Raw genomic sequence first — 57,671 nt, 5'->3', positions numbered from 1 at the left:
ACTCCCGGTGCCGGTAAAGCTCCTGGTGGTAACTGACCTAGCTGTGTTCCATCTCCAGCAATTGGAGGAATCAAGGATGGATCTATACCGTCAAATTTCAATTTGTGGATAGTTAAGGTTCCCGACGTTGGTTTATCTACCGCATGCGCCTTGGTTCCAAATCCTAAAGCTCCAACTGAAAAGATCAACATCATAACAAAAAACAGGCCCGACAGTTTCTTTAAAAAGTTCTCTTTCATTTGAAAAGCTCCTTTCGTTTTTCTATTTTTTTGAAGCGAGATAATGTAACCCCTCACTTCTTATTCCAATCATATCATGGAAGTGATTTTTTTTAAAAAATAAACCTTCCAAAATAATAAAAAAACAAAGAAATATATTCCTGCCATATAAAGAAAAACTTTTACACAATGTTAAATAACAAATCGATTTCTCATTTCACCTCTCAAGAATGCTGTTTATTTTTTCTTCTTTGGATTGTTCACTACCAAAACATTTGCATCAGAATGGTTCACTACATAAGAAGTAGTTGACCCCACAAGTGCACGCTCTAATCCATTTAATCCAGTCTTTCCAATGACAATTAAATCAATCGGCTCTTCTGATTCATCAAAATGAGCGATTAATGCTTTAGGATAGCCATACATCACGTATGTTTTAATAGCTGTTACTCCTTGTTCTTGCGCTTTTTCTTCCCGTTCCTTCATTCTATTTTCTTCTCTTTTTCTCAATTCTTCCATGACATTCCCCATTGAAATCGTCAATTCACCAAAATAATTACCTGTTTCTTCAATAACATAAAGAACATGTAAGGTTGCGTCGTTTCTCTTGGCAATACTCATCGCTTCTTTAAAAGCAAATTCTGATTGTTTTGACCCATCAACTGCTACTAAAATATTTTTATACGTATCATTCATTGTAAATCTCCCCCTTCTATTTGATACTTCTATTCTACTACGAAAAAGCGCTTTCTCAAAATAACTTGGTAGTTTGAGGCCACTATTATTCTTTGCTTTCTTTAAAATTCTAATAATCTCTTTTGTCTTTTTCATTAAACGTGCTATAATTAAAACAGGAATTTCGTTATCACGTCTCGTTGCCTTTCATGGAACAACAGAAAGGAGAATAATTATGACATTTGATAACAATGTATTGGAATACCGTATTGCACTAGATACAAATAGAAACTTATTTATGGCTATAGATGCAAATAACCAAAGAAAAGTTGCTTATGGTATTACAATTAAACAAGCAGTAAAAGAATTGAAAAAATCTATCTAAGGAGTGGCTACATCCAAATGAATGATTCAACTTCTAATACTAAATAGGGCATCCGCTGAATGAAAAATCGCGGATGCCCTTTTTGTTGTTCTATTTATTACATTTAAATAAAAACCACTGATTCTTATAAAAAAACATCTGACAGACATTCTGTCAGATGTTTTTGATCGAATTAAATTAGTTTTTTTCTACGTTTACTGCTTGTGGTCCACGATCTGAATCTTCAACATCAAAGCTTACAGATTGACCTTCTTCCAAAGTTTTGAATCCATCTCCTTGAATTGCTGAGAAATGTACGAATACGTCGCTACCGTCTTCACGAGAGATAAAGCCAAACCCTTTTTCTGCATTAAACCATTTTACTGTTCCTTGTTCCATTCCTGTTCCTCCTCGTGCTTAAGCACTAAATAATTGCAACTTTGCCCGTAAACGACAGGGTTTTTATAAATAAAAACTTCTATGTTGTTCCAAACAAGATTACACATTTATTGTACACGGGCAGATTTGTTTTTGCAAGGAATCCTGTTGAATCCTTCTATAAAAAATTTTCCTCTCGTAAACTTAGGTATTCTTCCTGACCAATGATAATGTGATCCAATAGTTCAATCCCCATCATTTCGCCACATTCCTTTATTCTCTTGGTAAACAATAGATCTTGCTCTGAAGGTGTTGGATTCCCAGATGGATGATTATGTGCAATAATAACTCTCGCCGCTGAATATTTTACTGCTTGCCGAAACACTTCTCTAGGATGAGCGATAGATTGGTTCAAAGTCCCTTTGAAGATTGTTTCTTTCTTCGTCACTTCATTTTTTGTATTCAAAAAAAGACAAACTAAATGTTCCTGTTGTAAATCCTTCATTTCTCCCATAAGATTTTGTGCAATTTGATAACTAGAAGAAACTTTTCCATATTTTAGTTGAGTACTTTCTTGAATACGGGTTCCTAATTCAATCGCTGCTCGTATTTCTAAGGCTTTTACTTTACCAATTCCGTCAACTTCCATCATTTCGGTCACTGTGGCCTGTTTTAAAGTATGTAAATTCTCAAAATGATTCAAAAAAGAGGAAGCTAACTTCATAACGTTGTACCCTTTCTTTCCAGTTCTCAAAATAATTGCTAGTAATTCTTGGTTAGATAATGCCTTTTCCCCTACTTCTTCCATTCGTTCTCTTGGCAAACAGTCTTCAGGCATTTCTCTTATAAACAGATTTCCTGATCTCATAAAAAATAAAACCCTCCTTCGCTATATAAACTATACGCAAAAGAGGAGCTTTTTTATTATATAAATCCGGGTACTTCTTTTAAGCTAGTTAAAATGTTCAGTGTTTTTTCTTCCATATCTTTTGTTGGCTCTAATAAGTCAGGAACCATAATGACAGGAATCCCAGCGGTATGTGCAGCTGTTACACCGTGATAAGAATCTTCTAAAATCAACGTTTTTTCTGCTGAAGTCCCTAGTCTTGCTAGAGCAACTTGAAATATTTCTGGATCTGGTTTTGCTCTCCTTACATTCTCACAAGAGATAATATCATCAAAATAGTGTCTAATTTCTGCATTTTTTAGTAGTAAATCAATTGTTGAACGAACATTACTTGATGCAACCACACGAGGAATATTTTTCTCTTCCAAATAGGTTAGTAACTCAACAACTCCTTCTTTAAGAGGAACATTCCCCGCTTCAAACTCTTGGTAAGTATCTTCATAAGCCAATCGAATAAATTCATCCACTTTTTCTTTGCCATGTCCTTTGTAAATTTCATGATAATTTCCTTGGACTTCTTCATCTGAAACACCAATAAACTTTTGATATAGAGCCCTTGAATAAGGGAAACCCATTGCATCTGCTACTTTTTGAGTTGAACGATAATAAATCAATTCAGTATCAAACAACAAACCATCCATATCAAAAATAACGCCTTCTACTTTAGTCATTTTTTCCTCCTAAATTTAGTAATAATTCTCTTACCTGGGAAACAAAATACAGTGAACCCGTGATAAGTAACAAGTCATCTGCTGCCATTTTTTCTAAAATTTCACCTAACCCAAATTGCCAAAGCGATACCAGTTCTGTTTTATCATTTTCTAGATGAGACATTTTTGTTAACGCAACTGCTTTTGGGTATTCAAAGGTTGTTAAATAAAGATGAGCGTTTGGCACTGTCCTTAAAATAGTAATCATTGCTTCAACGTCTTTTGATTCCAACGCGGAGAATAGAATATTAATTTCTCTATTCGGAAATTCTTTTTTTAAATTCTCTGCTAAACGACGAACAGCGTGTTCATTGTGTGCACCATCTAATACAATCAGTGGTTCTTCACTCAAGCGTTCCATTCGGCCAGGCCATTGGGCTTTTAGCAATCCTTTATATACATTTCTTTCAGCAAAATGAATATTTTGTAATCTACAATATAAATAGAATAGCTCAATCGCTATTGAAGCATTTTCGACTTGATGACGACCAAGGAGAGGTATTTTTATATTAGGAATTTTTCCAGACTCTCCACAAAATTCAAAGACTTCTCCCCATGTTTTATCTGGATGTAAATAGTTCACTTCGTATTCTTGACCATATCGATAAATAGGACTGTCGTTTTTCTGAGCTGATGCTTCAATTACTTTTAAAGCTTCTTGAGTGATATTTCCAGTGACTACAGGAACATCGGGCTTGATAATGCCAGCTTTTTGATAGGCGATTTTCTCTAGCGTTTCTCCTAATATTTCTGTATGGTCTTTGCCGATAGTCGTAATTGCTGTCAACATAGGATGGACGACATTTGTACTATCTAAAAGCCCGCCTAATCCAACTTCTATGATTGCTACATCTACTTTTTTTTCAAGAAAATAATCAAAAGCCATTGCGGTAAGTGTCTCAAATTCAGTGATTCCTTGGATTTTGTCTATGCTATCCATTTTTTCCACAATTGGTTGATATTTCTCAACATATTTTATTAGCTCTTCATCTGGAATTCCCTGTCCGTTAAGAGCAATTCGTTCATTGAAATATTCAATATAAGGCGATGTGAATGTGCCTACTGTTAGACCCATTTCTTCCAGCATACAGCGTAAATAAGTAACCGTAGAACCTTTTCCGTTCGTACCAGCAATATGAATTGTCGGTACTTTTATTTCAGGATTTCCGACTCGTTCTAATAACGCCTCTACTCGATCAAGTCCTGGTCTGGAACCAAAAGGCAATCGACTATGAATCCAAGTAATTGCTTCTTCTATCGTAATTGACATTCTATCCCTTCTTTTACATTTATTGTCGTTCGTTTCTGATCCTTATTTGTCCATTATAGCGAAAGTATCTTTCATTTTCATTAAATAAACAGATTTTCTTTCAAAACATCCTGATTTCCTATTTTATCGCTAAATACTTAGATGTTTTTAATAATTCTAGCAGTGAATATTTTGGTGCATCCGATGTCACCCATTGTGATAGGGCTTCCCTCACGGATCAAAGCTTCTAGGTACATTCTACACGACCAGTTCTATTTTTAAGAAATGATTGACGAATGAATCCAAATTATATATATTGATATTTACGAGGAACTGAAAGTGAGCTGAATTTACTGTGGAAGAAAAAGAAGAAAAAAGTCTTGCGAAAAATATTATTTATTTTCTACCAATTTTGGGAGTTGTTATTTTCACTTTATTAGTTGTTTATGGTTATTCAATTGGCATCTTTCACTCTGTCCAATCCTTGCAAACATTTATTAAGCAGTTTGGAGATTATGCGATTTTCTTTTTCATTACTTTGCAAATTCTTCAAGTGATTATTCCAATTCTTCCTGGAGGAATTTCTTCTGTCGTGGGAATGCTAATGTTTGGAAATATCCCCGGCTTGATTTATAGCTTTATTGGTTTAATTATCGGTGATATCATTGTCTACTGGCTAGTGAATTACTATGGGAAAGATTTTGCGCGAGCGTTATTACCTCCTAAACGTTATTCAAAATTTGAGAAGATGATTAATCGTCCGCCAGATGGGATTAGGAAATTATTGATAGCGACGTTGCTAATTCCTTTTGCGCCAGATGATTTAGTCTGTTTGGTCGCAGGATTGACTGATTTTCCTTTTAAAGAATATATGAAAATATTATTACTTTTGAAATTCTGGTCTGTAGCAACCTACAGCTTCATTTTACTTTATTTATTCAATCATCTGTCTATACTATAAAAAAAGCGTACCTTCTCATCGTTTTCCAAAAAGGAGACAGCTTTGTCTTACTTTTAATGGTCCTCTATAGAATAGGTACGCTTTTTTTCTATTTTATTATTTTACTGTCCGCAATTGAGCAATACGCTCTTTTACAATGACTTGTTTTTCAAGGTAATCTTTTCCCTTCGCTTTTTCAGCTTCAACGACTTCTTCAGGCGCATTTGCCACAAAACGGTCGTTTCCTAGTTTTCCTTGCACTCGTTTCACTTCTTGATTCCATTTTTCTAACTCTTTTTCTAAACGAGTAATTTCTTCTTCGATGTTAATTAAACCTGCTAATGGCAAGTAAATTTCTACTCCTGTCAATACCGCCGACATTGCTAATTCTGGGGCAATGATCTCTTTACTAATTGTTAACTCTTCTGGGTTACAAAAGCGTTCAATATAATTGGTATTTTCCACTAAGAATTGATCTATTTGGTCATCGGTTGTTTTGATAAGCAATGTGATTGGTTTTGAAAGTGGTGTGTTTACTTCGGCACGAATATTTCTGACAGAACGAATTACTTCTTTTAAGACTTCCATCCCGCGAGCTGCTGTTTCATCTGTCAGCTCTTCTTTCACAACTGGATACGCTGCAACAACTAGCGATTCTCCTTCGTGAGGAATACTTTCCCAAATCTCTTCCGTTACAAAAGGCATAATTGGATGGAGTAGACGTAAAATTTGATCTAGCGTATATACTAAGATGCTGCGTGTCGCTTGTTTCGCTGTTTCATTTTCTCCGTATAAGATTTCTTTACTCATTTCGATATACCAATCACAGAAATCATCCCAGATGAAATTGTATAGTTGACGACCTGCTTCACCAAATTCAAAGCGGTCAAACAAATCTGTCACTCGCTCAATTGTTTCATTCAAACGAGTTAGTATCCAACGATCAGCTACTGTTTTTTCACCACTAAAATCAATATCTTCTACTGTCATACCTTCAATGTTCATAATAACAAAACGGCTGGCATTCCAAATTTTATTGATAAAGTTCCAAGAGGCATCCATTTTTTCATAACTAAAGCGTACATCTTGACCAGGAGAAGAACCATTAGACAAGAACCAACGTAAAGCATCTGCACCGTATTTTTCAATCACGTCCATTGGGTCAATCCCATTTCCTAGAGACTTGCTCATTTTGCGCCCTTGTTCATCACGAATTAAACCGTGCATTAAGACATTTTTAAATGGACGCTGTTCAGTAAATTCCAAGCTTTGGAAAATCATGCGGCTTACCCAGAAGAAAATAATATCATAGCCAGTCACCAATGTATTCGTTGGGAAATAGCGTTGATAGTCTTCATTGGCTTCATCGGGCCAACCCATTGTTGAAAACGGCCAAAGAGCAGAGCTAAACCATGTATCTAAAACATCCGAATCTTGTATCCAATTTTCAGCATCAGTCGGTGCTTCCATTCCAACATACATTTCACCCGTTTCTTTATGATACCAAGCAGGAATTTGATGTCCCCACCATAATTGACGAGAAATTACCCAATCATGTACATTGTCCATCCAACGCATAAAAGTTTGATCGAAACGTGGTGGGAAAAATTCAACAGCATTTTCTGTTTCTTGGTTCTTCATCGCTTTTTCTGACAAAGGAGCCATTTTTACGAACCACTGAGTTGATAAACGAGGTTCAACAACTACCCCTGTTCTTTCTGAATGACCAACGCTGTGGTTCATGGTTTCAATTTTTATTAAACGACCCATTTCTTTTAAATCAGAAACAATCAATTTACGTGCCGCAAAACGATCCATTCCTTCATATTTTCCAGCAAGTCCATTCATAGAACCATCTTCATTCATTACGTTTACACGAGGTAGATCATGACGATTACCTACTTCAAAGTCGTTAGGATCATGGGCTGGTGTAATTTTTACCACACCGGTTCCAAATTCCATATCTACATATTCATCAGCAATAATCGGTATTTCCTTGTTTACTAATGGTAACGTAACCGTTTTGCCAATTAGCTCTTTATATCTTTCATCTTCTGGATGAACCGCAATCGCGGTATCACCAAGCATCGTTTCTGGACGAGTGGTTGCAATCTCAACGATACCAGAACCATCTGTTAGAGGATAGCTCATGTGGTAAAAAGCACCCTCGATATCTTTATGAATGACTTCAATGTCAGAGAGGGCTGTTTTCGCTTTTGGATCCCAATTAATAATGTACTCACCACGGTAAATTAAATCTTTTTCATATAGAGAAACAAAAACTTTACGAACAGCTTCAGATAATCCTTCGTCTAGAGTAAAACGTTCGCGGCTATAATCTAAAGAAAGCCCCATTTGTGCCCATTGTTCGCGGATATGAGAAGCATATTCTTCTTTCCACTCCCAAACTTGATCGACAAATTTTTCGCGGCCTAAGTCATAACGAGAGATGCCTTGCTCTGCTAATTTTTCTTCGACTTTTGCTTGCGTTGCAATCCCCGCATGATCCATTCCTGGCAGCCATAATGTGTCAAATCCTTGCATCCGTTTTTGGCGAATAATCATATCTTGTAACGTTGTGTCCCAGGCATGACCTAAATGCAATTTTCCGGTTACATTTGGTGGTGGAATTACAATCGAATAAGGTTTTGCCTTCTTATTTTGATTAGGCTTAAACAAATCTTGATCTAGCCATTTTTGATAACGTCCTTTTTCAACCTCGTTTGGCTGATATTTTGTCGGTAAATTTTTTTCTTCAGTCATGCTATTTCCTTCTTTCTACTTGTTTTCGGAGAAAAAATAAAGCCCTAAAATACTTTCGTATTTTAGGGCGTATAATTTTACGCGGTACCACCTAAATTGTGTTTGACTTTTCTTCAAACACCGCTTCATTGGTGAGGTAACGGTCACAAATCGAACAATTCTATTTACTTCAAATTGTTAACTCCCAAGCTACCTTCTTACTGGCTGTGTGAAAATTTTTCAGCAATCAATTTTCTCTCTAAAACGACACCAGTAGTACTCCTCTTGTTCATTGTCTTGGCTATATTTTACATGTTGGGTTGGAAATTGTCAATTTTGTTCCGCTAATTGAATTCAACAGAATTCATGTTAATGCGTCTCTGTTAGAAAGGCTTCTAGACAGCCGGTTATTCGTTAAAACTATTTAGATAAAAGCACAAATAAAATGATGAATAGTCAGGATTGGAAGCTCAGAAGTGACAGCTATCCGTTAATAAATCGGTGAAATTTCTTACCAAATACCATTGCTGCACAGAGTCAAAAAGCTGCAACAGAAATGTTTATCTACAGACAAACATTTTTCTATAGAATACACCTTCAAAATATTCCCATTCTCTTATCAGTTACTACATGTATTGACAAAGCGACAACTCTCTTAGGCGGTCTTCTTTTTGATTTTCTTATATCCTAAACTGATCACAAGAGTTAACCACGATAGCAACGACAAAATAAAAGAAACAATTTGGAGTGTTGTCCAATGGTACTTCATCTTTAAATTTCCACTATCAGTTACGTTAACTTCACACAAACCAGGCACAACAGAGCTATTATTGACTTCAAGTGGTTCTCCGTCCACAGTTGCTTTATAACCTTTATAGTAAATATAAGGTAAAATAATTTTAGCTTCTTCATTAGATTTTTTTGTACTGTAGTATAAATCAATGCCGCCATACTCAAAAGAAACATTTTGCAAGGAAACATTGTCGCTGTTCAAAATTCTTCTTGGCTCTTCGATGACTTCAAAATAATCTGTTTTAAAAGGAAGGTATTCCATACCCCAGCCTAAAAAATTTTGAGGAATCGCTTCAACTTCTTCTCTCGAAACATATCTAGAAGTGTCAGAAATAAACAAACCATGCAAAATTAACAGTCCTGTAGCCAATGTAATACTTCCAAAAAGTAACATTTTATTTAAGGTCTGTCTTTTAAATAACCTGTCAATATTGTCAGCAAATAACCAACAAACACCAAATGTAACTATTACAAAGAAGCGCCAAGGAAATTGAACAGAATTGATAAACGTGTCTTCTAACAATCGATACGGAATCAGACTTGTAGATGAAACCAAAAATAGAAAAGTTATCAAAAATAATTTTTTTGAATCTGTTAATAAAGCATTAAACCTTACTAACAAAAGCATAAACAACAAAAAAATCAAGATTCCTAAATTATTAACACCACTATTTACCAAGGCAATTTTGATATACTCTGGAATAGTATGAGTAAAATCACTCATTTTGGCCACTTGATTCACTTGAAAATTAAATGATTGATCGAACGTCTGCTCAACTATTGGTAACAAAAATCCTAAACAAAGTAACACTGTCAAACCGACAGCTTTCAGTAAGGCAAATAATCTTTTTTTGTTCTTCATAAGTGTAGTCAGATTCATTATTAGATAGAAAAAAATGAAAATACTAAAAATAAATGCACTCAATACATGAGTAAATATTAAACAAGCCATTCCAATAGACAGTATATAATACTTCTGTTTTTCTTCAAAAAATATAGACCAAAGTCCTATAAAAGCTAATGGAATAAACATAAAGGATAGTAACTCACCAATAGCTGCTCTCTCTGTTAAATCACTTAAGCGATACGATGCCCCTCCATAGAGAACAGCAAATAGGAACGCTTGGTAATCTATTTTTTTATAATAACGAAAACATTGATATGCAAGCAGATAGGTTAGAAAATTTATACTCCATAAAAAAATAATATACGTGTTACTAATTGATATTCCTAAACATCTTAATATCCCTGCCGGATATAAAAATAAATCAGAATAAAAAATTGGTGATGCATACCCCATTCCATGTAGAAAAAAATAGTTTATTTTTTGAAAAAAGAGCCCATTTTTTATTCCTTCTGAAATCCCTTCTATACGACTCAAATGAAAATAAATGTCATCACCTCTGTACATTACAGGTTTACCTATATGAGTAAACAACAAAGAAATAGTGCTTAATAATAAAAATACCAAAATAATTAAAAATGTTTTATTTTTTTTGATGCTCGCTGTTCTTTTCATATTCTATCCTTTCATGGTGGTAATCTCTATCCAACTATCCTATCTTTGAATAATTTACTATCTCTTTTTGAAAAGGTATGTTGTCTTTGGAAAGATGAATCTGAATTTCCGATTGATTACCTTAGGGAATAGAAAAAATTTTATAATGATATGGCAAAATATTTTCTAGCTTGACACTAAATAATCGTAAAACTTCCCAACATATTCAAAAAAAACATCTGCTGCTGACTTTTTATGTTTTAGTTTACTTAATAAACTTGATCTCTATCTTCTGATTTTCCGTTTTTTTATGGTCTATTCAATAAAAATTATCTTCTCATATTTAAGTCATTAGCTCATCCTTGTTTTAAGGTTACACGTCTCTACATAAACTATAATACCAAAAAAAATAAAAAAAGGAATCTTTTATTACAAAATAAATTAAAAATTAGTAAAAATTATTGTTTTTAAATACCAATTTATTGTAAATGAATTTCATTTAAAGTATATTATCGATATAAAAACAGGCTAATTACATGTTATTTATCTGAATTACATCTAATAATAATAGTAAAAAAGCCCCTATCCCTGACAAAGGTCACTGCCAAGTAGGGGCTAATACTATTTTGAAACGTGCTATTTTTTTTCAATCAATTCCAGTAATTTTAAAGAACGTTTTGATGTGCGCTGTAAGTTTTGCTTGGCATTTTCCATCGCTTCTTCTAAGCTGGTTATTTTATCGATAATAGGAACAATTACCGAGATTCCTTCTTTTTCAAATAAGGAATCATCTCCTAGGAAGCTCCCCACAAAAGCAACGACTGGAACTTGATATTTTTTTGCCATACGTCCGATTCCAACTGGCACTTTTCCATGGAGGCTTTGGTTATCCATCTTTCCTTCGCCAGTGATAACCAAATCTACTGTCTTTATTTGTTCTTCCAAATGTGATAATTGCGAAATTAAATGAATACCAGAATACATTTTCCCATTCAAAAAAGTTCTTAGAGCAAAACCAATCCCACCAGCCGCACCATCGCCAGCTTGACTTTTTGCTTTGCCGATTACTGTTTCTTGATATTTTTTCATTGCTCGATCATAAGCGATTACTTCTTCTTCCTTAATCCCTTTTTGTTTCCCAAACATCTGAACAGCTCCACTAGTACCCGTTAACTGACTATCCACATCAGAGGCAATCAAAAATTCGATTTCTTTTACTTTATTTGACAAGTTCTTAGTAGAAATACGAGTAATTTGATCTAATATGCCACCTGAGACTGGAAGAATTTCTTCAGCTTTATTGTAAAACTCAACACCTAAAGCACTTAGCAATCCTATTCCACCATCAACGGTTCCTGTTCCACCAAGTCCAATAATGATTTTTTGAGCTCCCTTATCGATGGCTGCAAGAATTAGTTCTCCAGTACCATAAGAGCTGGTATTTTTGGGATGTGTTGTTAGTGTTCCATCTAAAAATTGAATGCCCGAAGCTGCTGCCGTTTCTATAACCGCCATTTTTTCTTTTTCAAGCCAGCCAAATTCTGCGGTTATTTTTTGCCCACCTAATGAATGAACAGAGGTTGGTATGATTTTTCCAGAATTATTTTCAATGACCGCCTCTACAGTCCCTTCTCCGCCATCCGCAATGGCTATTTCTATCACTTGATGCCCTCGTTCTTTGAATACTTCTGATACAACCTGATTGGCCTCTAGGCTAGATAAAGACCCCTTCATAGAGTCAATCGCAATCAAAACCTTCATCCCTTTCCCTCCTTATGATTAAGCAAAAAGCAAAGAAAAAACAACTTTCGTCTTTTCTTCACTTCCTTTTTTCTTTAATCAGCTATTTTTACTGTTGTTACTTGGTTTGGTTTTATTTTCACTGAACAATCACTATTTATTTTTTCTTCGTTCAGTTTATAACTATCGTAGTTCCTTTTCATTTTATCATTTTTCTTAATCGAAAGCTCTTCTAAACAGTTTGTAGGGTTGTAAAACCTCGCTAGTAATATCTGGTCTTTTTCTGCTTTCTTCAACGTGCTTAAAACAATCTTTGGATTTTCTTGTGTGAATAATGAATACGTTACTGGCGACACCAATCCGCTTGGGTTCAATTTCATTGCGTGATAAGGGATTTGGTTATAAAAAACAATCGGTGTTAAATACTCTTTCGCTCGATTTCCTATTTCCACATTCGAGAACGAACTTTCTTCAAAATAGATGCCAAAGTCTAAAGTGATTTTTCCAAGCATTTGAGAATCTGGTGTAGCCAATTTAATCCCAGAGGGCCTTCCTGGTCTACGCAATAATTTTTCTTTTCCTAGAACACCAATTCCTCGGAAAAGTGTAATCGCGATTTTATCAAAATTAGAGCCTGTAATCTGATACTCTCTTGAACTATTTGAAAACACTGCCACTGTAGACTCAGTATTGGTTAAGCTGACATGGCTTAGAAAAGGAAAAATTGTATCGGGACGTTCATCCCAGTCTTCCGTTTCCCAAACAGCCGTTGCAGAATCTTCTACAGAACGTTCAATAATCCCAAACTGATTATCTGCAATTGAGACCAGCGCTTGAATCTTTGTGGGAATTAAAAGCCTCATTCGATGGTCTCCACATTGATTATCAATAGAAAGAGTCAGTTGGATAGTTTTACTGTTTTTAGGTACTGTAACAGTAAGGCTGATCTCTACAAAACTGTCAACGATCCCTTCTCTTCTAGAATCTAAATTTTTAGGTAGCTTCCACTGATAGCTAGTGGTCAATTTCCCACAAAATTGTGTTTCAGCTCCTCCAATGGTTGCTTTTACGTAATCTGAAGAAACAGAGGGTACTTCTTCTCTTAATGGTGAAAAATCGTATTCATCCCCATCATCGCCACAATCTTCAATGGCAAAAACAGTATCATAAACTTCGCCATTTTCTTTGTTTACTATTTTGAAAGTACCATTTTCTTTAGCTGTGATAATATAATACTCTGATTCAATCGTATCCTTTAACCCAATTTCTTGAGTTATTTTTTGCTCCCCAGCCTTCACATACAAGGTATCATACCCCATAGCTGGTAACTCTCTATTCACTTGAATTGTATATTCAATAAATGGTTCGTAATTTCCGTAATGAACAATTTGACGATCAATCAAACCAGGGTCAATGATCTCTTGACTTATGATTTGATATTCTACAGTAACTCCTTTAGTATCTGCTAAAACGAACGAAGGCAATTTAGAAATAATTTTTATTGTAACTACTTCCTTCCGTTTCTTAGGTAATAGATTAAAAAGAACTACTTTATCGTGACTTTCAGGACTTGGGATTCCTTCAACTATTTTTCGTTGATAAAATTCTATTAAACGATCGGTTCGTTCTTCAGCATTGATAAATCTAGCCATAATTTCCGCATGAACTTTGTCTGAACAACAACAACCAATACTGTCATGGGCATGATTTTTCATTATTTCTTTCCAGATTCCTTCAATTAAACCATGATGATACTCATGTCCTAAAGAATAAGCTATTGAAGCTAGAGGTTCCAGTATATTCGTTATTTTATTTTCAATTCTAGCGTTAGCCGCTTTGATATCCATTCTTGTAGAAAAAATACTTCGATGAACTCGGCTGTATTTCCCATCAATAAATTCTCCTTTTATCACAGGTAAATCTATTGTTTCTTTCAATTGATTAAATACATGCTCATAACGACTCAAAAAGAATTTCCGTTCTGGGTACAATTCTTCTAATAGTTCAATAATAGTGAAGATATTTCGTTGTACCGGCATTTGGTCATGTCCATTGGGTAAAATTATATGATCCGATGTTGCACCTTTGTCCAATACAGGGAAATATTTATCCATCCGCTCTTTCAAGGCTGAAGCCTCTTCTGGCAAGTATTTACCAATGGCATAACCTAAAGGGAGCAGTTGCGTCAAGACTTTTGAACCATCGTCACCTTCCCAATAAAATTCTGTTTTATCGGTTCCATGTCGCTCAGAAATGCCACGCCAGAATATCGCATAATCAATCCCAAAACCGTTTAATATTTGTGGCATTTGACTACTTTGTCCAAAAGAATCTGGTAAATAGCCAATCTTCATTGGTTCACCAAAAGCTTCGCAGTCAGACATTCCATAAAGTAAATTACGAGTAATGGATTCCGCTCCTACAACCAACTCATCGGTTTGAGTGTACCAAGGGCCAATGATTAGTCGTCCCGCTTTCACTAGTTTTTCTACTCTTTCTCTTTGTTCGGGGCACACCTCAAAATAATCTTCTAATATAGCCGTTTGACCATCTAGTACATAGCAAGGGTACTCAGGATGTTCTTCTAACATGTCCATGATTTCTGTCATATTATTAACCAAGAGTATTCGAGATTCTTCTGTAGAAAAGTACCATTCACGATCCCAATGCATATGTGGGACGATATGAACATTCTTCATTTAATTTCCTCCTAAAGGGCTTGTTTCTTCAATTTTTGACTTCTAGTAATAATTAATAAACAGGTTGAAATTGCTGCACCTAAAATTGCTGCGAAAAACCAAATGAGGGCAGCCGTTAAGCCATTCATCTTTGAATCTAGAAGCCCCATTGAAAAAATACCCGCACCTGGAACAGTTAGACCTATTTGGAAATAGGCAACAATGGCACCTGTAACAGCAGAGCCTGCAACAAACGAAGCAATCACTCGAACAGGATCATTCATCATGAAAGGAATCGCTCCTTCTGTTATTCCTGCAAGCCCAAGCAACCAAGTTTGATCGCCAATTTCCTTTTCTTGTTTTGTAAACAAATCTTTTCTTATTATACAAGCTGCTGATACAGAAAAAGCAGAAACCATTTTAACTGATGCAAAAGCGGCATAAGGAATAAAATTTCCATTAGACATCGCACCGATACAAAAAGCATAGGCTGCTTTATTGACGGGACCACCTAAATCAAAAGAAACCATCGCTCCAAGTACAGCACCTAATAGTAGCGCATTTGAGCCTTGCAGTGTGTCCAGCCAATTAATCAAGCCGTTGTTAATAAAGGCAACAGGTTTACCGATAATAAAGAGCATCAAAATTCCTATCAGTAAGGAACCAACTACTGGATAAACCCAAAAACTGACGAAGCCAGCTAAAGCCCCTTTCGCTTTGATGTGTTTTTTCATAAATTTCATTAAAAATCCAGCTGCTAGTCCAGCTAACATTCCACCTAAAAAACCACTGTTAATTGTCATGGCTGCCAAACCACCTGTAAATCCTGGGGCAAGACCTGGCTTATCTGCAATCGAGTAGGACATAAACGCTGCTAGAACAGGAATCATAATCTGCCCTAGTAAGCCTCCACCTAAGCTTTTTAGTAAAAATAGCCAGCTTGTTTCTTCTGCCATAACTTCTTGAAGACCAAAAATTTGAGTAATCAGAACAGCAAAGGTTGTAATCATTCCCCCCGCAATAATGATTGGAATAATATACGATATACCTGTTAATACAGAATCTTTTACTTCCATGCCAAATGATTTTTCCCCATCGTTCTCTTCAAAATCTAAATGAACCGATTCGTTATCTGGTTGAAAATTTTTTGATTTATCCAACGCTTCTTGAATGAGCTCTTTAGCATTTCTTAGAGGATCCGCTACCGTGGTATTAACATGTGGCAGTTTTGCATAGCGCTCACTATTTTTCACCGCAACATCATTAGCAAAAATCACAGCTTTGGCTTGACTGATTTGACGAGTAGTATGACGATCTTCAATTCCGTTGGCCCCTTGTTTCTCAACAAGAACTTTTACCCCTAGCTCTCTTCCGGCTCTTTCCAATGCTTCTGCGGCCATATAAGTATGAGCAATCCCTGCTGGGCAAGCGGTTACACCTAAGATTAACTCATTTGATTCAATAGAAGTAGGTTCTTCATTTTTTTCTTGTCTAGCTAAAAGTTTGTATATTTCTTCTGAATCTTTAGCTTTCATAAACAATTTGAGATAATCCGGATTAGATAATTTTGTTACCAGTTCAGATAATAATTTTAAATGAGTGCTACCAGCTTCATTAGATGGAATCGCTAGTAAAAAAACCAAAGTAACTTGATTATTCGGATCAATGCTTTCATATTCTGTAATAGGATTTTGTAAACGGGCAATTGCAAATGAGGCTTCTTTCACCGCATCCGATTTTCCATGTGGAATCGCTAAACCATTCTCGAATCCAGTTGGCGAAAGTTTTTCTCTTGCATAAACATCGGCTAAGAATCTTTCTTTTGATGTTATTTTCCCAGCAACAAATAGTTGCTCTGTCAAAAATTCAAGAACCCCACCTTTTGATTTTTCCATTATGTCTACAAAAATTAGCTTTCGCGATGTTGCTTTTTGTAAATCCATCCCTATCTCCCCCTTAATTTTATGGTTAATTTACTACAAAAAAAGAAGATCTTTAGAGATCTTCGCCTATTTCCACTTAAATTTATTTAATCCAAAAGCTTTTGTGTATTTGTACACATTTTTTGATACGCTTCAAAAAGAGAATTTAACACAATTAGAAGGGGCGTTTTATCTGTAATATTATATCCATTCAAATATTTTTCTGGAGAATAGCAATACAAATGATAATCACAGACTTTTTGCAGAGAGTTATTAGACAGATGCGTCACTCCCAGTAAAGAACAGTTCTTTTCTCGCGCTTTTTCAGCGATTTTTATTAGTTGAGGGGATTCGCCAGACAAACTCACTAAGATTAGAAAAAGATTCTTTTCCGTTTCTAATTCATAGAAAACCTCATGTTGATACGTATGAAATGTTGACTTATGGTCTAACGCTTGAAAATTTTTTGCATAAATTTCTGTTGGATACGATGTTTGTCCAACCGCAAAGAAAACAACCTTTTTAGACAGCATAATTTGCTTCGTAATTTTTTCTTCTAATTCATGATTGATAAGATCGAAAGTTCTCTTGATCACTTCCCACTGTGGGGCATGTTCAATGGGATACTCTATATTATTTTCTATCTTGATCGCATTTTTCAACTCAGAAAAACCACTGTATCCCAATTTTTGACTATATCGAACAATTGTATTTGGTACCGTGTACAATTTTTCTGCAAGCACTCTGATTGTTAACTTAGGGAAATCATTTCTATTTTTCTGAATAAACTCAGTAATAGTATCATCGGTGTCATTCAATTTATGTTCAAAATTAAGAATACGATCGTCGAATTTCAACTTTTTCTCCCAACTTCCATTTTTTTATCAGTTTATCATATCTTGTCTTTGTTTTGTAGAGTGTTACGATGAATAAAAGAGAGAGAAAAGCTTAAAACGATTATTATCTTTCCTAAAAAAAATCTAGCTATTCCCCACTTTTTCAACGAAAATAAATAGACTGAGAAAAAATCAAATAAATTTATCTCAGCCTATTATTTAAGTTCATTTAAACTTTTCAATCCATAAGTTGTTTTTTAAAATGCTGGAACCAACGTAGCATTTTGCTTTTCTATTAAGAAATCACGCACTTTATCACTCGTCATCGCTTTTTTTAATGCTTTTATTTTAGCTGAATCTTTGTTGTCTTTTCGTGCCACTAAGCTAATCGCAAAACGGTCATCAATATTTTTTTCCAATATTAAAGCATCTTTTGGTGTTAATCCGACTTTTGCAATATAGGTTGGATAGTTGTAAACAAGTGCTACATCCGCTTCATTATATGCTTCTGCCAGGTTTAATAAATCAACAGATAGCCACTCTAATCTTTTGGGATTGGCTACTACATCTTTGATTGTTCCTTCAAAACCAACGCCATCTTTTAGTTTAATCAAGCCTTCTTCAGCTAAAATTGCTAAGGCCCGGCCTTCATTTGAAACATCACTTGGTAATGCCACTTTGGCTCCGTCAGGAATATCCGTTACTTTTTTGTAATTTTTAGAATAGAAACCAACTTTTGCATTGTAAATTTTTTGAACCAGTACTAAATCGCCATTTTTTTCTTGATTAAATTTTTGCATGAACGGTTCGTGTTGAGCAAAATTTGCATCAATTTCTTTTGCATTCAATAATTCATTATATTGGATATTATCATTTACTTGAACCAACTCAACCTGATAGCCATCTTCAATGGCTTCACCAGCAATTTTAACAACATCCGTCATTGGTGGCATATGAGAAGCTACTTTAATAATTTTGTCTTCCTTTTTTCCTTCGTTTGAATCCGTTGTAGCCGATTTTTGACTACCACATCCAGCAAATAAAAACCCTGTTACTGCAAACAATGTTCCTAATAAAAAAATTTTTTTCATTTTTTTCTCCTAACTAATGTTTTTTATCTATTTTTTTAGCAACCCGACTTCCTAAAAATTGGATTGTACTAACAAAAAGAATCATAAGCATAATTGCTGTGTACATCACTTCGTATTCATACCGTTGATACCCATAGCGCATCGCAAAATCGCCAATGCCGCCACCACCAACTACACCCATAACGGTTGAATAAGAGACAAGGCTAATGACCACTGAAGTCAAAGTCAACACCAAACCTGAGCGAGCTTCCACATATAAAAAGCGGAAAATAAACTGGCTCTTCGTACTGCCTAAAGCCTTTGCTAATTCGATTGTTTCAGCGGGAACTTCTAGCAATACCTGTTCAACTAATCGAGCATACAAAGCAATCGACACGATGGATAGGGGGAATGATGCGGCATAAGTTCCAAAGGCCGTACCTAAAATGGAACGAGTAAAAGGAATTAAGGCAACGACTAGTAATAAAAATGGAAAAGAGCGGACAATATCTACAAAAGCATTTAAAACTACTGAGAGCAGGCGACTTTTTTTAGACGTATTCAAGCCTGCTAAATAAATAAATGTTCCTACAGGTAAACCAATTAAAACCGCCGTTGTAGTAGAAATCAGTAGCATTATTCCACTCTCAGACAAGGCTTTTAACAGCTCGGGGAAATAATAGGTTAGTTTCTCGGTCATTCGCCTAAACACTCCTTAATTCGCTCGTAGTATGAAGGAAATTGTTGCTCTTGCTGTTTTTTAGAAATCAGCATCGTTTCTATCAATTGCCCTTTTTCTAAAATTGCTGCCCGGTTACATAGTTGCTTAATGACAGCCAATTCATGGCTAACAATAACCATTGTCGTTCCAAAACGTTGATTAACCTGACGGAGGAGTTCAACAATCTCATAAGCATGCTGCCCATCTAATGCAGAAGTGGGCTCATCACAAAGTAAAATCTCTGGCTCATTAATCAATGCTCGCGCAATTGCCACTCGTTGTTTCTCTCCACCGCTTAACTGTTTTGGGTAAAACTGTTCTTTCCCACTCATCTGAACAAAATCCAATATTTCAAACACACGCTTCTCATCTTTTTTGTTAGTTAAAGTTAAAGGCAAATGAACATTTTGGAAGACTGTCTGATTATATAACAGATTGAAATGTTGAAAAATCATGCTACTTTTCTTTCTGACTCTTCTCTGTTGTTCCTTTGTTAAATCATTTAAAAGCAACGCATCAATTTTTATTTTCCCTTCATCTGGTTGCTCCAACGTATTAATCATTCGTAACAAAGAGGATTTTCCTGAGCCGCTTTCGCCAATCACACCAAAAATTTCATGAGAATCAATGGTTAGATTTATCTTATTCAACGCTTTTATCTCTGTTTCTTGATGACGGTAAACTTTAGTAATGTTCTCAAAAGTAATCATTTTCCTTCCCTCCCTCGTTTCAGTACCTACTAACCAATTAACAAGCCGATAAAATCGGTCTTTGAAATATTTTTAAAATATTCCTCTATTGAAACATTTTTCAACGCCAGTGCTAGTGATTTCTGATTGTACCCACAACCAACAAGCAAGGCCTCAATCTCTTCTGTTTTCTTCTGTCCAAAATAATCGCCGTAAATCGTTAGAGCTACTATTTTCCCTTTATCTACAGAAATCTTTGCTTCAATCGTCCCGCCTTTAAACCGCTCTTCTTTCTGGATTGTAAACTTCGGTTCCTCACCAAATATCCAATCCTCATTAGCATAAATATCCTTGACTAATTGGTCAATCGCTTCATCATCCTGCGGTGTTAAGTGGTATTCGTGAGAAATAATTTCAGCTAACGTCTTTGCGTTAAAAAGATACAGCAACAACTGATCCCGAAACTCTTCAATTGTTAAAGACTGATATTCTGCTGACAAATACGGCCTTAAATTCGTTACTCTACTTCTAACCGACTTTGTGCCTTTTGATTCCAATTTTTTCTGAGAAACCGTTAACACACGATTGGCTTCTTCAATATTTACATCTAACATCAAGGTTCCGTGCGCGTACATTTTTTTATTTTTCGTATACATAGCATTCCCAGAAAATTTCTTCCCATCAATGAGCAAATCATTTCTTCCACTGACTTCAGCTCCTGTTGCACCCAGAAAATGCAAGGCTTTAATAATTGGCTTCGTAAAGAGTTTAAAATCACCGAAAGACTGACTATCTGCATCCACTACAAAACTAAAACTTAAATTGCCTAAATCATCGTAAACGGCCCCACCACCAGATAATCTTCGAGTGATCGTAATTCCCTGCTCTGTTGCATAATTCATGTCTACTTCTGACAATACATTTTGGTTTCGTCCAACAATCACGCAAGGTTTCTGTATGTAAAAGAGAATGAGTGGCTCATCAAAAGAAACATGATTTAACAAATATTGCTCTGTTGCCAAATTTCGACGAATATCATCTGACTTCATTATTACGTAACGCATTAGCAACCTTCTTTCATCCCTATATTATCTAAATAGAAAAATGAATCCTTTTTAAGACACTTTTAGTCTATCATTCTGAAATTTCAAATGACATATTTATGCTCAAAATTTGAGCTTTTTTTCAAAAAAAACGCTTTTTTATATAACAGTTTTACCACCTGTTACAGTTATTAGTACAGTTAAAAAGCATCATTAAATATAAAAAAATCTATGTATTAGCTTAATTAACTACCAATACATATAACAGAAACAACAAAAAATATACACTGTATTAGTAAATCAGAAAATATAGTAAATCAACAAAGAAAAAAGCATTGTTGAACCAGAACTCAAAGCTCTATGTCTGGTAAAAACTATGCCTATACGAGGGAATCAACGGGCTACTATTTATATTGAGGAGGTTAAATGAATCAAAAGATGAAAATTCAAAACAAAACCTACTGTTTTATGGATACATGATTTTTTTTAACTTCTTAAAACAAAAAAAGACCCGCCTTTTGGGGAAAGGCGGGAAAAGGAGTTAAAAATGAAAAAGTGTTTTGTTAGGGTTGTTTTGTTGGTATGTCTATATAATACAAGCTAATTGTGATGAAAATGTGACCATTCCATTCCTATTTTGCAAATTTTTTCTAAAGGAAAAAAGAAAATGCTTATTTTCACCTCTATCTCAAATAAGCAATTGAAACTCTTTTTAGCTAGTAGAAAAAAGCCTACTATTTAACTTTACGTAATTGGAAAAAGGCAATCAATTCTGAAATTCCCATAAAAATCAAGATAGCGCCAAATAATTGGAACAGAAATAGTAAACTGCTGAAAGGGTTAAAAACTAAAACCAAGCCAGCGACAAAAGTAATTACCGCATATATCATTAAAGAAACCCAATTAACTTGTGGATAATTTTTTAAATTATTCGCTTGAATAAAGCGCGCAATCCCAACGATGACAATAATGATTCCTAAGAAAAATGGTAAGATACTAACGATTCCTTTAGCAAAGACAAGAATAATCCCCGCCAATACTAATAAAATAATACCGCCCATCATACTCATACCATATTCGCCTGTTTGCTTTTTGATTTTAACTCCTTCATAGACACTTAATAATCCCATAATTGCCGTATATGCTGAAATAAAGTAAACAGCTAAATTAAACACAGCATGGGGATTCATAACAATTACAATTCCAAAAAGAATATACGCAATCGCTCGCAAAAGTGCATATTTCCTGATTTGATCCATCACATTACTCATCTTTATCCCTCCATTCATTTCCTCTAGCCCTATTGTATAAAATATCTTGAATAAACACGAGTCATAAGTCCTTTTGGCAGTATGATTCCTTCACACAAGTTAGTTTGACATTTTCTTTTCAAAATATTTCGCTGCACCAATTAGATTAGCTTGTTCCCTAAATTTACATTTTAGTAGTCTAGGCAGCTGAATTTCCAAGATTTTTTTTTCATCTTTTGGAGCCATAATATTTCGAAACTTTTCTAATTGATCTTTTTGGTTTTGAACAAGTTCCTTAACTTTCTCTAAAACATTGCTGAAATACTGTGGATTCGCTGTAACGCCACCTCCAATAACAATTGCCGTCGGATGATAGGCTAGATTTAGAATAATTAATACTCTAGCCAAATTTGTATACATTTCATCTAATTCAGAAATTAATTCTGCATCTCCTGCTTTCGCTTTTTCTAAAATATATTTACCATCAAACGTCACATGTGATTGGTTTTGTTTCTTTGCTATTTTTTTACTGACTTGAACCATTGAAATCGCTGAATTATTCAACGCTTTAATACTTTCTGCCAAAAACACTTCCATTTTTTTCTTCTTTTCAGGCAATTCACCAATTTCTCCGAATTCATTTACATAAGCTGTTCCAACACCTGTTCCCATCACTACGTATAAGTAGTTCCCTTGATTTTTGCCAGCTCCTAGCGAATATTCTGCTAATGCAACACACTTCGCATCATTACACATTGTAATTGGGAGTTTAAAGTACTTTCTTAATTCTGTTAGAAAGAAACCAATGTGAAGATAAGGAACGAAGCTAAGCCCCATAATTGCCCCCAATTGCTCATTTACTTCTCCTGGACAACTAATGGCGATCCCTTTGATTTCAAAGTTTGTTTGAAAAGAAATTAATTTTTCTTCTAGAAAATCAAAAAAAGCTGTTTTACTTTTTGGCGTTGCTACTTTCCCTTGTTGAGATAATTGTTCATTTTCCCAAATCCCATATTTTACTGCTGATCCCCCTATATCCAATACAAGTAATGTCATCTTTTCTCCTATCTAAAAAAATCAATGATTTTTTTTTCGCTTTGTTGCCTCTATATTACCATTGATTTACTCCTATTTGATAAAAAAACTCTGTTCACTACGAAAAATAGCCTCTGTAGTCTACCAAAAAAAAGACCCGCCTTTTGGGGAAAGGCGGGAAAGGAGTTAAAAATGAAAAAGTGTTTTGTTAGGGTTGTTTTGTTAGTATGTCTATATAATACAAGCTAAATGTGATAAAAATGTGATGATTTTATCTTTATTTGCTTAAGAAAGTTTAAAGGTCGTTTCGTTTGTCTATTTGTCTTATATAGATAAAAGATTCACAGAATCCCCCCCTTTTTTTGACTTTCCCTTATATATATTTCATCATAAGAGTTGCATAAACAAAAAAAACGAAACAAAGTTTTTTCCTCTAGTTTAATCAGTTTTCAAATAAGGGTTGCTTCCGAAGAAACAGCAGTTATTACCAGTAACCGTGACCAGAAGCCAATGTGAATTACTTGAGCTTGCCATTTATTTAGCTCAAATTTGAAGCTTGGAAGCTCTGAGACCTGACCTTTGGGCTCAGAGCGGTTCCACGGTTTTTCACTCGCAATAGCTGCTGGTAGTGGAGCCTAGTTGCCTTTTTTTCAATTGAAAGATCAGAATAGTTTAATCTAGTTTATACAACATTAATTATATCTCATTTTTTATTTGCTCTAGTAACTCCTCATAATTGACTTTTGAAAAATCACTTACTTCTACTTCAAAAAGTTCCCCTAACTGAAATTCATTGTATTTCCTTTTAGCAATTATCTCTGCAAAGTCGGCCTTACTAATATGATTATCCGCTTTTGCTCGCTCAAGTAAACAATCTCCCGCTTGATAATGACTCATTATATGACTAAGATGGCGTTCCTGTTCCTGATCTCTCAATTGTCGTCTTTGCCATAAGACGTCAAAATCTGCTACCAGTCGAATCGTAATCACTTGATAGTCATGTCTTTCTGCTAGTATTTTCAATTTAGGTTTTTGTTTTTCACTAAATGGATATTCTGTAACAATCACTTTTTTTCCTGCTGTCATATACTGGTCTAAAATAGAATAGTAAAACTGCCAAACTTCTAGCTCTAAATCAGCTTTTTCTTTTAAATTATCAAAGCCAAATCTATCAGCATACATTTCTTTAATTTCATCTGGTGTAATTAAGAAAAAATCTGGAATCACTCGTCTCATTTTAGAAATAAGGTAGGTTTTTCCTGTTGCTGGCGGTCCCGCTAACAAGAGTAACGTTCGCTTCATTGCTATACACCCAGATTCGTTGGACTATTTAAGTTCATAAAAAGCTTGATTTTATTTTTGACAATCGCTTTGACCCGTTCATTAGCAGGAATAACATTGTGACGCAATGATGTATTTATGGCTGTTTCTCCAAATGATTCTTTCGCAGTACTCGTCCAATTTACAAGTAATTCAGTTCCCACATTAAATTTCCGAATGCCATTGTTAATGAGTTCTGGGTAGTCTTCTTCTTTTACTCCAGTGCCACCATGAATCACTAGTGGAACCTCTACTACAGCATTAATCTCTTTTAATAATGGAATATTGACCTCCGTTTTACTTTTAAATTGTCCGTGATTTGTCCCAATCGCAATTGCTAGAGCATCAACTCCTGTTGCTTCAACAAATTGTACAGCATCCTCTGGCTCGGTATAGACTTTATCGTTTTCGTCAACATGAATCCCTTCTTCTGTTCCACCAATCGTTCCTAACTCCCCCTCCACGCTGACCCCCTGTTGATGAGCATATTTTACGACTGCTTGGGTTTTCAAAATATTTTCTTTAAAAGGTAAATGTGAACCGTCAAACATCACTGATGTATATCCACTATCGATTGCTTCTTTAATATCTTCAAAGTCTCTCGCATGATCTAAGTGTAACACCGCATCTACCATTTCTGTTTCTGCTATTTCCTTGACTACTGCTACTAAAACACTCATCCCAATGTATTTTGCTGTATCAACACTGGTTTGAATAATAATCGGTGCCCCCATTTCTTTCGCTCCACGAATCATTTCAGGAAGCATCTCTAAGTTATGAGCATTAAAAGCGCCCACTGTAAAATTTAGTTTTTCAGCTTGATTTGTTACCTGTTTCAATGTTGTATACATAAGTAAACTCCCTTTTCTATTTTAGCCACTAATTGTATAGTTTCTTGCTATTTGTCTTAACTCATCCATTTTTCCCATCCATTGATCAATCCCCTCATCATCACCAGCATACGCAGCTTCAGAACGTTTTTTATTGTAAAGGTTCATTAATATTTTATAGCCCTCTCCAATTGATGGCTTGTAGGAAAAACTTTTTTCTAAACTGACGATTGAAGCCTCTACATCTAGTTCCGATTGTAAAACACCTAATTCTTCATAGACTTTAGCCAGTATTTTAGCTTCTTGATGGTCCCTTTCTAAATAAATTTGAAGTTCCTTTTCTTTTTCCAAAATTTGTTCTTGTCGTACCTTTTTTTCTTCATCGGTTAATTCTTTTTTTTCTAATTCTTGCGTTTCCTTTTTTGGTCTCTTTTTAAAGAAATTTAACATAGGATGACTGCTCCTTTTCTCTTAAATCGCTTTTAGAATTGGACTAAGAATCCACGCGTAAAGTAACGCTGCCATGATTGTATCGACATCTGTCGCTGTAGCGTTAATGAAGCCCATACTATTAAAAATAGTCACTAGTAACGCCGGCAATAGCGTAATGAAAAATCCATGCGCAATTCCACCAATAATCGCACCCCGGCGACCGCCTACTTGATTCCCGAAAATTCCCGCTGTTCCTCCAGCAAAAAAGTTCGTTAACATTCCTGGTAAAATCATCGCTAAACCAAATGTTGGTAAAACAAACATCGCAATCACAGAACCAATCGTCGTTGTAATAAAACCTAAAATAACGGCATTAGGACTATATGGGAAAAAGACTGGACAATCCAAAGCGGGGATTGCATTTGGAACAATTTTCATGGCTATTCCTCGGAAGGCTGGGACAATTTCCCCAAGTAATAGACGAACACCTGCTAGTAATACATAAACCCCAACAACAAATTGAATCGACTGGATAAAGGCAAACATTAAATAGTTTTGCGAACCAGATAATTCTGATCCAAATTCTGATCCTGCAAAAGCTGCCGTAATAACAAATAGTGGCACCATAACAACCATTAATGACAAATAAGTATCTTGTAGAAATTCAAATGCTTTTGGGAGTTTAATCTCTTCAATTGATTTTTTCTTTGCTCCTTTTTCGCCAAAAACATAGGCTACTCCTGCTTCAAACATATAACCAATTGTACAAAAATGACCTAAAGCAATATCGTTGGAACCAGTAACTTTTCGAATAATAGGTTGTGCAATAGCTGGCATTGCAACAGCAAAAATCCCTCCTACAAGCCCACCAACAATAATTAGTAGAACTCCTCTTAACCCTGCAAAATAACCAAAAACTGTTGTCATCGTAGCCATCCATAAAATTGCTTGTCCCGTTAAGAAAATATATTTCCACTTTGTAAACCGTGCGATTAAAATATTAAAAATAAAGATTGCTAAGAACGTCAGCGCAATATCGCTACCTAAGCCAAGTTCATTCATTGCTTGGCCGTTGATAGCTTCGATTGAAGGAATAATTCCCTGCATAGCAAATCCTTTAGTAAAAATCTCGCCAAAATAAATTAAACTACCAACAATAATTCCTGACCCAGCACTTAAGACTTGAAAACCCAACAACGTTTTAAAGGTTCCCGAAATAATTTGTCCAAAAGATTTTTTCTGTAAAGACAAACCAAGTAAAGCAATTAAACTAATTGTAATAGAAGCTTCTGTCAAAATATTATCAATAATAAAGTTTACAATGCCCATGTTTATGCTCCTTTTTTATGTTTTTAAATGAGTCCTTTTTCTTTTAAAATAGGGGTTATTTTTGCTTCAATTTCTACTTTAGAAACAATGTTTTTCAGATACATAATGGTTGTCTTGCTTTCATCAATAGCATATTTTTCAAACTGCGAACGGAAATTTTCTGCGGTAATAATCAAATCTGATTTCATCGAAACGGCGGATGAAATATCTGTGTGATCTAAGTTAGCTTCTATTCCTAATGTTGTTAAAACATCTTCTGTTGACATCTGGGCGGCAAAACTACTACCTAAACCTGCGCCACATACAAATAAAATATTCAACTTTTTCATTTTTATCCTCCTCTTCACTTATCAACTACCAAAATAACAGCAACTATTTCTTTTACAACATGGAAACTCCTCCCTCTCTCCCTGCTATCGGCTTTGATAGAGTATTTTCTGAAACTCACTCGTTGTTGTGGCTTCGGTCAAAAGCTTAATCTTCTCTTCATCGTGAATTAAAGCCACTATGTCTTTCATAATATTTAAATGTGAGTAGCTATCAACAGCTGCTAAGCAAAAAATAATTTTTACTGGATCGTTTTCTTCATGACCAAAAATAATCGGATGTTCTAAGGTCATAACACTAATCCCTAATTCTTTCACCCCATCTTCTGGTCTTGCATGAGCCAATGCCAGATTTTTTCCAATCACAATATATGGCCCAAATTCATTTAAAGAGGCAATCATAGCGGTTACATATTTTGGTTCAATAACTTTAGCCGTAATTAAAGGTGTCGCTACCTTCTCAATAGCTTGTTCCCAGTTTGTAGCTGGGACGTTCAAAAGTATCCCAGATTCATTTAATACATCTTCTAGCATAGGTTGTATCTCCTCTTGATTGATTTTAAGTTGATGATTTTTAAAGGTTTGTTCAACTTTTTGATATACTTCTTTGGTAACTGTACCACCACTTGCTTCGATAATTCCTAATAGCGAAAACAATAAACTTGTTCCATTTCTTGGTTCATTAACAACACGGCGGAGATGTTGGTATTCTATTAAAAATTCTTTGATTCTCCGCTTATCTTTCTCAAGTAGAATTGGGTTCAGCAATAAGGTTGGTAACGTTTTTTGTTCCAAGCGAACCGTTGAAAATAATAAATCAACATCCATTTTCTTCAAGACGGTTAACTCCCTCGAGCTTAAAATCGCAATCACTTCAACCGAGAATAGCTCCTTCAAATTTTCTGCTAATAAATGAGCAGTTGCTGTTCCATGATTACAAACTACTGCTACTTTAAAAATATATTCTAATTCTTGATTGATTCGACTTTCCGAAGTAGAAAAATAAATCGCTAAAAAAGCCAGCTCATCCTGAGTAATTTCATTTTTGACTATCTCTTCAATCGTAGGAGCAAAACGAACTACGGCTTCATAAATTTCCGGATAACTACTGGCAATATTTTCTGTAAGAGGATTAAATACTTGAAAGTTGGTTTTCATTCGATGCAATAAACCTGTTAAATGCTTATATAAACCTTCGTATAATCGTTCTTCTCTACGACTAAAAGGGATCTTCGTTTCTTTTTCTACATGCTGAATCAATTGGATGGTCAACAATTGGGCTTGAACCCACTCAATGGAATTGTTCATATCTTTTTTGTTAAAACTTTCAAGGATAAAAGCAATATATTTCCGTTCATTCAAAGAACAAATCAACTTGAACTCTATCATTACTGCATCCACAAAATCTAGAATTTCTGATTCATTAAAAATAGCATTTTCTGATAAAGTATCAGCAATGGTATTCCCTAAATTGAAACGACTCACCCAAATAGCTGTAAACATTAAAACCTGTTTGCGATAGATATTTTCCTCCCAAGCAGAAATCTTCCGATTATAAATTTCATCTAATTGGTAAAAAGTTTTTCTAGGGATGTAAGTAAATAAAATTTTATCCAAAATACTTTCATCTACTTCATTTTGCTGGTAATCAACAAGGCCAATAAATTTTACAATAATATCAAATAGCATCGTTCGTATAGTTCGTTCTCCGCCACTTAACACAAGGCCTTGCTTGGGGATGCTAACAATATCGATACTGTATTTGTATAACAATTGCCGCACTCTTCGCATATCATCGTCTAAGGTACTTTTAGACACTTGATAGTCAGCTTCTTTGGCATATAAATAGGTTGCCTGTTTTCCCAAACCACTGGCTAAAATTAAATCAAATAGTCGTTCTTCTGGTGTAAAATAAATAAACTCTGACCATTCTTCAAATACCGTTAACAATTCTGATTTCTTTTCAGTGTCGGTTATTAGTTTTAATCCTTTTCCTCGTTCGTTTTTGATTGAACCTATTTTTCGTTGAGCTAAAAAGTCGTTAATTTTATTGACTTCATTTCTAAGCGTTCTTGCACTCACTTGAAATTCCTTGGAAAGTTGTTGAAATGTGACGTCTTCTTGATTACTGATAAAATATTTAATAATCTGGATCGTTCGTTCTTTCATTTCCTCACCTCCGCTTAAGTTCATTATAGCTTCGATTAAAAGAATATATCAGTAGAGATTATTGCCATCTGAAGTTGCAACAATCTAAGTGGTCTTTTTTTATAATAAAGCACAGGAAAGATTATCTTTAGAAAAAATTTGCAAAATAGAGATGAAATAATCACACTTTCATCACAATTAGCTTGTATTATATAGACATACCAACAAAACAACCCTAACAAAACACTTTTTCATTTTTAACTCCTTTCCCGCCTTTCCCCAAAAGGCGGGTCTTTTTTTTCAGTTATACATCATGATCTGTCAGTGCTATTTTAAAAAAATTAAAAATACTATTAAACCAAGGTAAATCTCCTTGATTTAATAGTATCTTATTAGAATCCATACATCTATTTTGTTGGAATAAGCAATCTTAATCCATTTAATATGACCAAAATGGTACTACCTTCATGAGCAATTACGCCAATGGTTATATCCATTTTTCCTAAAATATTAAGAATAACCAATAGAACAACAATCATCATGGAGAAGATAATGTTTTGCCAAACCACTCGATCTAGTCTTTTTGATACTTTATAAGCATAGCTAAATTTTGTTAAGTCATTTTGCATTAAAACTGCATCCGCTACATCAATTGCAATATCAGTTCCATCGCCCATTGCTACACCAATATCAGCTGTCACTAAAGCTGGTGCATCATTGACACCATCACCTAACATCGCGACTGTACCATATTTTTCTTGCAAGGATTGAACAATTGCTGCTTTATTTTCAGGTAAAACATTCCCAATTACTTCATCAATGCCGATTAGGTTTCCAACTGCTTGTCCTGTAATCTCTGAATCGCCTGTAATCATAGTTGTATGAACATTTTGCGATTTCAAATAATTAATCACTTCTTTAGAATTTGTATTTGGAACATCCATCATAGCGATTAACCCGATTACTTGATTGTTTTTAGCAAAGTAAATGACTGTTTTACCTTCCTTAGAATAGCGAAGGTTTAACACCTGAATCTCAGAATCTACTGCTTTAAAGATTTCGGGCTTACCAATTTGATAAACTTGGCCTTCGTATTCCGCTGTTAAGCCATGTCCAATTTTATTTTCTACGTCAATTGCTATCGTTTTTTCAGCAGTAAATTTTGTTAAGATTGCATTTGCCAAAGGATGATTCGCTGTTTTTTCCATCGCAACGACAATATCAATCCACTCTTGCTCTGAAGCACCTTTTTCTTTCTCAAAGTAATAATCTGTTACGGAAGGTTTCCCTGTTGTGAGTGTTCCTGTCTTGTCAAAAGCCACTGCTTTAATTCCAGCTAGATTTGCTAGGAAAGAGCCACCTTTAAACAGTACACCCCGTTTGGCTAAATTGGAAATCCCTGATAATGTTGCTGGAACTGCACTAGCAGCCAATGCACAAGGAGAAGCTGAAATCAGAAAAACCATTCCGCGATAGATACTTTCATCCCAAGACCATTGAAATACGGAGGGACCCATCAAGATAAAAATAGGGACAATAATCAAAACAGCAGTGACATAGTAAGGCTCTAATTTTTGAATCCTAGTAGCCGTTTTAGATAAATTTGATTGCGATTGATTTACTAACTGAAGAATTTTTGCAAAAAGTGTATCACTGCTATCTTTGGTAACTTCCATTGTAAATGTACCATTTCCGTTAATCGTACTCCCGAAAACTTCATCTCCGACTGTTTTTTCTCTAGGAATACTTTCACCATTAATTGACGATTCATCAATAGAAGTTACTCCAGATAAAATAACGCCATCTGTCGCAATTTGATCGCCATTTAGGACTTGTAACTTGTCACCGATTTTCAACACGGAAACGTCAACTGTTTTGACACTACCATCTGCTTGAATCAAACGAGCTTCAGTGGGATTCATTTTCAATAGGTTGGTAATTTCTCTTTTGCTACGTCCTTCTGCATATTCTTCAAGAAAGTGAGCGGCTGCGAAAATCAAAATTAGCAAGGCGCCTTCTTCATAGTTCCCAATAAAAGTTGCTCCCAGTGCTGCTAAGGTCATCAAGATATGAACATTTGGTACAAACTTACGTTGTCTTTTTGATTCCTTAAATGTATCACCGATTCCTTCAATAATAATATGATAACCAGATAATAGCATTGCTCCTACAAACAAACTATTTTGTAAAAAAGACCCTTCTTGCAGGAAAAAAGCGGCCAGAAAAGCGGCTAATCCTACAAAAAATAAAATAACAGCGGAATTCCCATGGTCGTGACTGTGACTATGGCCTTCATGATGATCATGATCGTGTTCATGATTATGACTCGATTTCTTTGAATTGATTGTTTCCATTCATACCCACCCTTTCTTATTCCTCACTTTACTTTTTTAAGTCCAGCATATTATTTCATTTTTTTGAAAAACGAATGAATGCTCACTCATTTGTAACTCCATAATACATGAACGAACAATCATATGTCAAGTGAAATCCACTTTATTCTATAAAAGATTACTCGAAGAGAAAGAAATTCGGCTAAATTGATACACAATATGTGATTTACCGAGCGATTTTTTCTAGCTGATTGATAGATGATTTATCCTTTTTATGCTATTATTTATAAGATATTTGTAAATATTTGAACAATTACTTTTTATTTGAAAGGAAGACAAAAACTAGTGACTGAACTTTTAGATTATCAACCGTTAAATTTGTACAGCAATTATCGTGACGCCGCAGACCATACTCCAAACATCGCTATTATTCAAGATGAGGTTTTATCTGCATTTCCAGAATTAGGACTTGAATATACTTACCAATTGAGCCATGAAGCTATTTTAAATCGTGCGTATCAATTAGCAAGTTTGGGAGTCAAAGCTGGCGATAAAATCATTATTTACAAAAGCTCTAGATTTGATACGTATTTACTGGCCGTTGCTGCTTCCTATTTGGCTGCCGTTCCAGCAATGATTTCTTATCATTTTCCAGCTAAAACAATTGAGGTATTTGTTGATCGCTTGGAAGATCCTTTCATTTTATTTGATGAAGAAACACAGGAAAAAGTTGCTTTAGTAACAAACAGCTCTAAGGAAAAACAAATCTCTATCGCTAACTTGTTAAAACAACCAGCGAAAGCCGTACCACAAGCAGAGCTACCTAAAGATCAAATTTCGTACATGACTCATACTTCTGGTACGACAGGCATCCCTAAATTAATCTGTCATTCTGCTAATTCCATGGGCTGGCGAACAAAATGGCAAAAAACAATCTTTACTAAAATTGCGGAAAAGAAACTTGTGGGATTTCATATCTCACCTGTTCACTCACGTTTTAATATCGGGATTTCTTCCCTAATGGCGATGGGCTTTCCAATGATGCCTTTGTCTAAATCAAACACTGAAACTGTTGCAACAATGATAGGAAATCATCAACCAATAGCTGTAGAAACACATCCAAATAACTTTGTTCAATGGGCTTCACTTGCACAAGAACAACCAGAAGTTTTTTCAAGTGTTCGTTACTACCACTCAACTTTCGATGCGATCAATAACGCAACAATGGCTAGCTTTTTGAAAGCTTCTGAAAAAAATGACCCTATCTTTTTACAAGTCTACGGTCAAAGTGAATGTGGTCCGATGATTCTTAAGGCGCATACGTTAGATTCATTAAAAACATCCGACGCACGAGATATGGGTGTTGGTTTAGAGGGACTTACAGAAGCAAGAATTGCCGATAAAGAGGGAAATGTTTTACCTGCTATGACAGATGGACACATTCAATTTCTCTCAAAAGGAAGAGCACTTACTTATTACAAAGAAGATGACCGCTTCCAAGCGACTGTTTTCGGTCCATGGTGGGATAGTGGGGATTATGGTTTTATGAACGAAGAAGGACATTTATTCTTAAAAGATCGTCAAGTTGATTTGATTGAAACTATTGATAGCAGTTTAGCCATTGAAGATCAGTTACTTGATGCCTTAGACTTTTTAGAAGAAGTTGTTATCGTTCGCGGAAAAGAAGATTCACCGCAACCTATTCTAGCAGTGAAACCATCTAGAGAAATGAATTGGGATGCATGGTGGGAACAAGTAGCTGATTTACCTCATTTAAATAAACCAATCATCATGGCTTTTGAAGAAATTCCTAGAACTGCAACCATGAAAGTTCAACGATTGCAGATTGAAAAGGATTTGAAAGAGAACTAAAAAATAACGCAGAGATAATTTTGACACTCACTGTTCAAAATTATTCCTGCGTTTTATTTGGGTATGAGGAGTAATCGATATGTTCTAATTTATCCGTTTACATTAGTCTTAAAAAAACGAGCCATGTTATAAACTACATAAAAATCGATGTTACTTACTATCTTTAAAAGCTTATGTTGGCTATAATAACATTTAATAGATGCTCTATTTAAGGATTATAGAGAGACGGAAAAATTGCACCTGACATACATTTTATGTATTTAAGTAGGTAAGTTATCGTTGATAATTTGAAGCAAAAGTTAATGATCATAACTGGTTACTACTTGTATTTGTCAGAAAAACTGTTGTTGCAGAAACTCTGTTTGAATCATACAAGAATTCTACATTCTTTGATGGCGATTGAGTATGGTGTGTTCATCCGTCAGGGTGAGTATGTTATCAATAAGAATCACAAAAAATCAGTTAAAAGGAGAAGAATCATGGATAAAAAACGATTTGATATTGAAAGTACACAATTGAAATTCGGTGTAGAAGTAATGATACTTACAGATAAAGTTACCGGAGTTCAGTATCTCTATCTCAGAAACGGTACTGGTGGTGGAATTACCCCTTTGTTGGACTCAAATGGTCAACCTGTAATAAAAAAATAAGTGGATTAGCAAGTCATAATTGATTGTTTTTTTATGTAGAATTTGCTAATGAATTATTCTTTTTTATGAATCGAAATTGGCTTTATAACCAGAAAAATTATAATTTCTCAAATAGAAGTGGAGATGAAACCTATGAAATGGAGCATAGATTTTGATAAATTTGAAGATGAGATGGTCAACAAAGCCTTTGGTCACGACTTATTAGTATCTTTTCCGAAAAATGATAGTTATGGTGCCGTCAAGGATTATCCTGAGTTAGTCCCTTTAGGAAGATATGTAACAACTCAGCTATCTGGTGGCGTAGTTCGATTAAATTCCAAGTTAACTACTGAAAAGATCCAAACTGAATTTTCAAAAGCTCTCAAAATAAGTACAGAGAAAATTAAAGTAACGGATACTATTCCTACTCATTAATGCTTTTCAATGCACTATTTAAATGGAAAGCTACGTTTAACAACTAACTGGAAAGGTAGCACCTAATAACTATTTTTAATCTACCTCAAATAAATTAGTGTGTTCACTTTTATTGCCAGCTTACATTTATTCTGTACTTAAACACCACCTATATATAAAAAAAGCAACTTACTCTTTATTTGAGCTAGTCGCTTTTTTTATACATTAAGTTTGAAATATCTACCGAAAAAAACCGTGAAGTCTCTGATAGTAAAAGATTTCACGGTTTGTAGCTAACTATTTTTCTAAAGCTTGAACAATTTCATCCATGTTTTTTGCACCAAAAATGATTTCTTTGTCATCAATAATCATTGCTGGTACGCTCATGATTTTCTTCTCAGTTTTCAACTCAGGGAAAACGCCAATATCAATCATTTCAGCCTCTACATTATGATTTAGTGAAGCAATTCTCTGACATGCTGCTACAACATCTGGGCAGTAATGACAGGTCAATGAAACGAATATTTGCACTTTTTTCTTAGGAAGTTCTTTAATTTTTTCGATAGTAGACTCTGCTACTGGTTGTCCAGCACTTCCAACGTTATAAACTGCCAAAACAATGGAGTTTACTTCATGTCCACTCGGAATCCCGCTGAACTTGATTCCTGTATAATTGCCTTCTTCATTTAAAAGAACCACGGTTGGTAATTTATCAATCCCATATTGTTCTTCTAATTCAGGTTTTTCACCTTTTTGAATTGTTTCTAATGTCAGTTTGTCACTCATAGAAACAAATTCTGTTAAGAAAGAATTTAGTTCCAGAGATTTTTCTTCGGCATCATCCATCACTTGTAATAAGGTTACTTCCTTCGTCAATTTAGCAAAAATGCCACTTAATTGTTCACGCATGGCATCTGGGAACCACGTATGAGGACCACTAGCTTTTGGTGCAGAGGTTTTTGTAGGTGCTGGTTTTTCTTCTTTACCTGCTGCTTCTTGAGCCGCTAAACGTTTCTCTAAGCGCTCACTAACAATCGGTAATCCAGCTTTTGTTTTCTCTTCAGATACAAATTTTTGAGCACGAGTAGCCGCGATTGCTCCATCTGCCACAGCTGTTACAATTTGGCGTAATTCTTTGATTCGTAAATCGCCAGCAGCATAGACTCCTTCAATATTGGTTTCCATGTTTTCATTTGTTACCGCATAGCCTTTTTCTAACTCAATTTTGCCTTCAAAAATTTCTGTATTTGGTTTATTTCCAGCTAATACAAATAGGCCAAACGTACTGCCTTCTGGCGCTTCATAGACCGTTTCTTCTTGCGTTTGGTTATTGATAAAAACAGCTTTTTTGACGAAGTCGTCTCCAGTAACCTCTTTGACTTCTGTATTATACAAAATATTGATACCAGGATGACGCTTTACCATCTCAGCAGTTAATTTTGCACAACTGAAGTCTGATTTACGCATAACGATTGTCACAGATTTTCCATAACGAGTTAAATAAATTGCTTCTTCAGCCGCAGCATAGCCACCACCAATCACAAAAATATCTAAGCCTTGGAAAAATTCTCCATCACAAGTGGCACAATAGGCTACTCCACGCCCTGTAAATTCAACTTCTCCTGGAAAACCGATTTTTCTATGAGTGGCACCCGAAGCGATAATTACTGTATAGGCTTGATACGTTTTTGATTGAGATTTTACTAGCTTGACTTTTTGGCTAAAATCAACATCAATCACTTCATCTGTTGCAAATTCTACCCCAAAATTCACCGCTTGCAAACGCATCTCATCCATTAATTTAGGCCCAGTTACCATTGGAACCCCAGGATAGTTAGCAATTTCAGAAGTTGTGGATGCTTGTCCGCCAATTTTATCTTTTTCAATAATTAAAGTGTCTAGCATCGCACGTCCAGCATAAATCCCAGCGGATAGGGCAGCTGATCCTCCACCGATAATGATTAAATCATAAACCTCTTGACTCATCTATGTACCCCTTTCTCTATAAGAAAGACTCCCTAAATAAAGGAAGTCTCTCTGTTTATTTTAGTTATAATCCTTAAATTTTACCTACTAAATCTAAGCTTGGTGCAATTGTTTCTTCGCCTGGTTTCCAGTTTGCTGGACAAACTTTATCGCCATGTTCAGCAACAAATTGTGATGCTTCTACTTTACGAACGATTTCATCAGCATTACGACCAATGCCCATATCGTTAATTTCATAAGATTTGATTTCACCTTCTGGATTCACAATAAATGAACCACGGTAAGCTTGTCCTGCTTCTTCATCTAAAACACCAAAGAAACGGCTAATTTTTCCACTTGGATCTGCTAACATTGGGTATTTAATTTTGCCAATAGTATCTGTTGCATCTGCCCAAGCTTTATGAACAAAATGGCTATCTGTTGAAACAGAATACACTTCACAGTTCAATTCTTTTAAGTGCGCATAGTGATCTTGCATATCCCCTAGTTCTGTTGGACATACAAATGAGAAATCAGCAGGATAAAAGAAGAAAATGCTCCATTTTCCTAAAACGTCATTTGTCGAAACCTCAATAAATTCTCCATCTTGGTACGCGTCACATTTGAAGTCAAGCAACTTTGTGTTAATTAAATTCATTTGTATTCCTCCTAAAAGTTTATAATATAAGACTAACAGTTTGAAATAACTATGTCAATAGAATAATTCTAATTAAACTACTTTTGTTTACCAATTTTTATGCAGCTATTTGAGAAAATATAGTTGTTATTCTCAATAAAACAAATTATTTGTTAAATTTCCATTCCCGTTTCCTATACTCCTCTATTTTACTCCACTCTACCAAATTTTTAAACCCTTAACTTTCATTCTCTAAACTATGGTATGATCTAAAAAAGAGTTATTTAGGAGGGACATTAGTGAAAATAATTGGTTTATTAGGTGGGATGAGTTGGGAAAGCTCAACTGATTACTATAGAATAATTAATCAAACGATAAAAGCTGAGTTGGGCGGACTTCATTCTGCCAAGTGTGTTCTTTACAGTGTAGATTTTCAAGAAATAGAGCAGTATCAGTTTTCAAATCAATGGGATAAAAGTACAGAGATTTTAACAGATGCTTGTCTCGCTATTGAAAAAGCAGGTGCAGACTACATTGTTATTTGTACAAATACGATGCATAAAGTGGCTGATAAGATTCAGGAAAAGCTTGCCATTCCGATTCTTCATATTGCCAAAGTAACTGCAGATGTTTTGAAACAGCAAGAAATCAAGAAAGTTGGATTATTAGGAACTAAATTTACAATGGAAGAGGATTTTTATACCAACATTCTTGAAAAAGAAAGTTTAGACGTCGTAATTCCCAACGAAAAAAGTCGAGAAAAAGTTAGCAAAATTATTTACGAAGAGCTTTGTTTAGGGATTATCAATGAGGAATCTAAGCAATTTTATTTAGATACGGTCAAGGAGTTACACGATGCAGGAGCCGAAGGAGTTATTTTAGGCTGTACCGAAATTGGTATGCTAATCAGCCAGAAAGATACTTCCATACCGCTGTTTGATACGACTGAAATTCATGCAACTCAAGCTGCTCTACTATCTTTGCAAAAATAATTCCTTTAAACAACAAATAAACTGCCTAGCTTCTGTCTTTAAAATAGTCAGAAAATGGGCAGTTTTTTCTCTTCGAATACTTTTGCTTTAAAAATTATAACTCTACGATTTCTTGTTCTTTCGTGATTAAAATAACGCCATCTCCCAAAGGAAGCAATGTAGACGTTAAGCTTGGGTGGTTCATAACCGTTTCTAAAAATTGATTTAGCTTCCGGTAAATGGTTCTTTGTCCTCTCGGGATTTCCTCGATTGGATCTAAAATCGTTCCCCCTTGAAAAACATCATCTACCATTAAGACACCACCTACAGGTAATAAACGTAGACATTCTGGTAAAAATTCAATATATTTTGACTTTGCACTATCCATAAATATAAAGTCGTAAGGACCTGTCAATGTCGGTAGAATATCAGCAGCTTGCCCTTCCAATAAAGTTACCTTATCGGTCAATCCCAGTCGTTCATAGGTCACTTTTGCTTTTCTAATCATCACATCAAAGCGATCAATCGTGGTAACATGCCCTTCAGTTCCAACATATTGTGCCATCAAACTTGAAGAAAATCCGATTGCTGCTCCGATTTCCAAAACATTTTTTGGCTTTAATTGTCCTAAAAAGAATTGTAAAAAAACCACAGTTTCGTGAGGAATCACTGGTACTCCAGCTTCATGGGCTTCTTCTTCAATCTTGCCTAGTTCACCTGCTACTTTTTTTTGTTTATTTCGCATAAAATCAACCAATTCTTTTTTTACTACTGGTCGATTCATCATTTCGTTTCGCATCTAAATCGCTCCTTTTCGCTTCTTTATTATAGGGGGAGAGAAACACGATGTCAAAGTAAAAAATAAGTCCAAAAAAAAAGAACTCATAGTCCTTTCATAATCTTTTCTGGAAAGTAAGCCCGCATTTTCTTCACCTATTAGGAAGATTCAATATTATCAACTCTATTGAATGCATAGAAATCCCCTGTTAGAGCGATTTTCAAATCGATCCACAAAGTATAACTTATTAAATTATTTCAAAACGAACAAAGAGCTTGAGTCCTAAGCTCTTTGCACATAGTTATTATTTTAGATAGTAGCACTTAAGAAAATAAATTTATTATTGGGAAAGATCTTGCTCTAAAATCCATTTATTCAGTCCATTTAAATAGTAAGCCAATTTTGAATTAGATTGTCTTACTGGCTTCACCTGTATTGCTGAGTATCGTTTATTTCTAAAGGACGGATCAATAAACTCTCCGGTCTGAGCATTACTTGCTTTCGATAATAATAATACATTTTTATTTAATAGAGCTGTTGCATAAGATTTTACATCTTGCTCTAATACCCACTGATTTAGCCCTTCAAGATAATAAGCTAATTTAGAGTTAGATTGTTTCACTTCTTTTACATCTTTAATAATATATTCTTTACTCCTAAGATTTGTAGGAATATTGCCACCGGTTTGATACTGTGAAGCAAATGACTGTAGAGTCACAATTGTATTTATCTTATCCTTGTATTTTCCTTGTCTATAATTATATATTGATCGATACCATTCATAATTTGTTGATCCTAATGTCATATATTGTGATTTACTTGATACAATAAAGGTATCTTCCCACCAAGGATTCCAGTAAAAGTAGTACGGTGGATAGGAGTTAATATCTCCACTTTTAGGGGCGGTATACCCTATAAGAGCAATTGAATGGCCTGCAGTCGTTGTCGACTTCAAGTCAGTAATGACAGGTGCTTTATTTATGATTTCATTCTTTATCATTGTAAAAGGGAGTATATCATTCTCGAATTTAAGTGAATAGTTATAGGTTTTATTCACATAATTTATTATATCAAATAAACTTTGTTTAACAATCCAGTTACTGTCCATCAATTGTGCTTCTGTTGCCTTAGGATGACTCTTATGAATAATATCGCTAGCTGAGGTAACTTGTTTACCTGCTTGGTGATTAATTGCTGCAGCCATAGTAAAACTTTGGCACCACGGCTGGTTTCCTTGTGTCTCATAGACGTTCCATGGAAGAATATTTGTATCAAACTCTACCAAAGCTCTTGCTGATTTCAAATTTGGTTGTGCTGTTGGCTCTGTTATATCAATTGTTTTAACAGATTGGCTGGTAGGAATTTCAACTGGAACATCTGTAGTATTGATTGTTAACAAAGGCTGTTTTGTATTCATATAGTTATAGAAGACATTTTGATTTAAACCGTCTAACTTAATTGGTTGCTCATTATTCGTAGTAATTGTTAAACTGACATCTTCTAATTTTTTTGCCAAAGCCTTTGATAGCATGAAACTATCAGGATTTTGATTATTTGAAGAATCAATTTGTAAAAGATAAGCTATCTGCTTGTTTTCTTTCGCTATAATTGGATAATTAAAGGTCATACTTTCAGGGTAACTAATGGTGAAAGGTTGCCCTAGATAATAGTCTGCAGTACTTCCATTATCTGCCAGCATCATTTTATTTAAATAGTCTTGCCAATTTTGCGTGGCTAGCACAGTCGTTTCATTTGGTACATCAGTTGATTCAACATACAAAGAAGCAGCATCAGCTTTTGTTTCTAATCCAACATTCAACATAAAACCAACAGTCAAAAACAATCCAAGTCCAAAACGTTTTGCATTCTTCATCTGTATTCCACTCCCTTATTTGTTAAACCCGTATAATGTAGAAACCCATTTAAAGGTGATATTTGCAGTAGGATCTGTTTGACTTTCAGTCAGAAGTAATGGTATTTCACTTTCTCCTCCACTATAAATAGCACCTTTACCATGCGTAACGCTTTGATACATATAAAGAATCATAGGCGGTCTGCCAGGAAAAGTAATTTTTTGATAACCATATATAATTATTGACGTTTCTTGCTCAATCCAATAATTACCATTTGCAGTTAGATATGCAATAACAGGACGACCATTAGATAGCTCTTCTTTCAATAAGTTTATATCTGGATAGCCTTTTAAAATTTTGGTTTGATATTTTTGACTAGTCAAATAATTGTTAGATTGCTCAAGATTAGCCGAAACTGTATTTAGTTGAGAATCATTATATGTTGGATAAACATATTTGAGTAATTCCTTTGGTGTTCGTTTATTTGATTTTTCAATAAAATTCAAAATGTAGGCTATTGATTTTGGAGTGGGTTGCATGGTAAACCCTTTTTTTATCGAGTCAGATAACTCCTGAATTATTATATTTTCTACTTCTGGAGGAGTAAAATCAGCGTTAGCTTTCTCAGGAGATAAAATTAGCACCAGTGAAAAGATAATTGAGAAAAGTACCAAAAAAATTTTTTTTATATTCATACAAAACGTATCCTTTCAGTTTATTAGAATTTTTACCAATAAAAATCAGCAGTTTCAATATACAAATTACTTATTACTAAATTTACCTATAATATAGCTTAAAATTACAATAAATAGATAAAAAATTAACGGAGCCAAGTTATTCATTTTATAAGTTGTTAGAAACACAAAAATTACAAGTAGAATAAAAAGTAGAATAACAATTCTACTTTTTTTATTATTATCCATAAGCATTGATTCCTTTATTAGTTATATCAAGAACTTCTGTAACAGAAATTCTAACCCCTGCTTTTTTATGCTCAGCTTTATCATGTTCTCTCATAATATCTCTAGCTGCTCCAAAATAGGTAAATGCATAAGATCCTAGAGCGGCTAAAATTCCCGCCAAACCAGCTGTAAGAGCTGATCCAAGTCCTAGTGCCGCAGCAATCAATCCAGCAACTCCTCCCGACCCTCCTATGAAGCCTTCAGAAAATGAAAGATTAGCAAAAATGTTAGCTAACTTATTAATTCCTTCTTTATTATATGCAAAAAAATTAATTCCTCCGTTGACTACTTTAACTTCTGTCGAAGGTTGCGCTGGTTTGACATTTCTACTAAGTGGTGTATCTAAGGTGAGGGACATACCTTCATATTGTTTTAATAAACGATTAACTTCATCAGCTTTTTCGCTAACTGTCATATGTTCCATTTTCTTTAATTGGCTATCTACAACTTTTTGTGTTTCATTTAAACTCTGATCATAAGCTTCATTAGCATAAGCATAACTACTCGAAGTTATGAATGGAGTTAGTGTCAAGAATATCCCAGCAATAAGACATACTAATTTTGATTTTTTAAACATATAATGAACCTCCACATTTTTATTTTAGTAAGCGCTTAACTAGAGTAAACTTAACATTAATTATAGTATTTGTAAATAATAATATGAATATTATGTTTATTTGCATATAACATTATCCTTACAGTTATATTTAGTTTCTCATGTTCAATATAACAAGTTAGTCATTAGGATGTCTCTACTGTATCCAAGAATTCTTTTCCATTCAAAACTTACGATAAAACTGCTGTGTCATTTTTTTATTGTAAATTTTCTTTTAAAACATCATAGACTTTATATCGATAAATAGCACAAATTCGTATTATATTGAGAAGAACAGATATTATCTGGGGTGCATTTATCTATTTTGCGAAATAAGTCGAAAGAAATTATGCCATTAAATTAAAAAGTGACAATAGGGACTCTTTTTTCAGATAGTCGCGAGTACCTAGTTACTTTAAACTAGAGGTAAAATAATGTGCTGAAAAAGACTAAAGACTGGAGCTTTTATCATGAGAAAAAAAGAGAATATGGAGCCGTTACAAACTGAAACCGAGATTCAAGATTTCCTTTTTTGGCTACGTCAATCTAAAAATCCTGATTGAGACGTTTTTTTATTTAAGCTTTGGATCAACACAGGTTTGCGAATGTCTGATCTCGTGACGTTAAAAGTAGGGGACGTTGCCTATTCAGTTAATCCAAAAATTAAGGAAAAGAAAACTGGAAAGACCAGGGTTCTATTTTTGCAAAAACTTTAGAAAGAAATACAGGAATACACTGAAAATAAAAAACCTGACGACTGGTTATTTCCAAGTCGTCAAGGAAAGAATGAGCCGATTAAAGTGAATACGGTCTATCAGTTATATCAAAAAGTGTCCAATAATCTAAATCGCAAAGACATTGGTACTCATACTGTCCGCAAAACTTTTGGCCATCATTATTATCGTAACACGAAGGATATTGCGACACTCGTGGAGATTTTTAACCACACCTCACAACAAATCACAAAGCGCTATATTGGGATTCGTGCGGAAGAAATCAGTGAGACATTTAAAAATTTTAATATAGGATAAATGAATTACTAAGCTCAATTCGGTTTCTTTTGTTTGTCCCGAAAGGTATCCCAAGTAAAATGAACTACTGTAAGCGATGCATTCATCGCTAATTGAGCGTATCTTTTAGGTAATTCTTTAAAGTTCTTGCCTTTACCATGCCCATCTCCTTTATCATTTCTAAGAGAAGAGAGACCATCAACAATTGAATTAAAACTACTTAGTATTTTCTTTACATCATCATTGTTTTTAGCTGACACATTTGTTTTGACATCTAAATTAAGTATCGAAAAAACTTGTTTACGAAGATTTGAAATTGGAGTTCCTTGGGAATAAGATTCACCCGACTCATCTAAAATATGTTTAAAGCAAGACTCCAATAGTTCCTTGGCTTTCCCTACTACGTCTGTTGGTGAAATCTCAAGAAGTGATAACATTAGTTCCATTTGTTGCTCAATAAATTGATCATCGAATCTATCTTTGACTTCACTTGCTAATTTAGTCGAAAACGTTACTGCCTCTGTATGTTGAGATAATAACTGGAGTAACTTGGGATACAGATTTTCTTTACCTTCTGGTAGACTAGCATTACCAAACTCAATATAATTGACTAGATCATTGGCTAGTTTCAAAATTTTATCATCAGTTTCATTTTTTATAAATTCATTCAAAGACTTACCTTTTGATAACCTATACTTACTTTGAATAGGAATACCCACAGAATCAAGTGTAAAGGTATCAAAAGTAGAATCTGAAAAATTCAAAACATACCCTGCATTATTAAAAAATGAAGCTATAAAATTTTTTTCATTAAAATCTAACAATATCTATCTCACTTCTCTTTCTTTAAGTAGAATGTATATTAATTTATTCAGTAAAAACGTGTATTTGAATTTTAAAAGCTATATCGATTTCACTTCATAAATTTGCATATCTGTACGTCGACGTGACCTTTTTTCACTCTACTAAGATAGTAACAAATTGACAATGTTTTTTCACTATTATTTAATCCAAATAATAGTGAAAAAGACTTATGGTTATAAATCAAGTCTACCAATTTTTATTAAAGATTGTTTTTTTTTAGATAGTAAGTAATGAGAGCCAATGAAACAGTCTATTGCTTATCAAGTCTAAACTATCAATACTTATAAGTTTTGATAGTAAAAAAAGATTGCTTCTAATCTTTAAAATCAGAAACAATCATTTTTAATTGTTGTTTTTCAAATTTTAAATACCGTAGTGAACGAGTACATTATTTTCCAACAGAGCCGTATTACATAATTTGATTACATTTAGCAATTCTTTCAATATATTTTCTTTGAAAAAAGGTTCTTCTGGATAAATTGCTTTTTGCATTGTAAATTCATTCGGCGCATTTTTGAAAAGGGATACCCAACTCTACAATATCGATTTTAAATGTGTTATTTCTTCATCAACAAAAAAAGTAACCCTATAATAATTAATACCTATATTTTTTTGGGAGATATCATTCCAGCTAGATTCTACCCATTGTAAGGAATCTAGTAAATATAGAATCAGAGCATCGTCCACTGAAACTGCCTCTTTCCACTCCACCACTTTATAAGTTAATTTTTCTGAATATGGAACTATCGTAAAGTCATGTTTAGTCATGAATTTTCTCCGTTCTGCTATTTTCTAGCGGTAGAGGTTTTTAATTTATCATTTTGAGTGCAACAATTTTTTGGTATCTAGTTAGATTCGTTCAGAATCTTCTTTTGTCATTTCAGGAAGACTTTTTAAAAATTCTACGTGAAAATCATAGAAATCTTCAAATTGGGCGCTCAAGTGTCCATAAATTCCAATTAACTTGACCAAATTACTCTTAAATTGATAGTCACTCACAATTTCATCAATTGCCTGACTTGTATCTACCGACTTTAAATCTTTAGTGATAGCTTTCAGCTCTTCTAAATCTTCTATTATCTCTTCAATAACATCTTCTTTAAGACTATAGGCAATGTTTTTTTCTCCTTCTGCAACATCAGTATCCACTTTATATGAAGACAAATTTAGTTTATTGCCATTTTTTTCATTTACTTTCTTGTAAAACTCGAATAAATCATAAAAATCATCAGATCCTATTATCATTTCAATCTTCTCCCCAAACCTCTTATTGTTTTATCCACATTAACAGATCCATCTAAGTTTAATACTTTTTCAAATTTTCCTTTACTATTAAACACCTCCAAATGATCTTTATGCAAACCATCTAGATAAATTTGATCTCCTTTGTTCAACCCCAATTCCTTAGCCTTTTTACTATCTACTTTATAAACCGATTGACCATCAATACGTTTTGTAGTTTTTGTAAGATTTTTCTTCAGTTCTGATCCAAAGTCAGTTTTGAAAAATTCATCCATATTATTTACATTGTTATTAGCCCCACCATAGGAACCACTATTCAATCCTCCCCACGCACTAACAGCAACCGCTCCTGCATGCCCCCAAACTAATCCTGTTTGAGCTGCTGCATTTGGAACAAGGGTTAGACTGACTCCTCCAGTTTCTGGCGCCGTCGCTGTTCCTGCAAAACCATTCGCAAGAAACCAAAGTCCACCGCCTAAAAACTCTGCACCACTTTGAGCTAAACTGAAAATATTTGCAGTGACACGACCAATATCATGCCCTGCTGTTCCTTTTAGTTTTTGGCTAACAAATCGTTCTCCAAAAAGTTCGTCTAACAAGGCTTGTCCATTATTTTTTGACAGCTGGTCAAGAAACCCTGCACCAAATCCCTTTAACAAATCAACATTTCTAGTCCGAACTGCTTCCTGAACGATGTCAGTCGCTTCTCTATTAAATATACCATCCACATAAACACCTGTGACATTTCCATAATCATCAAATGTGTAGGTCACTTCCTGATTGGCTAAATTATAGGCTTCAACTTTCGCTTTTATCTTTTTGGCTCTCGTTTCCCATGCTGTCGCAATTGGAGTAATCCATTTCAGATTCATTTTACCTAAATCAAATGTTCCTGTACTAGCATTCCAGGAAGAGCTACCTTCTATTTCTGCCAGACCTTGATCCACTAAATTTTGTGCAGCTTCTACCTCTAAAAAAATACCTGGAGATTGACTGTTGAATGCTCGTAGCTTCTCTAACTTTTGCTGTAATTTCTGAACAACATCTTGCATTCTCATAATGCTCTGTTCTAAAAATTGATTTGGTTCTTTCAATCGATCTAAAGCATAACTTTGTTGGGTAATAATATTCTTTGCACTTTCAATATCCTCAACCAACTCCTCTTCTCGAACATCACAACTAGCCACTTGTGCTTCAAACTCTTCCGGAAACTTTCTATGTGCTTCCGTTAAAGCTTCACAAAGCATCGTCACACCATTTGATAACGGAGGATAGACGGTTGAAAAGTAGCGCTTGGCGGAATCGTAAGTCTTTCCAGATAAAGGAGCGTTCAAAAAACCATCAATACTAATTTTAATATGAGTCACACCATCAGAATAAGCGGCGGCCAATTGTGCAGCACTGTTAGATTGTGCTCTCACTTCTCCTAAAAACATGTTAATAGACATCTTTTAGCTCCTCCTTTTTATCTGAAGGAGCACTCAAAAAAAATCGAAGCTCTTCAGTGGCTTTTTCTTCCTGATCCACTAAGTTCTTTTTTTCGTACAAAAATTGTTCCATTTCGTCTGTTACCAATTCTAAACTCTTTTGTTGACAGTAATTCAATTCGTCCCTGGCTTCAGCAAGGTAACTTCCTAGTTCATGTTCTTGCCATTTGCCTTGCAACTCGTTAAAAAATTGATTTTGTTGGGTATAGATTGAGTCCAATTGAGCTATATTTTCTTCCTGAAGACGAATATCTTGTCGATTTTCGTCTTGTGCTTCAGCGATACCTAAAAGTTTTTTTCTTAATACTTGTTCTCCCATCAATTCCCACGTCCTTTTAGAGAATAGAAAGGATCTAATGCAGCTACTTTTTGTTGGATTACTTGATCCACACGTTCAAATTCTTTTGCTACTGTATGTACATTATCAATATCTTTATTAAACGCTGCAACCAATCGTTTCACGGATTGATTCGCTTTTTGAATGGACGTTTTTGCATTAGAATTGCCGCTAACGGTGGTTTGACTAGCTTCATTTGATTGACTATTGATTGAAGCTAAGGCATTTGCTGCTTGGCTCATTGTTGCAGAAACTTGACTAGCAACACTTGAGTTACTGACAATTTTACTCATAGCTATTAACTCCTTCTAAATTATATGAACAGAAATATTGTTCTTATATTTAGAGTAACGAAATTGCTACCAAAACACAATATTTTTATTTAAATTATATTAAGAAACTAGATAATCCAACTAAAAAGTGCTATAATGAAAAAGAAAAAGTGGATATGCGCTAACATATCCTCTTTGTAGAACCGTTTAAGACGGTAGCAGATTTTAATTACTTAAAAAAGCAACCAGTTAACCTACTAAAGTTAATGACTGGTTACTTTTTTTTGTCGTTTTTTAGCAAGTCAACAACTAGCTTAATCAGAGCAATAACAAACATGCTAAAGCTTAGAATGAGCTGGATTGTTTCCAATGCAGACAAAAGGCTTACTCCTTTCATAGATTTCAGTACTTACATTCATAAGCACCACCACCTTTCGGAAGTCGCCACCGTCATAACTTTTCTACCCATTTATTATATCATAACAAAATCGACTTTTAGAAAACTCTTTTGAACACGTAAAAATACCCTGCTGAAGCGCTTCTCAAATCGTTCAACAGGGTATTCTTTATTGATCCTTTTTTGGAATACTTCATCAAATTTTTTTACTATTATCACAGGTCATATTTCAAAAAGCTTCATAATCATCGGTAATAAATGAGATTTTTTGCTTTTGAATTTTGAAAAATCCTATTTGAGGAACATCTAGATGGGTTGATTCTTCGTAGTCTAATCCTAAGAGATAGCCTCTTAAACCCCTGCCAATTAACCCATGCAACATAACAATAATCGGATTGTTTCTGGAACAGCTAGTGAAGACAACCCGTATTTTAGTAATGCGGCATTCTGTTCTACTTGCTCTATACCAATCTTAGTTAAAGGAGAATCCAAAACCTCTTGATATCGTCCTAATCAATTATATTCTGTCTCTCCATGTCTTAATAAATAAATTTTTTTATTTTCAGTCATCTTTCACCGGACCCCTCTGTCTTCAATACAATAAGTCCACGAACTCATCTTTTTCGATATTTCCAAAATATTTTTTTACATCAATTTTTTCCACAGCTTCGGCAATGGCTGCTTTTTCATATTTCACACCCGTCAACAGCTCTTCTACATCTTTAATCTCACCTAACCCGAAGAAATCTCCATGAACCTTGATTTCCTTGATCACTCCTTCTGAAACATCCATTTTTGCTTCGATAGAGCCAATCGGGAAACGTTGCTTCCGTTCCAAATTAAATTCAGGAGATCTCCCATAGTTCCAATCCCAATTTCGGTAATACTCTTCAGAAATTTGGTTAATTTTTTTCCAGTCTTCTTTTGTTAATTCATAAGTTTTGACTTGGTCGATAGAAGCAACACCAAATATTTTCAGTAAAATTTCTTCACGGAAATCGATTGTCGTCATTTCTTGTTTTTCTGCTGGTAAAAATGGTTTGATATTGGTCACTCGTGAACGAATCGACTTTATCCCTTTTGATTCAATTTTATCTTTGCTAACTTTCAATGCATTGACCACTTCATTAATATCGCTATCAAATAGCAACGTTCCATGAGCAAACATCCGTCCCGCAGTAGCATACATCGCATTCCCAGAAAACTTCTGGTCATTAATTACTAAATCATTCCGACCTTTCAATTCAGCACCTGCTACGCCTAGCTCATGCAATGCTTGGATGATTGGTTGTGTTAATTTGGCAAAATCACGGAAAGAGTTGCCGTCGTCAGGCATAATAAAGCTAAAATTCAAGTTTCCAAAATCATGATAAACAGCACCGCCACCACTTAATCGGCGAACCACGTGAATGCCATTTTCTTCGACGTATTCTTTATTTATTTCTTCAATTGTATTTTGGTTTCGACCAATAATAATCGATGGCTCATTAATATAAAACAGTAATATAGGTTCATCTAAAGGCTTTTCTTTCAATAAATAAGTTTCGATTGCTAAGTTGATCCGCGGATCGTTGTTTTCATTTGGGACAAAAATCACTGGCTTTCCTCCTCATAATAAATGACTATTTATAGTTGAATTTTTAAATTTTTCTCAGCTAAAATAACGGACACTTGATTTCCAGCAGCTTTCTCTGCCTGTTCTTTCAATAATTCTAACGAACCGTGTTGAGGTAAATGAGTTAAAATCAACCGTTTCACTCCAGCGGCTTTGGCAATTTCTCCCGCTTCTTTTGATGTAAAATGAGCATGATGCTTTTCATTTCCTTCAAACAAATACGTGTCGGCTAAAAAAACATCGGCCTCTTTGGCAAAATCTACAAAGCTCTCTAAATACCCTGAGTCTCCTGTAAAAACAAATACCTTACCTGTTTTTTCTTCTACAAAACGCATCGCGTAACAAGGCACTGGATGAATTGTTTTCATAAACGTAACAATAAATGGGCCTAATTTCAATGCTTCTGCTTCAAAATAAGGAATCCCTTCTGAGACACCATTCATACTTAACGCGTCAAAATGGACTTCATCGTCTGTATGTCCATAAATTGGCAAGATAGGCGTCGGTTCCATAACAGGATATAATTGGCGATAATATTGTAAAACACCTAAATCAGCAATGTGATCATGATGGTAATGGGAAAGTATGACCGCATCTAACGTTAGTGGATCTATATGTTCTTCTAAATTTACCAGTGTTGTACTGCCAGCATCTAGTAATAGTTGAAACCCATCAGATTCGATTAAATAAGAACTAGTTCCTTGATTTTTGTAAGGATAGGCTCCTAAACATCCTAAAATAGTTACTTTCATAACTCTACCTCCACTTCATTTTTCTTCTATTATATACTACCATTTTTTCGATTAATACACTGTTTAGAAAATTGCTTATTTTACTGTAGCTATTAATAAATCTTTACTTACGTCAAAAAATAGGTAAAGCAGTGATAATAATTATCAAAACTCTACCTATTAACGATTGAAATTAGTTCTTTCAATGATTTGATTTTATTGAACTGGATTTTGATGATTTGTTTCTAACACACCCGTTGTTTCACTTATCGCTCTTTTTTTCTTTAAAGTAAAACTTAAAATAATCGTAATAAAGGGACACAATAATGGAAAGAATGCATATGGTAAGTAGTCTAAGGCACTGACTTTTAACGTACCCATGATAAAAGTGCCACTAACGCCCCATGGAATTAATGAGTTAAACGCTGCTCCAGCATCTGCCAAGGTTCGTGTTAAGTATTTTTTATTGATGTTTAATCGATCAAAAGAGGATTTGAACGTTTCTCCTGGTAAAATGATTGAGAGGTACTGTTCACCAACCAATAAATTTACACCAACACTGCTGATTGCGGTTAAAGTAATTAGTTTAGTTGGTGTATTGACGTAACCTTTAATTCTTTCAATCAAAGTTGAGATTATTTCGTATTTAATCAAGAGTCCTCCTAGTCCTAGTGCCAGTAAAATCAAGGCTGCTGAACTTAGCATACTTTCAATTCCACCTCTAGATAAAAGTAGATTAATGCTTTTATCTGGTGTATCTGCAATATAACCGCTCATTAAGATAGTTGAAAGTTGTTGTAGCTTCAAGGAAGGATTGTGAACAATAGCTAAAATAACCGCCATCGTTGAACCTAACAATAAAGTCGGAATTGCTGGAATTTTACGCCACGCGCAGAAAAATAAGGTGATGACTGGTAGTAGCGTAATGGGTGATATCCAAAAGTTCTTTTCTAGCGTTTGAATCATTGCAGCTACAGCTTTTAAATCAGCTGGTCCAGAATGGTGTCCTAAAAATAGATACCCTACTAAACTTAGAATAAACGCAGGGATAACCGTTTGCAACATGTTTAGTATATGGTCAAATAAGTTGATTTCTCCAATGCCTGCAGCTAAATTGGTTGTGTCTGACAAAGGAGAAAGATTATTCCCTAAAAATGCTCCTGAGACAACCGCTCCTGTGACCATCGCACTATTAAAGCCAAGAAGATGCCCAATCCCTAGAAAGGCAATTCCCATTGTTGAGATTGTTGTAAATGAGCTACCCACAGTTACGCCAACAAGGGAACAAACAATGAATACCGTTGGTAAAAAATACTTGACTGAGATTAATTCAAACCCATACACCATCATCGTTGGAATGGTTCCTGCAAGAATCCATGTAGCAACTAAAACACCAATCAGTAAAAAAATTAGAATTGGAATAATTCCTGGGGTAATGCCTTGAACAATCCCAGCATGGATTTCATCCCAAGTAAATCCTTTATACCTACCATAAAGTAGTAATAGCATAGAAGCTAACAAAATGGGAATATGCGGTGTCAATTTGGCTCCGATAATTAAAGTACCTAAAATAGCTAAAAGTAACACTAAAATAATGATACTCTCTATAAATGAAACGCGAACTTTCTTTTCGTGCATTAGAAAAACCTCCTATTTACTCACAGCTGGAAGGCAGCTAGCTAAAAGATGACGTAAAACTATTTAGAAATAGGCTGTTGAAAAATTCCTTTCGAATTTCATCACAGCCTATTTCTACTATCTAATCTATTGATCTAATTCTCTTTTTATTTCTGTTAACCAGTTATCATTTTTAAAACGATAAATAATTAAGGGGATAACAAACATTGAAATTGAAATCAATGAAACTAAAATAGCATCTGCAACGGTTGACGTTCCAATAGTTGCAAAAACAACTACAGTGATACCTAAAATCAGCATGATTGAAACTGTATAGGCAAGACCGTTTCCTTTTTTACCAATTCGATAAGGTCGAGGAAAATTAGGTTGATCTTTCCGTAACTTAATAATAGCAATCGCAATTAGAATATAGACAATACTATAGATAATTGTTGTCGCATTCGTTAATGTTAAGAAAACAGCATTGACATCATCCATGACACCATACAATAATGAAAACAATGAAATTACAATAGTTTGGGTCAAAACAACATTTCGAGAGACACCATATTTGTTTTCACGATGGAAACCAAATTTAGGCGGTAACAATCCTTCACGAGCCACTTGAATAATAGTTTTGGACGGGCCTGTGACCCAAGCTGATAATTGTAGTAAAACACCTAGAAAGACCATGAAACTAAATATGTTGCCTATAAATGATGGCAAGCCCAAAATTTGACAATAAATTAAAATTGGTTGTGTAATGTTAGACAATTCCATTGTTCCTTTTGGGACAACATTTGCTACAAACATCGCATTAATGACATTTAATAAAACTAGGCCAATTAGTGAAATAAAAATTCCTTTTGAATAATTTTTTGTCGCATCTTTCAAGCGTGGCATGTAAACAGAAGACATTTCCATCCCTACGAAGATAAAAGTAATCCCCGCTAAGTATTTAAACGAATCCATATGTTGTAAATCTGGTACTATTTTGGACCAAGAAAAAGTACCTAAGTAACCATTAGAAACTAATCCCACTTTAATAAAGGCAAAGATCCCTAAAATGAACATTACCAAAACGGGAATATAGACTCCTAACCAGACGCCGACTTTACCACCGATTTTTGCCATATCGAATTTCAAATTCAAAATAGTAATCGTCCAATAAATAATCAAAATACAAGCTAAAACGAACCAATGATTTTCACCAAGTTCAACATTTCCAAAGGTGTTTCCCAGTAATGGACCTAACGTTGAAGCTACCATTACCATTCCTGGAAACATTTGAACCCATAATAGCCAAGCTACAACAAAGCCCCATTTACTACCTAATGCTGTTTTAACCCATAATTGTGGACCGCCTTCTTGCGGTAGCATGGTGGATAGCTCTCCAGAAATAAGCGATATAGGTCCCGCAAAAAAGACTACGGCAAAAATTGTATAGAATACTAACGTCCAACCAACTGCGGCTAAGGTAGGAATACTACGTACGGTTGCACACAGAGCCATTGTTAGCCCGATAAAAGTACCTAATTCTATTTTTTTTACTTGTTGTTTATTCAATTTCTTTTACTCCTTATCAGAAACTTTCAAGAAAATTTTCTTTAAAATTTTCATAAATTCCATCTTAAATTTAGGCGATTAGGTTTTCCCTGATCCCCGCCATTAATTCCTATTTCTTTAGTTAAATTTTTGCTGAATAAATTTGTTCTAATTTTTCTTGTAAAGCTGCTCTAATTTTTGGTGCATAAATAGCGAATTCTTCTGCTTTATTCATGTAAGGAGTCATAACTGCGGCACGTAACACTGTTACTTTTTCTACTTTATTCCATTCATCTGTACTTATTCCTAAGTTGTTAACGAATTGTAATGGGCTATTACCATAATCTGGGATAGCAAAATCTGTATGTGATGTTATAAATTCATTATTGTAAATATTTCCTTTCACATAAGAAGCATAGTCGTAGACATCATGATTTAATTTATTCATTGCAGTTAAATCATCATTCCCTTTTTCTTTAAAGACATAATCAACCATATTAAAATCTGGATAAGTTAATGTGTGAACTTCAATTTCTTTATCGCCAACTTTAAAGGTTTCCGCTTCTAAAAAGTCATAGAATCTGTGTGAACCTTCGATAGAAGCTCCAATTAATTTACCATAACCAGAAACATTTAATGGTAATACGTGGTGGGCTGCCCAAACGGATGCCGCTGTTGCCCCAGCTTTTGATCCTTCAAGAATATAAGCACCTAGTAAAGCAGGAATATCTGCCCCTTTTTCAAATACGTATGTTGCAAAGTATGAAATAACGTCACGCATGCGAACATCTTGAATCACGATACCACCGGCTGAATAAGGAATATAACCCATTTTATGTGGATCAATTGTAACCGATTCAGCTAATTCAATGGCTTTATAGGCTTCATAAACGTCTCTTGAAAGGTGTTGTTTTTTCTCAGTAAATACCCCGTATTCTTCATACACATCTTCTAACTCTTCAAAAGGAATAAAATTGTTGTCTTCATCTAGGAAGATTGCGCGTCCATAGCCACCATATGCTGCATCAATATGAACATAATAATAGATTCCTTCTTTTTTAAGCTCTTCTCTTAAAGCAATAATTTTATCGATACTATCAATTGCACCTTCTTCTGTTGATCCAACAACACCAACAACACCTAGAATTGGAGTTTCTTGCGCAGCTAATTCTCGCACTATTTTTTCTAATTCATTAATGTCCATCCGATATTTATGATCTACAGGCACTGGAATCACTTGATCCAAACCAATTCCGATAATGTCCGCTGCTTTTAACCAAGAGTAATGTTTTGTTTGTGGAACTAACCATTTGCCTAAACGTTGTAAATGTTTCCCACTACGTGCAGAATGTGCTTTTATTTCATCCATATCTTCTTCTACAGATTCTAGCGCATCCATAATTTCTTTTGTGGACATGTTCAACATTTCCCAATCTGATTTACCTGCAACTAATTCTGGTCTTACTTCTTTCATTGCAAAAGGTAAAGATTTAATGTTACGTGCATACCAAAGACCTTCTAAGTTAGCTAAAGAACCATCAGCAACAATGTGACCCCAACCTTTTTTGTAACTCATTAATTGTGCAAATTCTTGACCGACCTCTTCTTCCATTTGTGAAGTAGCAGGTGAAGATTCATAGGCAACATTGTTTCCATTCCAAAGCATTGCAAAGTTATATGCTAATAGTGAAGGCATTAATGTTTCAGAATTCATATGTCCCCAATAGCGACCAGCAGTATGCCAAGGCACTGAGTGAGTACGCATGCGTGAAGACATTTCATTTAAGACATCCTTCATATGGTTAACCGTTTTACCATAACTTTCTGAAGATTTGTCTTGTGAAGAAATTGCTGGCATATCTTGTGGCATGTAATTTTGACGCCAGCCTAAATGCTCATCCACTAAATCAATTAGTAAATCTTTGTACAGTTGTCCGTTCTCAGCTTTGTCCCCAATAAATAATGCGGATAAATTCATTTCGTTTTTTGATAATTTTTCGTTGTTCATACGAAAAGGCCTCCTAGATGTTTTTTGTTTGTTATTTGCTAACAAAACTTACACCCATATCGTGATTCTGTAAAGGGATAAAATAACACTTTTTATCATAACTTTTTCATGTTCTCATTTCCCTTAAATTGTCTTGACACCTGTCTTGTCATAAAAAAGGAAAGTCAGTTTACGAATGTAAACCCACTTTCCTATGGATAAATACCTATTTTTTTCTTTTTTTACTTAATTAAAAAATTTAGCTATGCTCAAATAATCACACACATTCTCTTCTTAAAATTATTAGTAAATTCTAATCGACTATTTTGGCCAAAAAGTAACTTTTCTTGCCTTTTCGAACCACAATTAGTTTTCCATCAAATTTTTCAGTGACCGTTAGGATGTGTTCAATATCTGTTACTCTGTGACCATTAATACTAATTGCTCCGTTTGCAACATCTTCCCTTGCTTGTCTCTTAGAAGGCTCAATATCCGTTTCAACTAGCCACTCTACAATATTGGTCGGTTCATTGCCTACAGTAACGGTAGGCAAATGTTCTAACCCTTCCATAATTTCTTCTGTGGTTAACTCCTCAATGTTTCCAGAGAAGAGAGCTTCTGTAATTTTTTGGGCTTCTAGTAACGCTTCCTCGCTATGAACAAAACGAGTAACTTCTTCTGCCAAACGACGTTGTGCCTCTCGTTTTTCAGGAGCAATTTTCGTTTTTTCGGCTAAAGCATCGATCTCAACTTTATCTAAAAAAGTAAAGAATTTCAAGTATTTAACCACATCTCGATCGTCTTGATTTAACCAAAATTGGTAGAATTCAAAGGGAGAAGTTTTTTCTGGATCAAGCCAAATTGCACCACCAGCGGTCTTCCCAAATTTTGTTCCATCTGCTTTTAACATTAATGGAATCGTTAAACCAAAAGCTTCTGCATCGGGTCCAACTTTTTTCCGAATCAAATCAAGACCAGCTGTTATATTGCCCCATTGATCGGCACCACCAATTTGTAACTGTACTTGATGATCCTTGTATAAGTGGAGAAAATCAATTGATTGCAGAATCTGGTAGGTAAACTCAGTAAATGAAATACCACTTTCTAAACGACTTGCCACAATGTCTTTTGCCAGCATTGTATTCACGTTAAAATGTTTGCCGAAATCTCTCAAAAAATCTAGTAAAGTTAAATTTGACAGCCAGCTATAATTGTTTACCATCGTAACGTTAGCATCTTTTCCAAATAGTTTTTTCATTTGCGCAGACAGACTGTCTACGTTATGTTGGACTGTTTCCATCGTCTGTAAAGTACGCTCAGACTGACGACCACTGGGATCTCCAATCGTACCTGTTCCGCCACCAATCAAGATATAAGGATGGTGACCTGCCAATTGAAATCGTTTCATCATCATAAAGGGAATTAAATGCCCAATATGCATGCTATCACCTGTTGGATCAACGCCGCAATACAATGAAATACTCGACTTTTCTGTTACTTCCCTTAAACCTGCTTCGTTCGTTTGTTGATTAATTGCATCTCGCCAAGTCAATTCATCAATGATGTTCATTAAATCACCTTCCATAATTTTTATTTAGTCATTCTATATCCAAAAACACAATCGAGTAGGAGGCTAATCATTAATTGATTAGCCGACCTCTCACACCACCGTACGTACGGTTCTCGTATACGGCGGTTCAACTTTACATCACCTGT

The 57,671-nt window shown here is 34.8% G+C and carries 52 protein-coding genes, 1 pseudogene and 1 other annotated feature (1 of these 54 running past the window's edge); of the genes and pseudogenes, 7 read left to right on the top strand and 46 right to left on the bottom strand.

Annotated features, from left to right (window positions below):
• Both BCR26_RS01975 and BCR26_RS01970 read right to left on the bottom strand, forming a co-directional pair.
• A protein-coding gene (locus BCR26_RS01975; RefSeq protein ID WP_069697288.1) for a SpaH/EbpB family LPXTG-anchored major pilin crosses the window boundary here: on the bottom strand, positions 1–239 show its 5' portion. It extends 1,513 nt beyond the left edge of the window; the window shows 239 of its 1,752 coding nt (coding positions 1–239); it begins with the start codon at positions 237–239; its stop codon lies off the left edge, out of view.
• A gap of 216 nt (positions 240–455) precedes the next feature.
• A complete protein-coding gene (locus BCR26_RS01970) occupies positions 456–914 on the bottom strand; it encodes a universal stress protein (protein ID WP_069697287.1) in 459 nt (152 codons plus the stop codon).
• Between the two features lie 214 nt (positions 915–1,128).
• Here BCR26_RS01970 and BCR26_RS18430 point away from each other — a divergent pair, with 214 nt between their 5' ends.
• A complete protein-coding gene (locus tag BCR26_RS18430; protein WP_169818844.1) occupies positions 1,129–1,278 on the top strand; it encodes a hypothetical protein in 150 nt (49 codons plus the stop codon).
• A 177-nt stretch (positions 1,279–1,455) separates the two neighbouring features.
• Here the strand turns inward: BCR26_RS18430 and BCR26_RS01965 are convergent, their stop codons facing one another.
• From BCR26_RS01965 to BCR26_RS01950, 4 genes are all read right to left on the bottom strand, one after another.
• Entirely contained in the window at positions 1,456–1,656 is a 201-nt protein-coding gene (locus tag BCR26_RS01965; RefSeq protein ID WP_069636133.1) for a cold-shock protein, read from the bottom strand.
• A 157-nt stretch (positions 1,657–1,813) separates the two neighbouring features.
• Positions 1,814–2,503 (bottom strand): RadC family protein, encoded by a 690-nt coding sequence (radC, locus tag BCR26_RS01960; RefSeq protein ID WP_069697286.1) that lies wholly within the window; start codon positions 2,501–2,503, stop codon positions 1,814–1,816.
• A gap of 56 nt (positions 2,504–2,559) precedes the next feature.
• A complete protein-coding gene (locus BCR26_RS01955; RefSeq protein ID WP_069697285.1) occupies positions 2,560–3,213 on the bottom strand; it encodes an HAD family hydrolase in 654 nt (217 codons plus the stop codon).
• Positions 3,206–4,522, bottom strand: a complete 1,317-nt coding sequence (locus BCR26_RS01950; RefSeq protein ID WP_069697284.1) for a bifunctional folylpolyglutamate synthase/dihydrofolate synthase — start codon at positions 4,520–4,522, stop codon at positions 3,206–3,208. Before BCR26_RS01950 ends, BCR26_RS01955 begins: the two co-directional genes overlap by 8 nt.
• A 334-nt stretch (positions 4,523–4,856) precedes the next feature.
• On the opposite strand from BCR26_RS01950, the gene BCR26_RS01945 reads away from it, so the two are divergent.
• On the top strand, positions 4,857–5,462 hold the full coding sequence (locus tag BCR26_RS01945) for a TVP38/TMEM64 family protein (protein ID WP_069697283.1): 606 nt from the start codon (positions 4,857–4,859) through the stop codon (positions 5,460–5,462).
• Between the two features lie 96 nt (positions 5,463–5,558).
• Here the strand turns inward: BCR26_RS01945 and BCR26_RS01940 are convergent, their stop codons facing one another.
• The 19 genes from BCR26_RS01940 to BCR26_RS01850 all read right to left on the bottom strand — a co-directional run bounded on the left by BCR26_RS01940 (position 5,559) and on the right by BCR26_RS01850 (position 32,196).
• Entirely contained in the window at positions 5,559–8,204 is a 2,646-nt protein-coding gene (locus BCR26_RS01940) for a valine--tRNA ligase (protein WP_069697282.1), read from the bottom strand.
• A 60-nt stretch (positions 8,205–8,264) separates the two neighbouring features.
• Positions 8,265–8,485 (bottom strand) — a binding site (T-box leader).
• 353 nt (positions 8,486–8,838) lie between these two features.
• Positions 8,839–10,494 (bottom strand): YfhO family protein, encoded by a 1,656-nt coding sequence (locus BCR26_RS01935; protein WP_069697281.1) that lies wholly within the window; start codon positions 10,492–10,494, stop codon positions 8,839–8,841.
• A gap of 615 nt (positions 10,495–11,109) precedes the next feature.
• Complete coding sequence (locus BCR26_RS01930) at positions 11,110–12,234, bottom strand: glycerate kinase (RefSeq protein WP_069697280.1); 1,125 nt, start codon at positions 12,232–12,234, stop codon at positions 11,110–11,112.
• Between the two features lie 74 nt (positions 12,235–12,308).
• Positions 12,309–14,912, bottom strand: a complete 2,604-nt coding sequence (gene mngB, locus BCR26_RS01925) for a mannosylglycerate hydrolase (protein ID WP_069697279.1) — start codon at positions 14,910–14,912, stop codon at positions 12,309–12,311.
• Positions 14,913–14,923: 11 nt separating this feature from the next.
• Positions 14,924–16,834, bottom strand: a complete 1,911-nt coding sequence (mngA, locus tag BCR26_RS01920) for a PTS 2-O-a-mannosyl-D-glycerate transporter subunit IIABC (protein ID WP_069697278.1) — start codon at positions 16,832–16,834, stop codon at positions 14,924–14,926.
• A gap of 86 nt (positions 16,835–16,920) precedes the next feature.
• Complete coding sequence (locus BCR26_RS01915; protein WP_069697277.1) at positions 16,921–17,670, bottom strand: MurR/RpiR family transcriptional regulator; 750 nt, start codon at positions 17,668–17,670, stop codon at positions 16,921–16,923.
• A gap of 236 nt (positions 17,671–17,906) precedes the next feature.
• Positions 17,907–18,740 (bottom strand): MetQ/NlpA family ABC transporter substrate-binding protein, encoded by an 834-nt coding sequence (locus BCR26_RS01910; RefSeq protein WP_069697276.1) that lies wholly within the window; start codon positions 18,738–18,740, stop codon positions 17,907–17,909.
• A 13-nt stretch (positions 18,741–18,753) separates the two neighbouring features.
• The gene (locus BCR26_RS01905; RefSeq protein ID WP_069697275.1) at positions 18,754–19,419 is read right to left on the bottom strand and encodes a methionine ABC transporter permease; all 666 of its coding nucleotides are present in this window, start codon (positions 19,417–19,419) and stop codon (positions 18,754–18,756) included.
• The gene (locus BCR26_RS01900) at positions 19,416–20,150 is read right to left on the bottom strand and encodes a methionine ABC transporter ATP-binding protein (protein ID WP_069697274.1); all 735 of its coding nucleotides are present in this window, start codon (positions 20,148–20,150) and stop codon (positions 19,416–19,418) included. Before BCR26_RS01900 ends, BCR26_RS01905 begins: the two co-directional genes overlap by 4 nt.
• Before the next feature lie 29 nt (positions 20,151–20,179).
• Positions 20,180–21,193: a lipoate--protein ligase gene (gene lplA, locus BCR26_RS01895; protein ID WP_084386984.1), complete on the bottom strand. Its 1,014-nt coding sequence runs from the start codon at positions 21,191–21,193 to the stop codon at positions 20,180–20,182.
• Between the two features lie 713 nt (positions 21,194–21,906).
• Positions 21,907–22,443, bottom strand: coding sequence for an HdeD family acid-resistance protein (locus BCR26_RS01890; RefSeq protein WP_069697273.1), 537 nt, complete (start codon positions 22,441–22,443; stop codon positions 21,907–21,909).
• 99 nt (positions 22,444–22,542) lie between these two features.
• Positions 22,543–23,478 carry an ROK family protein gene (locus BCR26_RS01885; protein WP_069697272.1) on the bottom strand — a complete coding sequence of 312 codons (936 nt, stop codon included), beginning with the start codon at positions 23,476–23,478 and terminating at the stop codon, positions 22,543–22,545.
• 675 nt (positions 23,479–24,153) lie between these two features.
• The gene (locus BCR26_RS01880) at positions 24,154–24,759 is read right to left on the bottom strand and encodes an AAA family ATPase (RefSeq protein WP_069697271.1); all 606 of its coding nucleotides are present in this window, start codon (positions 24,757–24,759) and stop codon (positions 24,154–24,156) included.
• Between the two features lie 2 nt (positions 24,760–24,761).
• Positions 24,762–25,628 (bottom strand): class II fructose-bisphosphate aldolase, encoded by an 867-nt coding sequence (locus BCR26_RS01875; protein WP_069697270.1) that lies wholly within the window; start codon positions 25,626–25,628, stop codon positions 24,762–24,764.
• Positions 25,629–25,649: 21 nt separating this feature from the next.
• Positions 25,650–26,057, bottom strand: a complete 408-nt coding sequence (locus BCR26_RS01870) for a hypothetical protein (RefSeq protein WP_069697269.1) — start codon at positions 26,055–26,057, stop codon at positions 25,650–25,652.
• 21 nt (positions 26,058–26,078) lie between these two features.
• Positions 26,079–27,368, bottom strand: a complete 1,290-nt coding sequence (locus tag BCR26_RS01865; RefSeq protein WP_069697268.1) for a PTS sugar transporter subunit IIC — start codon at positions 27,366–27,368, stop codon at positions 26,079–26,081.
• Positions 27,369–27,391: 23 nt separating this feature from the next.
• Complete coding sequence (locus BCR26_RS01860; RefSeq protein ID WP_069697267.1) at positions 27,392–27,697, bottom strand: PTS sugar transporter subunit IIB; 306 nt, start codon at positions 27,695–27,697, stop codon at positions 27,392–27,394.
• 84 nt (positions 27,698–27,781) lie between these two features.
• Positions 27,782–29,863: a BglG family transcription antiterminator gene (locus tag BCR26_RS01855; RefSeq protein WP_069697266.1), complete on the bottom strand. Its 2,082-nt coding sequence runs from the start codon at positions 29,861–29,863 to the stop codon at positions 27,782–27,784.
• 386 nt (positions 29,864–30,249) lie between these two features.
• Positions 30,250–32,196 (bottom strand): heavy metal translocating P-type ATPase, encoded by a 1,947-nt coding sequence (locus BCR26_RS01850; RefSeq protein WP_069697265.1) that lies wholly within the window; start codon positions 32,194–32,196, stop codon positions 30,250–30,252.
• A 324-nt stretch (positions 32,197–32,520) separates the two neighbouring features.
• Here BCR26_RS01850 and BCR26_RS01845 point away from each other — a divergent pair, with 324 nt between their 5' ends.
• The 3 genes from BCR26_RS01845 to BCR26_RS01840 all read left to right on the top strand — a co-directional run bounded on the left by BCR26_RS01845 (position 32,521) and on the right by BCR26_RS01840 (position 35,111).
• Positions 32,521–34,047: an AMP-binding protein gene (locus BCR26_RS01845; protein ID WP_069697264.1), complete on the top strand. Its 1,527-nt coding sequence runs from the start codon at positions 32,521–32,523 to the stop codon at positions 34,045–34,047.
• Positions 34,048–34,349: 302 nt separating this feature from the next.
• Positions 34,350–34,697 (top strand): DUF6440 family protein, encoded by a 348-nt coding sequence (locus BCR26_RS19170; protein WP_211272277.1) that lies wholly within the window; start codon positions 34,350–34,352, stop codon positions 34,695–34,697.
• A 132-nt stretch (positions 34,698–34,829) separates the two neighbouring features.
• Positions 34,830–35,111, top strand: coding sequence for a hypothetical protein (locus BCR26_RS01840; protein WP_069697263.1), 282 nt, complete (start codon positions 34,830–34,832; stop codon positions 35,109–35,111).
• 276 nt (positions 35,112–35,387) lie between these two features.
• Here BCR26_RS01840 and BCR26_RS01835 read toward each other — a convergent pair whose 3' ends face one another.
• Positions 35,388–37,076 (bottom strand): FAD-dependent oxidoreductase, encoded by a 1,689-nt coding sequence (locus tag BCR26_RS01835; protein WP_069697262.1) that lies wholly within the window; start codon positions 37,074–37,076, stop codon positions 35,388–35,390.
• Positions 37,077–37,149: 73 nt separating this feature from the next.
• Positions 37,150–37,713, bottom strand: a complete 564-nt coding sequence (gene ahpC / locus BCR26_RS01830) for an alkyl hydroperoxide reductase subunit C (protein ID WP_069697261.1) — start codon at positions 37,711–37,713, stop codon at positions 37,150–37,152.
• A 278-nt stretch (positions 37,714–37,991) separates the two neighbouring features.
• Between ahpC and BCR26_RS01825 the strand changes: the two genes are divergently transcribed.
• On the top strand, positions 37,992–38,684 hold the full coding sequence (locus BCR26_RS01825) for an aspartate/glutamate racemase family protein (RefSeq protein ID WP_069697260.1): 693 nt from the start codon (positions 37,992–37,994) through the stop codon (positions 38,682–38,684).
• 94 nt (positions 38,685–38,778) lie between these two features.
• On the opposite strand, the gene BCR26_RS01820 is transcribed toward BCR26_RS01825, so the two are convergent.
• The 4 genes from BCR26_RS01820 to BCR26_RS01805 form a co-directional block, all read right to left on the bottom strand.
• Positions 38,779–39,462 carry an O-methyltransferase gene (locus BCR26_RS01820; RefSeq protein ID WP_069697259.1) on the bottom strand — a complete coding sequence of 228 codons (684 nt, stop codon included), beginning with the start codon at positions 39,460–39,462 and terminating at the stop codon, positions 38,779–38,781.
• A gap of 319 nt (positions 39,463–39,781) precedes the next feature.
• A complete protein-coding gene (locus BCR26_RS01815; protein WP_069697258.1) occupies positions 39,782–41,314 on the bottom strand; it encodes a C47 family peptidase in 1,533 nt (510 codons plus the stop codon).
• A gap of 15 nt (positions 41,315–41,329) precedes the next feature.
• Positions 41,330–41,989: a cysteine peptidase family C39 domain-containing protein gene (locus BCR26_RS01810; protein ID WP_069697257.1), complete on the bottom strand. Its 660-nt coding sequence runs from the start codon at positions 41,987–41,989 to the stop codon at positions 41,330–41,332.
• A gap of 220 nt (positions 41,990–42,209) precedes the next feature.
• Positions 42,210–42,833 carry a hypothetical protein gene (locus BCR26_RS01805; protein WP_069697256.1) on the bottom strand — a complete coding sequence of 208 codons (624 nt, stop codon included), beginning with the start codon at positions 42,831–42,833 and terminating at the stop codon, positions 42,210–42,212.
• 488 nt (positions 42,834–43,321) lie between these two features.
• Here BCR26_RS01805 and BCR26_RS01800 point away from each other — a divergent pair.
• Positions 43,322–43,882, top strand: a pseudogene (locus BCR26_RS01800) (tyrosine-type recombinase/integrase).
• 14 nt (positions 43,883–43,896) lie between these two features.
• Here BCR26_RS01800 and BCR26_RS01795 read toward each other — a convergent pair.
• From BCR26_RS01795 to tyrS, 15 genes are all read right to left on the bottom strand, one after another.
• A complete protein-coding gene (locus BCR26_RS01795; protein ID WP_245341856.1) occupies positions 43,897–44,685 on the bottom strand; it encodes an abortive infection family protein in 789 nt (262 codons plus the stop codon).
• Positions 44,686–45,088: 403 nt separating this feature from the next.
• Positions 45,089–45,217: a hypothetical protein gene (locus tag BCR26_RS19080; protein ID WP_275950762.1), complete on the bottom strand. Its 129-nt coding sequence runs from the start codon at positions 45,215–45,217 to the stop codon at positions 45,089–45,091.
• Between the two features lie 42 nt (positions 45,218–45,259).
• Entirely contained in the window at positions 45,260–45,493 is a 234-nt protein-coding gene (locus BCR26_RS01790; RefSeq protein WP_069697254.1) for a hypothetical protein, read from the bottom strand.
• Positions 45,494–45,574: 81 nt separating this feature from the next.
• Entirely contained in the window at positions 45,575–45,970 is a 396-nt protein-coding gene (locus BCR26_RS01785; protein ID WP_069697253.1) for a hypothetical protein, read from the bottom strand.
• Positions 45,967–47,415 carry a T7SS effector LXG polymorphic toxin gene (locus tag BCR26_RS01780; protein ID WP_069697252.1) on the bottom strand — a complete coding sequence of 483 codons (1,449 nt, stop codon included), beginning with the start codon at positions 47,413–47,415 and terminating at the stop codon, positions 45,967–45,969. The genes BCR26_RS01785 and BCR26_RS01780 overlap by 4 nt, the downstream gene beginning before the upstream one ends.
• The gene (locus BCR26_RS01775; RefSeq protein WP_069697251.1) at positions 47,405–47,773 is read right to left on the bottom strand and encodes a DUF3958 family protein; all 369 of its coding nucleotides are present in this window, start codon (positions 47,771–47,773) and stop codon (positions 47,405–47,407) included. The genes BCR26_RS01780 and BCR26_RS01775 overlap by 11 nt, the downstream gene beginning before the upstream one ends.
• A complete protein-coding gene (locus BCR26_RS01770) occupies positions 47,773–48,084 on the bottom strand; it encodes a TIGR04197 family type VII secretion effector (protein ID WP_069697250.1) in 312 nt (103 codons plus the stop codon). The genes BCR26_RS01775 and BCR26_RS01770 overlap by 1 nt, the downstream gene beginning before the upstream one ends.
• A gap of 253 nt (positions 48,085–48,337) precedes the next feature.
• Complete coding sequence (locus BCR26_RS19190) at positions 48,338–48,400, bottom strand: putative holin-like toxin (protein WP_420842041.1); 63 nt, start codon at positions 48,398–48,400, stop codon at positions 48,338–48,340.
• A 289-nt stretch (positions 48,401–48,689) separates the two neighbouring features.
• The gene (locus BCR26_RS18675) at positions 48,690–48,842 is read right to left on the bottom strand and encodes a hypothetical protein (protein WP_211272275.1); all 153 of its coding nucleotides are present in this window, start codon (positions 48,840–48,842) and stop codon (positions 48,690–48,692) included.
• A gap of 210 nt (positions 48,843–49,052) precedes the next feature.
• Positions 49,053–50,057 (bottom strand): lipoate--protein ligase, encoded by a 1,005-nt coding sequence (gene lplA, locus BCR26_RS01765; RefSeq protein WP_069697249.1) that lies wholly within the window; start codon positions 50,055–50,057, stop codon positions 49,053–49,055.
• A 29-nt stretch (positions 50,058–50,086) separates the two neighbouring features.
• A complete protein-coding gene (locus BCR26_RS01760) occupies positions 50,087–50,827 on the bottom strand; it encodes an MBL fold metallo-hydrolase (RefSeq protein WP_069697248.1) in 741 nt (246 codons plus the stop codon).
• Positions 50,828–51,022: 195 nt separating this feature from the next.
• Entirely contained in the window at positions 51,023–52,444 is a 1,422-nt protein-coding gene (gene nhaC, locus BCR26_RS01755) for a Na+/H+ antiporter NhaC (RefSeq protein WP_069697247.1), read from the bottom strand.
• Positions 52,445–52,570: 126 nt separating this feature from the next.
• Entirely contained in the window at positions 52,571–53,989 is a 1,419-nt protein-coding gene (tyrP, locus tag BCR26_RS01750) for a tyrosine-tyramine antiporter (RefSeq protein WP_069697246.1), read from the bottom strand.
• Positions 53,990–54,110: 121 nt separating this feature from the next.
• Positions 54,111–55,976 carry a tyrosine decarboxylase gene (tdc, locus tag BCR26_RS01745; RefSeq protein WP_069697245.1) on the bottom strand — a complete coding sequence of 622 codons (1,866 nt, stop codon included), beginning with the start codon at positions 55,974–55,976 and terminating at the stop codon, positions 54,111–54,113.
• Between the two features lie 292 nt (positions 55,977–56,268).
• Complete coding sequence (tyrS, locus tag BCR26_RS01740; protein WP_069697244.1) at positions 56,269–57,525, bottom strand: tyrosine--tRNA ligase; 1,257 nt, start codon at positions 57,523–57,525, stop codon at positions 56,269–56,271.
• Positions 57,526–57,671: the final 146 nt, after the last annotated feature.

Source organism: Enterococcus rivorum (assembly GCF_001742285.1).
Classification (GTDB): domain Bacteria; phylum Bacillota; class Bacilli; order Lactobacillales; family Enterococcaceae; genus Enterococcus_L; species Enterococcus_L rivorum.
Note: the sequence above shows the minus strand (reverse complement) of the source record. Positions and strands in the feature narration are given on the sequence as shown.

What these genes read in the sequence shown, in the direction of transcription:
- BCR26_RS01970 (WP_069697287.1), bottom strand. Translation starts at nt 914, where the DNA reads ATGAATGATACGTATAAAAATATTTTAGTAGCAGTTGATGGGTCAAAA.
- BCR26_RS18430 (WP_169818844.1), top strand. Translation starts at nt 1,129, where the DNA reads ATGACATTTGATAACAATGTATTGGAATACCGTATTGCACTAGATACA.
- BCR26_RS01965 (WP_069636133.1), bottom strand. Translation starts at nt 1,656, where the DNA reads ATGGAACAAGGAACAGTAAAATGGTTTAATGCAGAAAAAGGGTTTGGC.
- radC (WP_069697286.1), bottom strand. Translation starts at nt 2,503, where the DNA reads ATGAGATCAGGAAATCTGTTTATAAGAGAAATGCCTGAAGACTGTTTG.
- BCR26_RS01955 (WP_069697285.1), bottom strand. Translation starts at nt 3,213, where the DNA reads ATGACTAAAGTAGAAGGCGTTATTTTTGATATGGATGGTTTGTTGTTT.
- BCR26_RS01950 (WP_069697284.1), bottom strand. Translation starts at nt 4,522, where the DNA reads ATGTCAATTACGATAGAAGAAGCAATTACTTGGATTCATAGTCGATTG.
- BCR26_RS01940 (WP_069697282.1), bottom strand. Translation starts at nt 8,204, where the DNA reads ATGACTGAAGAAAAAAATTTACCGACAAAATATCAGCCAAACGAGGTT.
- BCR26_RS01935 (WP_069697281.1), bottom strand. Translation starts at nt 10,494, where the DNA reads ATGAAAAGAACAGCGAGCATCAAAAAAAATAAAACATTTTTAATTATT.
- BCR26_RS01930 (WP_069697280.1), bottom strand. Translation starts at nt 12,234, where the DNA reads ATGAAGGTTTTGATTGCGATTGACTCTATGAAGGGGTCTTTATCTAGC.
- mngB (WP_069697279.1), bottom strand. Translation starts at nt 14,912, where the DNA reads ATGAAGAATGTTCATATCGTCCCACATATGCATTGGGATCGTGAATGG.
- mngA (WP_069697278.1), bottom strand. Translation starts at nt 16,834, where the DNA reads ATGGATTTACAAAAAGCAACATCGCGAAAGCTAATTTTTGTAGACATA.
- BCR26_RS01910 (WP_069697276.1), bottom strand. Translation starts at nt 18,740, where the DNA reads ATGAAAAAAATTTTTTTATTAGGAACATTGTTTGCAGTAACAGGGTTT.
- BCR26_RS01905 (WP_069697275.1), bottom strand. Translation starts at nt 19,419, where the DNA reads ATGACCGAGAAACTAACCTATTATTTCCCCGAGCTGTTAAAAGCCTTG.
- BCR26_RS01900 (WP_069697274.1), bottom strand. Translation starts at nt 20,150, where the DNA reads ATGATTACTTTTGAGAACATTACTAAAGTTTACCGTCATCAAGAAACA.
- lplA (WP_084386984.1), bottom strand. Translation starts at nt 21,193, where the DNA reads ATGCGTTACGTAATAATGAAGTCAGATGATATTCGTCGAAATTTGGCA.
- BCR26_RS01890 (WP_069697273.1), bottom strand. Translation starts at nt 22,443, where the DNA reads ATGAGTAATGTGATGGATCAAATCAGGAAATATGCACTTTTGCGAGCG.
- BCR26_RS01885 (WP_069697272.1), bottom strand. Translation starts at nt 23,478, where the DNA reads ATGACATTACTTGTATTGGATATAGGGGGATCAGCAGTAAAATATGGG.
- BCR26_RS01880 (WP_069697271.1), bottom strand. Translation starts at nt 24,759, where the DNA reads ATGAAGCGAACGTTACTCTTGTTAGCGGGACCGCCAGCAACAGGAAAA.
- BCR26_RS01875 (WP_069697270.1), bottom strand. Translation starts at nt 25,628, where the DNA reads ATGTATACAACATTGAAACAGGTAACAAATCAAGCTGAAAAACTAAAT.
- BCR26_RS01870 (WP_069697269.1), bottom strand. Translation starts at nt 26,057, where the DNA reads ATGTTAAATTTCTTTAAAAAGAGACCAAAAAAGGAAACGCAAGAATTA.
- BCR26_RS01865 (WP_069697268.1), bottom strand. Translation starts at nt 27,368, where the DNA reads ATGGGCATTGTAAACTTTATTATTGATAATATTTTGACAGAAGCTTCT.
- BCR26_RS01860 (WP_069697267.1), bottom strand. Translation starts at nt 27,697, where the DNA reads ATGAAAAAGTTGAATATTTTATTTGTATGTGGCGCAGGTTTAGGTAGT.
- BCR26_RS01855 (WP_069697266.1), bottom strand. Translation starts at nt 29,863, where the DNA reads ATGAAAGAACGAACGATCCAGATTATTAAATATTTTATCAGTAATCAA.
- BCR26_RS01850 (WP_069697265.1), bottom strand. Translation starts at nt 32,196, where the DNA reads ATGGAAACAATCAATTCAAAGAAATCGAGTCATAATCATGAACACGAT.
- BCR26_RS19170 (WP_211272277.1), top strand. Translation starts at nt 34,350, where the DNA reads ATGATCATAACTGGTTACTACTTGTATTTGTCAGAAAAACTGTTGTTG.
- BCR26_RS01840 (WP_069697263.1), top strand. Translation starts at nt 34,830, where the DNA reads ATGAAATGGAGCATAGATTTTGATAAATTTGAAGATGAGATGGTCAAC.
- BCR26_RS01835 (WP_069697262.1), bottom strand. Translation starts at nt 37,076, where the DNA reads ATGAGTCAAGAGGTTTATGATTTAATCATTATCGGTGGAGGATCAGCT.
- ahpC (WP_069697261.1), bottom strand. Translation starts at nt 37,713, where the DNA reads ATGAATTTAATTAACACAAAGTTGCTTGACTTCAAATGTGACGCGTAC.
- BCR26_RS01820 (WP_069697259.1), bottom strand. Translation starts at nt 39,462, where the DNA reads ATGCGAAACGAAATGATGAATCGACCAGTAGTAAAAAAAGAATTGGTT.
- BCR26_RS01815 (WP_069697258.1), bottom strand. Translation starts at nt 41,314, where the DNA reads ATGAAGAATGCAAAACGTTTTGGACTTGGATTGTTTTTGACTGTTGGT.
- BCR26_RS01810 (WP_069697257.1), bottom strand. Translation starts at nt 41,989, where the DNA reads ATGAATATAAAAAAAATTTTTTTGGTACTTTTCTCAATTATCTTTTCA.
- BCR26_RS01805 (WP_069697256.1), bottom strand. Translation starts at nt 42,833, where the DNA reads ATGTTTAAAAAATCAAAATTAGTATGTCTTATTGCTGGGATATTCTTG.
- BCR26_RS19080 (WP_275950762.1), bottom strand. Translation starts at nt 45,217, where the DNA reads ATGCAAAAAGCAATTTATCCAGAAGAACCTTTTTTCAAAGAAAATATA.
- BCR26_RS01790 (WP_069697254.1), bottom strand. Translation starts at nt 45,493, where the DNA reads ATGACTAAACATGACTTTACGATAGTTCCATATTCAGAAAAATTAACT.
- BCR26_RS01785 (WP_069697253.1), bottom strand. Translation starts at nt 45,970, where the DNA reads ATGATAATAGGATCTGATGATTTTTATGATTTATTCGAGTTTTACAAG.
- BCR26_RS01780 (WP_069697252.1), bottom strand. Translation starts at nt 47,415, where the DNA reads ATGTCTATTAACATGTTTTTAGGAGAAGTGAGAGCACAATCTAACAGT.
- BCR26_RS01775 (WP_069697251.1), bottom strand. Translation starts at nt 47,773, where the DNA reads ATGGGAGAACAAGTATTAAGAAAAAAACTTTTAGGTATCGCTGAAGCA.
- BCR26_RS01770 (WP_069697250.1), bottom strand. Translation starts at nt 48,084, where the DNA reads ATGAGTAAAATTGTCAGTAACTCAAGTGTTGCTAGTCAAGTTTCTGCA.
- BCR26_RS18675 (WP_211272275.1), bottom strand. Translation starts at nt 48,842, where the DNA reads ATGTTGCATGGGTTAATTGGCAGGGGTTTAAGAGGCTATCTCTTAGGA.
- BCR26_RS01760 (WP_069697248.1), bottom strand. Translation starts at nt 50,827, where the DNA reads ATGAAAGTAACTATTTTAGGATGTTTAGGAGCCTATCCTTACAAAAAT.
- nhaC (WP_069697247.1), bottom strand. Translation starts at nt 52,444, where the DNA reads ATGCACGAAAAGAAAGTTCGCGTTTCATTTATAGAGAGTATCATTATT.
- tdc (WP_069697245.1), bottom strand. Translation starts at nt 55,976, where the DNA reads ATGAACAACGAAAAATTATCAAAAAACGAAATGAATTTATCCGCATTA.
- tyrS (WP_069697244.1), bottom strand. Translation starts at nt 57,525, where the DNA reads ATGAACATCATTGATGAATTGACTTGGCGAGATGCAATTAATCAACAA.